This is a genomic window from Rubrimonas cliftonensis, assembly GCF_900107585.1.
In the GTDB taxonomy this organism is placed as follows: domain Bacteria; phylum Pseudomonadota; class Alphaproteobacteria; order Rhodobacterales; family Rhodobacteraceae; genus Rubrimonas; species Rubrimonas cliftonensis.
Genome location: NZ_FNQM01000004.1, coordinates 218874 through 274732, shown reverse-complemented (window position 1 = coordinate 274732; position 55859 = coordinate 218874). Strand labels below are relative to the sequence as shown.

The 55859-nt window shown below is 72.8% G+C and carries 52 protein-coding genes and 2 pseudogenes (2 of these 54 cut by a window edge); 27 read left to right on the top strand and 27 right to left on the bottom strand.

The window, feature by feature from the left end:
- The 3 genes in view from BLW43_RS09595 to BLW43_RS09585 are tightly spaced (at most 2 nt apart) and all read left to right on the top strand, a layout consistent with a single transcriptional unit that may run on beyond the window.
- On the top strand, positions 1-85 hold the 3' end of the coding sequence (locus tag BLW43_RS09595; RefSeq protein ID WP_139284023.1) for a hypothetical protein. 2948 nt of this gene lie to the left of the window's left edge; only the last 85 of its 3033 coding nucleotides appear in the window; its start codon lies off the left edge, out of view; the stop codon is at positions 83-85.
- Complete coding sequence (locus tag BLW43_RS09590; protein WP_093252354.1) at positions 82-975, top strand: hypothetical protein; 894 nt, start codon at positions 82-84, stop codon at positions 973-975. Before BLW43_RS09595 ends, BLW43_RS09590 begins: the two co-directional genes overlap by 4 nt.
- Positions 976-977: 2 nt before the next feature.
- Positions 978-1451 (top strand): hypothetical protein, encoded by a 474-nt coding sequence (locus BLW43_RS09585; protein ID WP_093252351.1) that lies wholly within the window; start codon positions 978-980, stop codon positions 1449-1451.
- Between the two features lie 97 nt (positions 1452-1548).
- On the opposite strand, the gene BLW43_RS09580 is transcribed toward BLW43_RS09585, so the two are convergent.
- The 3 genes from BLW43_RS09580 to cobU all read right to left on the bottom strand — a co-directional run bounded on the left by BLW43_RS09580 (position 1549) and on the right by cobU (position 3699).
- The gene (locus BLW43_RS09580) at positions 1549-2484 is read right to left on the bottom strand and encodes an MBL fold metallo-hydrolase (RefSeq protein WP_093252348.1); all 936 of its coding nucleotides are present in this window, start codon (positions 2482-2484) and stop codon (positions 1549-1551) included.
- Between the two features lie 79 nt (positions 2485-2563).
- Complete coding sequence (locus BLW43_RS09575) at positions 2564-3166, bottom strand: histidine phosphatase family protein (protein WP_093252345.1); 603 nt, start codon at positions 3164-3166, stop codon at positions 2564-2566.
- Complete coding sequence (gene cobU, locus BLW43_RS09570) at positions 3163-3699, bottom strand: bifunctional adenosylcobinamide kinase/adenosylcobinamide-phosphate guanylyltransferase (RefSeq protein ID WP_093252343.1); 537 nt, start codon at positions 3697-3699, stop codon at positions 3163-3165. The genes BLW43_RS09575 and cobU overlap by 4 nt, the downstream gene beginning before the upstream one ends.
- Positions 3700-3787: 88 nt before the next feature.
- On the opposite strand from cobU, the gene BLW43_RS09565 reads away from it, so the two are divergent.
- From BLW43_RS09565 to add, 12 genes are all read left to right on the top strand, one after another.
- Positions 3788-4675 carry an RNA polymerase factor sigma-32 gene (locus BLW43_RS09565; protein WP_281243493.1) on the top strand — a complete coding sequence of 296 codons (888 nt, stop codon included), beginning with the start codon at positions 3788-3790 and terminating at the stop codon, positions 4673-4675.
- 150 nt (positions 4676-4825) lie between these two features.
- Positions 4826-6358: an ABC transporter ATP-binding protein gene (locus BLW43_RS09560; protein WP_093252340.1), complete on the top strand. Its 1533-nt coding sequence runs from the start codon at positions 4826-4828 to the stop codon at positions 6356-6358.
- Positions 6355-6924, top strand: a complete 570-nt coding sequence (locus BLW43_RS09555; protein ID WP_217632140.1) for an endonuclease domain-containing protein — start codon at positions 6355-6357, stop codon at positions 6922-6924. The genes BLW43_RS09560 and BLW43_RS09555 overlap by 4 nt, the downstream gene beginning before the upstream one ends.
- Positions 6921-8027, top strand: a complete 1107-nt coding sequence (locus BLW43_RS09550) for an ABC transporter permease (RefSeq protein WP_093252338.1) — start codon at positions 6921-6923, stop codon at positions 8025-8027. Before BLW43_RS09555 ends, BLW43_RS09550 begins: the two co-directional genes overlap by 4 nt.
- Positions 8027-8989 carry an ABC transporter permease gene (locus tag BLW43_RS09545; protein WP_093252335.1) on the top strand — a complete coding sequence of 321 codons (963 nt, stop codon included), beginning with the start codon at positions 8027-8029 and terminating at the stop codon, positions 8987-8989. The genes BLW43_RS09550 and BLW43_RS09545 overlap by 1 nt, the downstream gene beginning before the upstream one ends.
- Entirely contained in the window at positions 8989-9372 is a 384-nt protein-coding gene (locus tag BLW43_RS24290) for a cytidine deaminase (RefSeq protein ID WP_093252333.1), read from the top strand. The genes BLW43_RS09545 and BLW43_RS24290 overlap by 1 nt, the downstream gene beginning before the upstream one ends.
- The gene (locus BLW43_RS09535; RefSeq protein ID WP_093252330.1) at positions 9369-10151 is read left to right on the top strand and encodes a purine-nucleoside phosphorylase; all 783 of its coding nucleotides are present in this window, start codon (positions 9369-9371) and stop codon (positions 10149-10151) included. The genes BLW43_RS24290 and BLW43_RS09535 overlap by 4 nt, the downstream gene beginning before the upstream one ends.
- The gene (gene deoC / locus BLW43_RS09530) at positions 10148-10957 is read left to right on the top strand and encodes a deoxyribose-phosphate aldolase (RefSeq protein ID WP_245730989.1); all 810 of its coding nucleotides are present in this window, start codon (positions 10148-10150) and stop codon (positions 10955-10957) included. The genes BLW43_RS09535 and deoC overlap by 4 nt, the downstream gene beginning before the upstream one ends.
- A complete protein-coding gene (deoA, locus tag BLW43_RS09525; RefSeq protein ID WP_093252328.1) occupies positions 10957-12306 on the top strand; it encodes a thymidine phosphorylase in 1350 nt (449 codons plus the stop codon). Before deoC ends, deoA begins: the two co-directional genes overlap by 1 nt.
- 1 nt (position 12307) lies before the next feature.
- Positions 12308-13531, top strand: a complete 1224-nt coding sequence (locus BLW43_RS09520; protein ID WP_093252325.1) for a phosphopentomutase — start codon at positions 12308-12310, stop codon at positions 13529-13531.
- Positions 13528-14418 carry a phytanoyl-CoA dioxygenase family protein gene (locus tag BLW43_RS09515; protein ID WP_245730988.1) on the top strand — a complete coding sequence of 297 codons (891 nt, stop codon included), beginning with the start codon at positions 13528-13530 and terminating at the stop codon, positions 14416-14418. The genes BLW43_RS09520 and BLW43_RS09515 overlap by 4 nt, the downstream gene beginning before the upstream one ends.
- A complete protein-coding gene (gene add, locus BLW43_RS09510; RefSeq protein ID WP_093252323.1) occupies positions 14411-15451 on the top strand; it encodes an adenosine deaminase in 1041 nt (346 codons plus the stop codon). Before BLW43_RS09515 ends, add begins: the two co-directional genes overlap by 8 nt.
- A 61-nt stretch (positions 15452-15512) precedes the next feature.
- Here add and BLW43_RS09505 read toward each other — a convergent pair whose 3' ends face one another.
- Positions 15513-16436, bottom strand: a complete 924-nt coding sequence (locus BLW43_RS09505; RefSeq protein ID WP_217632139.1) for a LysR substrate-binding domain-containing protein — start codon at positions 16434-16436, stop codon at positions 15513-15515.
- Positions 16437-16536: 100 nt separating this feature from the next.
- On the opposite strand from BLW43_RS09505, the gene BLW43_RS09500 reads away from it, so the two are divergent.
- On the top strand, positions 16537-16722 hold the full coding sequence (locus BLW43_RS09500; RefSeq protein ID WP_093252320.1) for a hypothetical protein: 186 nt from the start codon (positions 16537-16539) through the stop codon (positions 16720-16722).
- On the opposite strand, the gene BLW43_RS09495 is transcribed toward BLW43_RS09500, so the two are convergent.
- The 8 genes from BLW43_RS09495 to BLW43_RS09460 all read right to left on the bottom strand — a co-directional run bounded on the left by BLW43_RS09495 (position 16693) and on the right by BLW43_RS09460 (position 24766).
- Positions 16693-17004 carry a SemiSWEET family sugar transporter gene (locus tag BLW43_RS09495; RefSeq protein ID WP_217632138.1) on the bottom strand — a complete coding sequence of 104 codons (312 nt, stop codon included), beginning with the start codon at positions 17002-17004 and terminating at the stop codon, positions 16693-16695. The genes BLW43_RS09500 and BLW43_RS09495 overlap by 30 nt on opposite strands.
- Positions 17005-17128: 124 nt before the next feature.
- On the bottom strand, positions 17129-18820 hold the full coding sequence (locus BLW43_RS09490) for a peptidoglycan -binding protein (RefSeq protein ID WP_093252315.1): 1692 nt from the start codon (positions 18818-18820) through the stop codon (positions 17129-17131).
- A 3-nt stretch (positions 18821-18823) separates the two neighbouring features.
- Positions 18824-19963, bottom strand: coding sequence for a hypothetical protein (locus tag BLW43_RS09485; RefSeq protein WP_093252312.1), 1140 nt, complete (start codon positions 19961-19963; stop codon positions 18824-18826).
- An 81-nt stretch (positions 19964-20044) separates the two neighbouring features.
- Complete coding sequence (locus BLW43_RS09480) at positions 20045-20833, bottom strand: inositol monophosphatase family protein (protein ID WP_093252689.1); 789 nt, start codon at positions 20831-20833, stop codon at positions 20045-20047.
- Positions 20834-21066: 233 nt separating this feature from the next.
- The gene (locus BLW43_RS09475) at positions 21067-21834 is read right to left on the bottom strand and encodes an enoyl-CoA hydratase (RefSeq protein WP_093252310.1); all 768 of its coding nucleotides are present in this window, start codon (positions 21832-21834) and stop codon (positions 21067-21069) included.
- A 4-nt stretch (positions 21835-21838) separates the two neighbouring features.
- Positions 21839-23125, bottom strand: coding sequence for a TRAP transporter large permease (locus BLW43_RS09470; protein ID WP_093252307.1), 1287 nt, complete (start codon positions 23123-23125; stop codon positions 21839-21841).
- Positions 23122-23634 carry a TRAP transporter small permease gene (locus BLW43_RS09465; RefSeq protein ID WP_093252304.1) on the bottom strand — a complete coding sequence of 171 codons (513 nt, stop codon included), beginning with the start codon at positions 23632-23634 and terminating at the stop codon, positions 23122-23124. The genes BLW43_RS09470 and BLW43_RS09465 overlap by 4 nt, the downstream gene beginning before the upstream one ends.
- A gap of 148 nt (positions 23635-23782) precedes the next feature.
- Entirely contained in the window at positions 23783-24766 is a 984-nt protein-coding gene (locus tag BLW43_RS09460) for a TRAP transporter substrate-binding protein (protein WP_093252301.1), read from the bottom strand.
- A 208-nt stretch (positions 24767-24974) separates the two neighbouring features.
- Here BLW43_RS09460 and BLW43_RS09455 point away from each other — a divergent pair, with 208 nt between their 5' ends.
- From BLW43_RS09455 to BLW43_RS09445, 3 genes are read left to right on the top strand one after another with little or no spacing between them, the layout of a single operon-like run.
- Complete coding sequence (locus BLW43_RS09455) at positions 24975-27872, top strand: FAD-binding and (Fe-S)-binding domain-containing protein (RefSeq protein ID WP_342741601.1); 2898 nt, start codon at positions 24975-24977, stop codon at positions 27870-27872.
- A complete protein-coding gene (locus BLW43_RS09450; protein ID WP_093252296.1) occupies positions 27869-28552 on the top strand; it encodes a GntR family transcriptional regulator in 684 nt (227 codons plus the stop codon). Before BLW43_RS09455 ends, BLW43_RS09450 begins: the two co-directional genes overlap by 4 nt.
- Entirely contained in the window at positions 28549-29286 is a 738-nt protein-coding gene (locus BLW43_RS09445; protein WP_093252293.1) for a fumarylacetoacetate hydrolase family protein, read from the top strand. The genes BLW43_RS09450 and BLW43_RS09445 overlap by 4 nt, the downstream gene beginning before the upstream one ends.
- A gap of 6 nt (positions 29287-29292) precedes the next feature.
- On the opposite strand, the gene BLW43_RS09440 is transcribed toward BLW43_RS09445, so the two are convergent.
- The 7 genes and pseudogenes from BLW43_RS09440 to BLW43_RS09405 all read right to left on the bottom strand — a co-directional run bounded on the left by BLW43_RS09440 (position 29293) and on the right by BLW43_RS09405 (position 39799).
- On the bottom strand, positions 29293-30234 hold the full coding sequence (locus BLW43_RS09440; RefSeq protein WP_245730987.1) for an ABC transporter permease: 942 nt from the start codon (positions 30232-30234) through the stop codon (positions 29293-29295).
- The gene (locus BLW43_RS09435; protein WP_093252291.1) at positions 30231-31178 is read right to left on the bottom strand and encodes an ABC transporter permease; all 948 of its coding nucleotides are present in this window, start codon (positions 31176-31178) and stop codon (positions 30231-30233) included. Before BLW43_RS09435 ends, BLW43_RS09440 begins: the two co-directional genes overlap by 4 nt.
- A gap of 176 nt (positions 31179-31354) precedes the next feature.
- Positions 31355-32869, bottom strand: coding sequence for an ABC transporter substrate-binding protein (locus tag BLW43_RS09430; RefSeq protein ID WP_245730986.1), 1515 nt, complete (start codon positions 32867-32869; stop codon positions 31355-31357).
- 29 nt (positions 32870-32898) lie between these two features.
- Entirely contained in the window at positions 32899-33963 is a 1065-nt protein-coding gene (locus BLW43_RS09425; RefSeq protein WP_245730985.1) for an ABC transporter ATP-binding protein, read from the bottom strand.
- Positions 33960-35003 (bottom strand): ABC transporter ATP-binding protein, encoded by a 1044-nt coding sequence (locus BLW43_RS09420; protein ID WP_093252286.1) that lies wholly within the window; start codon positions 35001-35003, stop codon positions 33960-33962. Before BLW43_RS09420 ends, BLW43_RS09425 begins: the two co-directional genes overlap by 4 nt.
- A gap of 136 nt (positions 35004-35139) precedes the next feature.
- A pseudogene (locus BLW43_RS24280) lies at positions 35140-35830 on the bottom strand (glutamine amidotransferase).
- A gap of 390 nt (positions 35831-36220) precedes the next feature.
- On the bottom strand, positions 36221-39799 hold the full coding sequence (locus BLW43_RS09405; RefSeq protein ID WP_175478827.1) for an AfsR/SARP family transcriptional regulator: 3579 nt from the start codon (positions 39797-39799) through the stop codon (positions 36221-36223).
- A gap of 152 nt (positions 39800-39951) precedes the next feature.
- Between BLW43_RS09405 and BLW43_RS09400 the strand changes: the two genes are divergently transcribed.
- The 3 genes from BLW43_RS09400 to BLW43_RS09390 are packed head-to-tail and all read left to right on the top strand — an operon-like array spanning position 39952 to position 41818.
- Positions 39952-40893, top strand: a complete 942-nt coding sequence (locus BLW43_RS09400; protein ID WP_093252279.1) for a VPLPA-CTERM sorting domain-containing protein — start codon at positions 39952-39954, stop codon at positions 40891-40893.
- 30 nt (positions 40894-40923) lie between these two features.
- A complete protein-coding gene (locus BLW43_RS09395) occupies positions 40924-41292 on the top strand; it encodes a cupin domain-containing protein (RefSeq protein ID WP_093252270.1) in 369 nt (122 codons plus the stop codon).
- 10 nt (positions 41293-41302) lie between these two features.
- A complete protein-coding gene (locus tag BLW43_RS09390) occupies positions 41303-41818 on the top strand; it encodes a cupin domain-containing protein (protein WP_093252267.1) in 516 nt (171 codons plus the stop codon).
- A 161-nt stretch (positions 41819-41979) separates the two neighbouring features.
- Here BLW43_RS09390 and BLW43_RS09385 read toward each other — a convergent pair whose 3' ends face one another.
- A complete protein-coding gene (locus BLW43_RS09385) occupies positions 41980-42378 on the bottom strand; it encodes a type II toxin-antitoxin system VapC family toxin (protein WP_093252264.1) in 399 nt (132 codons plus the stop codon).
- A complete protein-coding gene (locus BLW43_RS09380) occupies positions 42375-42617 on the bottom strand; it encodes an AbrB/MazE/SpoVT family DNA-binding domain-containing protein (protein ID WP_093252262.1) in 243 nt (80 codons plus the stop codon). Before BLW43_RS09380 ends, BLW43_RS09385 begins: the two co-directional genes overlap by 4 nt.
- 770 nt (positions 42618-43387) lie before the next feature.
- Between BLW43_RS09380 and BLW43_RS09375 the strand changes: the two genes are divergently transcribed.
- Positions 43388-43948 (top strand): hypothetical protein, encoded by a 561-nt coding sequence (locus BLW43_RS09375; protein ID WP_093252259.1) that lies wholly within the window; start codon positions 43388-43390, stop codon positions 43946-43948.
- On the opposite strand, the gene BLW43_RS09370 is transcribed toward BLW43_RS09375, so the two are convergent.
- The 4 genes and pseudogenes from BLW43_RS09370 to BLW43_RS09355 all read right to left on the bottom strand — a co-directional run.
- Complete coding sequence (locus tag BLW43_RS09370; RefSeq protein WP_093252257.1) at positions 43933-44652, bottom strand: response regulator transcription factor; 720 nt, start codon at positions 44650-44652, stop codon at positions 43933-43935. The two genes, BLW43_RS09375 and BLW43_RS09370, sit on opposite strands and share 16 nt — an antisense overlap.
- On the bottom strand, positions 44649-46208 hold the full coding sequence (locus BLW43_RS09365) for a sensor histidine kinase (RefSeq protein WP_093252254.1): 1560 nt from the start codon (positions 46206-46208) through the stop codon (positions 44649-44651). Before BLW43_RS09365 ends, BLW43_RS09370 begins: the two co-directional genes overlap by 4 nt.
- Before the next feature lie 438 nt (positions 46209-46646).
- Positions 46647-48869 carry a response regulator gene (locus tag BLW43_RS09360; RefSeq protein ID WP_093252252.1) on the bottom strand — a complete coding sequence of 741 codons (2223 nt, stop codon included), beginning with the start codon at positions 48867-48869 and terminating at the stop codon, positions 46647-46649.
- Between the two features lie 735 nt (positions 48870-49604).
- Positions 49605-50532: pseudogene (locus BLW43_RS09355) on the bottom strand (IS5 family transposase); the annotation flags it as partial.
- 282 nt (positions 50533-50814) lie between these two features.
- On the opposite strand from BLW43_RS09355, the gene BLW43_RS09350 reads away from it, so the two are divergent.
- The 4 genes from BLW43_RS09350 to BLW43_RS09335 are packed head-to-tail and all read left to right on the top strand — an operon-like array spanning position 50815 to position 53987.
- Entirely contained in the window at positions 50815-51522 is a 708-nt protein-coding gene (locus tag BLW43_RS09350) for an ABC transporter permease (protein ID WP_093252680.1), read from the top strand.
- A gap of 34 nt (positions 51523-51556) precedes the next feature.
- Positions 51557-52336: an ATP-binding cassette domain-containing protein gene (locus BLW43_RS09345; protein WP_245730984.1), complete on the top strand. Its 780-nt coding sequence runs from the start codon at positions 51557-51559 to the stop codon at positions 52334-52336.
- Positions 52337-52359: 23 nt separating this feature from the next.
- Positions 52360-53190, top strand: a complete 831-nt coding sequence (locus BLW43_RS09340; RefSeq protein ID WP_093252234.1) for an ABC transporter substrate-binding protein — start codon at positions 52360-52362, stop codon at positions 53188-53190.
- On the top strand, positions 53187-53987 hold the full coding sequence (locus tag BLW43_RS09335; RefSeq protein ID WP_093252232.1) for a molybdate ABC transporter substrate-binding protein: 801 nt from the start codon (positions 53187-53189) through the stop codon (positions 53985-53987). Before BLW43_RS09340 ends, BLW43_RS09335 begins: the two co-directional genes overlap by 4 nt.
- 55 nt (positions 53988-54042) lie before the next feature.
- Here BLW43_RS09335 and BLW43_RS09330 read toward each other — a convergent pair whose 3' ends face one another.
- Both BLW43_RS09330 and BLW43_RS09325 read right to left on the bottom strand, forming a co-directional pair.
- Positions 54043-54918: a helix-turn-helix transcriptional regulator gene (locus BLW43_RS09330; RefSeq protein ID WP_093252230.1), complete on the bottom strand. Its 876-nt coding sequence runs from the start codon at positions 54916-54918 to the stop codon at positions 54043-54045.
- A 55-nt stretch (positions 54919-54973) separates the two neighbouring features.
- Positions 54974-55859, bottom strand: the 3' portion of a protein-coding gene (locus BLW43_RS09325) for an isopenicillin N synthase family dioxygenase (protein WP_175478826.1). The gene runs 206 nt beyond the window's last position; 886 of the gene's 1092 nt are visible here — the last part of the coding sequence; the start codon falls outside the window, past its right edge — the gene reads right to left on this strand; its stop codon occupies positions 54974-54976.

Genomic DNA, 55859 nt, shown 5'->3' with positions numbered 1-55859 from the left:
GTTCCTCGCCCGGATGGAGCGGATGGAGAACACGCGCGCCGCCGCCGCCCGCGCCGCCGCGCCGCGCCTGGGGCGCGCGCTGTGAGCGACCTCATCCTCGCCGCCGCCGCCGCGGGCGGCCTCGCCTTCGCCTCCATCGGGCTGTCGAGCTTCGCGCTGTGGCGCGGGATGCGCGCGCAGTCGAGCGTCGAGGCATCGCTCAGGGAAGGGCTTCGCCGCGTCGAGGAGAGCGTCTCCGCGATCCCGCCCCCGCCCAAACTCGACACCGGGGCGCTCGAGGCGGTGCGCGACGACGTCGCGTCGTTCGGCTCGCTGCTCTCCGGCATCGCCAAGGGCCAGACCGAGATGCGCGACAGCCTGACCGAGACCGTCACCGAGGCGATGGGCGCAGCGGCGGCGGAGCTCAACGCGCAGATCACCGAGGCCGACCGTCGCGCGCTCGCGCGCAACGAGGCGCTGCGCGACGACCAGCAGAAGCTGGCCGAGGCGCTGGACGGCGTGGGCGAGACCGTCTCCAACTCCGTCCGCGCCGACATCGCCCCGATCACTGAGACGGCGCTGGCGCTTTCGGCGCAGATCGCCGCGCTCGGCGGCGCGGCGCCGGCGCCGGCGCCCCCCGCGCCTGCGACGGCGGTCGAAGCAGCCGAGGCCGACGTCGCAGCGCGGCCCGAGACCCCGGCGCTCGACGAGGCCGCGCTGCGCGAGGCGCTGACGCAGGCGGTGGCGGACGCTGTCGCCATGAACGTCGCGACCGCGATGGAGACGGCCGCCGCGACCCTGGGCGAGGATGTCGCCGGGAAGCTGCGCGCCGCCCTTACCGCCGAGTTCGCCGCCCAGGCGGCGCGCGGCGGCGCCGCGACGCCCGCCAGGGCGCCGTCGATCTTCAATTCGGGGCGCGTGGTCACGCTCGCTCGCCCGTCGATCGAGACCGCGGCCGACGCCTCGACCGATGAGACGGATCGCAAGGAGGCCTGAGCATGAGCGCGCTTCTCACAGAGGATTTCCTCGCCCCGGTGGCCTGCGACATCGTCACCCTGCGCCGCTCGGGCGCCCCGCCGCTGCGCCTGCGCGCCGCGCTGCGCGCGCGCCACGGCGTGCGCGACGGCGGCGCGGCGGCGGAGATCGCGCTCTGGGCGCGCATGACGGTCGGCTGGGCGGTGTCGGTGCAGGTCTCCGAAGACGCCGAGGGCGGCGGGCGGACCCGCATGGAGGCGCAGGCGTTCGAGAGCCTCGACGAGGCGCAGGACTATGTCGCCGCGCTCGCCGGCGCGGTCGTCAGGCCCGCCTCGGTGAAGCGCGGCGGCAAGGTCGACACCGCCGTGGCCCTGCTTTGCGCCCGGGTCTCGGCGGCGCAGGCGGGGCGCGCGCTGTCGCGCGCGGCCGGCGCGGCGCTCGCGGACTGGGGCGCGCTGGACGACGCCGCCCCAGATGCCGCGCGGGACGGCGTCTGAAGGCGGACCGATCAGCGCCGTCAGGCTCTGGAGGCGCCTTCCGGGCGCGTGCCCGTCAGAACGCCCCCATCACGGCGCCCAGGTCACGCCGCCCCGATCAGAGCGTGAAGTCCCAGCGCGAGGGGTGGAAGGCGTAGCCCTGCCCGTCCCGCGTCAGCCGCCCGAAGCTCGGGAACACGATGTGGCTGCCGGCGATCTCCAGCCCGTCGGTCGCGACCATGTCCATCACCCGCGCCCGCGTGCCCGCCGCCAGCGGCTGGTCGACGTCGAAGGGAAGCGTGACCTCGGGCCGCGCGAACTGGATCGGGCCGACATGGACGATGTCGCCCCAGATCAGCAGGGTCGCGTCGCCGTCGCTCACCATCAGGCCCGAGTGGCCGGGCGTGTGCCCCGGCATGTGCATGAGCGTGAGGCCCGGCGCGACGGCGTGCCCGTCCTGCGCCAGCGTCAGGCGGTCGGCGTAGGGGGCCACGGCCGCCTGCGCCATCTGCGCGAAGTTCTGCGCCATCTCGCCCGCCCCGGCGAAGTTCGCATCGTCGGTCCAGAAGGCGTGGTCGGCGGCGTGGACGACCATCTCGGCGTTGGGAAACAGCGCCGCGCCGCCCGTGGCGAGCCCGTTGCAGTGGTCAGGGTGGAGGTGGGTGAGCATCACCGCGTCCACCGCCGCCGGGTCCACGCCCGCCGCCGCAAGCACCGCGGCGAAGCCGCCTGCGGTGGGGCCGAAGGCGGCGCCGGCGCCGCTGTCGACGATGATCGTGCGGCCGCCGGTCTCCACGACATAGGCGTTGATCGCCGTCTTTACCGGACCGTTCGCAAGGAAGCTCCGCGCCAGCAGCGCCGCGCGCGTCTGCTCGTCGGCGCCGTTGAGGCTCGCCGGATCGAGTTCGATGAAGCCGTCGAGCAGCGCCGTGACGGTCGCGCCGCCGACGCCGCGCCGCTGGACGCCGGCCACCTGCGTGGCGGCGCCGAGGGGGCCGAGCGGCACGAGGCTCATCGCCCCGGCCGCCATGAGGAAGTCTCTCCGCGTGGTCATGGCTGCGGTCTCCGTGGGAATGCGCCGCCTTCGTATAGCCGGACGGGCGCGACAGGGCCATGACGGCGCGCGCAATCCATCACGCGCGCGTGTTGACGCAGACCACCCGCCAGGCGCCGGCCGACGCGATCCAGTCGAGCCGCGTGATCGACAGCGGATCGACCGCGAAGCCCAGCGCCTGCGCGGGCGTAAGGTCGAGCGCGACGGCGAGCGCCGCCCGGATCGCGCCGGCGTGGGCGACCAGCACCACATCGCCGCCGTCGGCCTTGCGCGCCTCGATGGCGTCGCAGACCCGCGCGCGCAGGTCGTCGAAGCTCTCGCCGCCCGGCGCGCGCGACGGCCCCGGCGTCTCGAAGAAGGCGCGGTAGGCGTCCGGCTGCGCAGCCGCCGCCGCGTCGTAGGTCATGCCCTCCCACGCGCCGAAGTTCAGCTCGCGCAGGCGGGCGTCGGCGGCCTGCAGCGGCCGCGCCCCTGCGATGCGGCGCGCGGTGGCGACGGCGCGCGCGAGGTCGGACGAGACCACCGGCGCCGCCGGCAGGGCGGCGGCGAGGCGGTCGAGAGCGGCGGCGTCAGACAGGTCGGCGGGCGCGTCGGTCCAGCCCACCGCCGCCCGAACATGGGTGGGCGCGTGGCGCACCCACCACCAGCCCTGACCGCCGCGCGAGGCCGCCGCAGCGCTCATTTCAGGCGCAGCGGCAGGCCCGCGGCGACGAGGATCACGCGGTCGGCGACCGCCGCGACCTGCTGGTTGAGCCGCCCCTGCGCGTCCCGGAACCGCCTGCCGAGCGGCGTGTCGGGCACGACGCCGAGCCCCACCTCGTTCGAGACGAGGATCACGCGGGCGGCCATCGCCGGCAGCCGCGCGCACAGCGTCGCGCCGGCCTGCTCGACGTCGCGCCCGGCGAGCATGAGGTTCGAGAGCCACAGCGTCAGGCAATCGAGCACGATAACGATATCGTGACCATCATGATCCGCCAGCGCGTCGGCCGCTTCAAGCGGGGCCTCCACGGTGCGCCAGCCCTCCCCCCGGTCGGCGCGATGGCGGGCGATGCGCTCCCGCATCTCCCCGTCCCAAGCCTCTGCCGTGGCGACATAAACGCGGGACAACCCCGAGTTGCAGGCGAGGCGTTCGGCCAGCGCGCTCTTGCCCGACCGCGCCCCGCCGAGCACGAGCGCCACGCGGAAATCCGCCGCTTCTTCGTCAACTGTCGCCATGAAGTCCTGTGATCCGACTTTGGTCGCATCGCGTATGATGAGTTCGAGACAGGCCGAACGGTCGCGCAACGACAGGGAAGAGGCAAGCATGACGCATGAGATGAACCGCTCCGTCGGCTCGGTCGCGCATCGGGCGATGTCCGCCGAACTCCTCGACGCGGAAACCGAACTGGCGCTGGCGAGGGCCTGGCGTGACGAGGGCGACGAGGCGGCCCTGCATCGCCTGGTGACCGCCTACATGCGCCTCGCCATCTCGATGGCGGCTAAGTACCGCCGCTACGGCGCCTCGATGAACGACCTGATCCAGGAGGCCGGCGTGGGCCTGATGAAGGCGGCCTCGAAGTTCGACCCCGACCGCGGCGTGCGCTTCTCGACCTACGCGGTGTGGTGGATCAAGGCGTCGATCCAGGACTACGTGATGCGCAACTGGAGCCTCGTTCGAACAGGCTCGACCTCCTCCCAGAAATCGCTGTTCTTCAACATGCGCCGGGTGCGCGCCAAGCTGGAGCGCGAGCGCGGGACGGGGCTCGACGGCTCCACGTCCGCCGAGATCCGACAGGAGATCGCCGACGAGCTCGGGTGCCCGCTGCGCGACGTGGAGATGATGGAGGCGCGGCTCGCGGGCTCGGACTTCTCGCTCAACGCCCAGCAGGCCGGCGAGGAGGGCCGCGAGTGGGTCGAGACGCTCGAGGACGGCGGCCCCCGCCCCGACGAGAGCGTGTCGCGCGACAGCGACGTGACCACCGCGCGCAAGTGGCTGATCGAGGCGTTCGACGCCCTGACGCCCCGCGAGCGCATGATCATCGCCGCGCGCAAGCTGAACGACGACGCCGAGACGCTGGAGAGCCTCGGCGGCAAGCTCGGCCTCAGCAAGGAGCGCGTGCGCCAGCTTGAGGCGCAGGCCCTGCGCAAGATGAAGAAGCGGCTTGAGACGCGCTTCGGCGACGCGGCGTCTGAACTGGCGGTCGCCATGTGACCGCGCGGCGGAGGGGGCCGCAGGCCGCCTCCGCGCCTGAAACAGCCAGTCGGCCCGCGGCGGCGCTCACTGCGTCGCGCGCCTCCTGCGCTTCCCATGGGACGCGGCCCCCTCTAGCGTATCGCGACGCAACCGGGACCACGCCGCCGCATGTCTCAGACGCCGCACGCCAGCGCCGCCCCCGCCATCGAGCTGATCGGCGTGGACAAGCGTTTCGGGGCCGTGCGGGCCAATCGCGACATCCATCTCAGCGTCGCGCAGGGCGAGATCCACGGGATCGTCGGCGAGAACGGCGCCGGCAAGTCCACGCTGATGAGCATCCTATACGGCTTCTACCAGGCCGACGCCGGCGAGATCCGGGTGGACGGACGGCCCGTCGCCATTCCCGACAGCCAGGCCGCCATCGCCCTCGGCATCGGCATGGTCCACCAGCATTTCATGCTCGTGGAGCCGTTCACCGTGCTGGAGAACGTGATGCTGGGCGCGGAGGGCGGCGCGCTGCTCGCGAAGGGCCGCGCCGACGCCCGCGCCGAGCTTGAGCGGCTGGCGCGCGACTACGCGATGCAGGTCGACCCCGACGCGGTGGTGGGCGAACTTCCCGTGGGCCTTCAGCAGCGCGTCGAGATCCTGAAGGCGCTGTTCCGCGGCGCGAAGACCCTGATCCTCGACGAGCCGACCGGCGTGCTGACGCCCGAGGAGGCTGACCACCTGTTCCGCATCCTCGGGCGGCTGCGCGACGAGGGCAAGACGGTGATCCTCATCACCCACAAGCTGCGCGAGATCATGGCCGCGACCGACGCCGTCTCGGTGATGCGCCGCGGCGAGATCGTGGCGACGGTGCGCACTGCGGAAACCTCGGTCGAGGCGCTGGCCGAGGCGATGGTCGGCCGCCGCGTGCTGCTGCGCGTCGAGAAGGGGCCGGCGCGCCCCGGACCCGCGCGGCTGACGGTGGAGAACGCCCGCGTCGTCGACGCGCTCGGCGTGGAGCGTCTGCGCGGCGTGTCGCTGACGGTGCGCGCGGGCGAGATCGTCGGCATCGCCGGCGTCAGCGGCAACGGGCAGAGCGAGTTGCTGGAGGCGATCGCCGGCATCCGCCCGCTGACCTCGGGCGCCATCCGCATCGGCCCCGAGATGGCGCCGCCCTCGCCGGCGCTGGTGCGCGACATGAAGCTCGCCCATGTGCCGGAGGACCGCCACCGCATGGGGCTGGTGACGCGCTTCGAGGCGCGGGAGAACGCAGTGCTCGGCTATCTGAAGGGTTTTACGCGGGGCGTGTTTCTCGACCGCGCCGCGATCCGCGAACGCTGCATGCGCGACATGGCCGATTTCGACGTGCGCCCGCCCGACCCGTCCCTGCGCACCGCCAACTTCTCCGGCGGCAACCAGCAGAAGATCGTGCTGGCGCGCGAGATCGCAGTGGACCCCGACGTGCTGATCGTCGGCCAGCCGACCCGCGGCGTCGACGTCGGCGCCATCGAGGCGATCCACCGCCGCCTGATCGAACTGCGCGACGCCGGCAAGGCGATCCTGCTCGTCTCGGTGGAGCTGGAGGAGGTCCGCGCCCTCAGCGACCGCGTGCTGGTGATGTTCGACGGGCGGGTGATGGGCGAAGCGGGGGCGGACGCCACGGAAGCCGAGATCGGCCTGATGATGGCGGGCGTGGAGCGGGGGGCGGCGGCGTGAGAGCGAGGGCGCGCCCCACCGCCGCCCGCGCGCTGCGCCGGACGATGACGGACGCCGAGCGTGCGCTATGGGCGCGGCTGCGTGCGCGCGGGCTTGGGGGATGGAAGTTCCGCCGTCAGGCGCCGCTCGGCTCCTTCATCGCGGATTTCCTTTGCGCCGAGGCGCGCCTAGTCGTCGAGGTCGACGGCGGCCAGCATGCCGAAAGCCTGCATGACGCGGCGCGGGACGCGCTGCTGGCGACGAAAGGCTACTGCGTCGCGCGCTACTGGAACAGCGAGGTTCTCGCGAACATGGATGGCGTCCTCGCCGATCTGGGGGGGCGACTGGCGTCACGCGCCCTCACCCCGGCCCTCTCCCGCAGGCGGGAGAGGGGGCGCGGTTGCGACGCCGCCGCTCCGGGGGCTGCGCAAGAGCCGGTCGCCAGCGGCCAGAACGGCGCCGTTTGCGGGGCGTTCCGGAAAGATGCGGCGCCGGCGCGGCTGTCGCCCCCTCTCCCGCCTGCGGGAGAGGGTCGGGGTGAGGGCGTCGGCGCCGGCGCGCGACCCGCTCATGACGCCACGCCATGACCCCAGCCCCCCTCCCCCGCTGGGTCGACCTGATCCTGCTCCCCCTCCTGAACCTTTCCGTCGCGTTCCTCGTCGCGGGCCTCGTCGTGCTCGCCATCGGGGAGGACCCGCTGGAGGCGACGCGGATCCTGCTCTACGGCGCGCTGGGCTGGGGCGAGGGGATCGGGTTCACGCTCTACTACGCGACCTCGTTCATCTTCACCGGGCTGGCGGTGGCGGTGGCGTTCCATGCCGGGCTGTTCAACATCGGCGGCGAGGGGCAGGCCTATGTCGGAGGCCTCGGCGTCGCCGTCGTCTGCCTCGCCCTCGACCGATATGTTCAGTGGTGGATCACCGCCCCGCTGGCCGCGCTCGGCGGCGCGGCGTTCGGCGCGGCGTGGGCGTTCGTGCCCGCGTATCTACAGGCGACGCGTGGCAGCCATGTCGTCATCACCACCATCATGTTCAACTTCATCGCCGCCAGCCTGATGATCTGGCTGCTAGTGGACGTGCTGGCCCCGCCCGGCCAGATGTCGCCGGAGAGCCGGACCTTCGAGGCCGGCGGCCGGCTGCCGCAGCTCGACGGTCTCATGGCGCTCATCGGCGTCGACACGGGCTCAGCGCCGGTGAACCTGTCGCTGATCCTCGCGCTACTGGCCGCCTGGGGCGTGTGGCTGCTGATCTGGCGCACCCGGCTCGGCTACGAGATGCGGACCTTCGGCGCCAACCGCGACGCGGCGATCTATGCCGGCGTCTCGCCCCTGCGCATAACGGTGGTCGCGATGCTGATCTCGGGCGGGCTGGCGGGGCTGATGGCGCTGAATCCGGTGATGGGCGAGCAGCACCGGCTGCTGTTCGAGTTCGTCGGCGGCGCGGGCTTCGTCGGCATCGCGGTGGCGCTGATGGGCCGGGCGCATCCGGCGGGCGTGGTGGCGGCGGCGCTGCTGTTCGGCGTGCTCTACCAGGGCGGCGCGGAGCTGGCCTTCGAGAAGCCCGCCATCACGCGCGACATGATCGTGATGATCCAGGGCCTCGTGATCCTCTTCGCCGGGGCGCTGGAGTTCCTGTTCCGTCCCGCGCTAGGGCGGCTCTTCGCCGGAGCGGCGCGGCGGGAGGCCGCGTGATGGAGGCCCTCGTCGCCCTGCTCGACAGCACGGTGCGGCTTTCCACGCCGCTGCTGCTGGCCTGCCTCGCCGGGCTCTACTCCGAGCGCTCGGGCGTCTTCGACATCGGGCTGGAGGGCAAGCTGCTCGGCGCGGCCTTCGCCGCCGCGGCGACCGCCTCGCTGACCGGCTCGCCATGGCTCGGCGCGCTCGCCGCGGTGGCGGCCTCCTGCGCGCTGGCGCTGGTCCACGGGGTCGCCTGCATCTCGGCGCGCGGCAACCAGATCGTCTCCGGCGTCGCGATCAACTTCCTCGCGCTGGGGCTGACGGCGGTGCTGGGCCACGCGTGGTTCTCGCAGGGCGGCAAAACCCCGCCGCTGGCGCAGGAGGCCCGCCTCGGCCCGCTGGAGCTGCCGCTGAGCGAGACGCTGGCGGGGGTTCCGGTGCTCGGCCCGGTCTGGTCAGGGCTGGTCTCCGGCCACAGCGTGCTGGTCTACGCCGCCTTCCTCGCCGCGCCGCTGACATGGTGGGTGCTGTGGCGGACGCGCTTCGGCCTGCGCCTGCGGGCGGTCGGCGAGAACCCCGCGGCGGTGGACACGGCGGGGCTTTCCGTCGCAGGGCTGCGCTACCGGGCGGTGCTGGTCTGCGGCCTGCTGTGCGGGTTGGGCGGCGCCTATCTCTCGATCGCCCAGGGCGCGGGCTTCGTGCCGAACATGAGCGCGGGCAAGGGCTTCATCGCGCTGGCGGCGCTGATCTTCGCCAAGTGGCGGCCGATGCAGGCGATGGCGACCTGTCTGCTGTTCGGCTTCCTCGACGCCTCGGCGATCCGACTGCAGGGCGTGGAGCTGCCGCTTATCGGGCCGGCGCCGGTGCAGCTGATCCAGGCGGCGCCCTACATCTTGACGGTCGTGCTGCTGGCCGGCTTCATCGGAGCGGCGCGCCCGCCAAAGGCCGGCGGCGCGCCTTATCTCAAGGAGCGATGATGGACAACCTGTTCCGCGCGGCGACCGATGCGCGCCTCAACGCCCACGCCCCCCATTCCGGCTTCAAGGTCGGCGCGGCGGTGCTGACCGAGGACGGCCGCATCTTCGCCGGCGCCAACGTCGAATGCGCCTCCTACCCCGAGGGCTGGTGCGCCGAGACCTCCGCCATCGCCGCCATGGTCGCCGCCGGCGCCCGCCACATCGCCGAGGTGCTTGTGGTCGCCGAAAGCGGCGAGACGATCACGCCCTGCGGCGGCTGCCGCCAGCGCATCGCCGAGTTCGGCGACTCCGAGACGATCATCCGCGCCGCCGGCCCCGAGGGCGAGCGCGCGCGGTGGACGCTCGGCGAACTGCTGCCGGCGGCCTTCGCCCTGAAGTCGTGAGCGCAGCCGCGATCATCCGCGACCGCGCCGGCGCCGAGCCGGTCGCGCTCGCCGTCGTGCTGGGCTCGGGCCTGGGCGGCCTCGCGGAGCGCGTCGAGGAGGCCGTGCGCATTCCCTACGCCGAGCTGCCCGGCTTTCCCGCGGCGGGCGTCTCGGGCCATGCCGGCGCGCTCGTCGTCGGGCGTCTCTCAGGCGCGCGGGTGGCGCTGCTGGCGGGGCGGGCGCATTACTACGAGACCGGCGACGCCGCGGCGATGCGCGGCGCGATCGAGACGCTGGCGGCGCTGGAGGTCGGGGCGCTGCTGCTGACCAATGCGGCCGGCTCCACCCGGCCGGCGATGCCGCCGGGCGCGCTCATGGCGATCTCCGACCATATCGCCTGGTCCGGCCGCAACCCGCTGATAGGCGACGCCTCGGATGCGCGTTTCTGCGATATGACGGATGCTTACGACCCCTCCTTGCGCGCACGCCTCAAGGCGCTCGACCCGGAGCTTCACGAGGGCGTCTATGCGTGGTTCTCGGGCCCGTCCTTCGAGACGCCGGCGGAGATCCGCGCGGTCGCGATGCTGGGGGCGGACGCGGTGGGCATGTCCACGGCGCCGGAGACGATCCTCGCGCGCCGCTGCGGCTTGCGCGTCGCCGGCGTCTCGGTCATCACCAACTTCGCGGCGGGGATGAGCGCCACGGCGCTGACCCACGCCCAGACGAAAGCCGAGGCCGACCGCGCCTCGGCGCGCTTCGAGCGCCTTGTCGCCGCCTTTGCGGAGGGGTTTGCGTGAATCCGGGCGAGACCTTGCCTGAGGAGGCCGGGGACGAGGGCCGCGCCGGCGACGCGGCGATCGCGGCGCAGGCGCTCGCCTGTCTCGACCTCACCGAGCTTTCCGACGCCTGCGACCGCGGCATGGTCGAGGCGCTCTGCGCGCGCGCCCGCACTCCCCATGGCGACGTCGCCGCGGTCTGCGTCTGGCCGGCCTACGCCGCGCTGGCGCGGGAGCTGCTGGCGCAGGACCGGGTGAAGGTCGCGACGGTGGTTAACTTCCCCTTTGGCGGCGAGCGGGTGGACGCCGTGGCGCAGGAGACGCGCCAGGCGGTGGACGACGGCGCCGACGAGATCGACCTCGTGCTGCCCTATCGCGCCTTCGCCGAAGGGCGCGCCGACGCCGCGGCGAAGATGGTCCACGCCGTCCGCGTCGCCTGCGGCGGCTCGGCGCTCAAGGTGATTCTGGAGACCTCGATGCTGCGCGAGCCCGGCCTTATCCGACGCGCGGCCGACCTCGCGCTCGACGAGGGGGCCGACTTCGTCAAGACCTCGACCGGCAAGGTCGAGGGCGGCGCGACGGCCGACGCGGCGCTCGCGATGCTGGCGGCGATCCGCTCCGCCAAGCGCCCCGTCGGGCTGAAGGTGTCGGGCGGCGTCCGCACGCTGGCGGATGCGCGCACCTTCATCGAACTCGCCGCCGCCGCGATGGGTGAGACGTTCATCCGCCCGGAACAGTTCCGCATCGGCGCCAGCGGCCTGCTTACGGCGCTGATGTCGGCGCTCGACGGGACGGATGCCGACGCGGCGCCCGAGAGCGGCTACTGATGGCAGGAACCTTCCTGCCGCAGGAGGTGATCCGCGCCAAGCGCGACGGCGCGACGCTGGCCGGGGCCGACATCCGCGCCCTGATCGGCGGGCTCGCCGACGGCTCGGTGACGCGCGAGCAGGCGGCGGCCTTCGCCATGGCGGTGTTCTTCCGAGGCATGGACATGGCGGAGCGCGTGGCGCTGACCAAGGCGATGCGCGACAGCGGCGCGGTGCTGGCCTGGGATCTGCCGGGGCCGGTGGTCGACAAGCACTCAACCGGCGGCGTCGGCGACAACGTCTCGCTGATGCTGGCGCCGGCGCTGGCCGCCTGCGGCGCCTTCGTGCCGATGATATCCGGGCGCGGGCTGGGGCATACGGGCGGCACGCTCGACAAGCTCGACAGCGTGCCCGGCTACGCGACGCAGCCCGACGCCGAGACCTTCCGCCGCGTGGTGCGCGAGGCCGGCTGCGCGATCATCGGCCAGACGGCCGACCTCGCGCCCGCGGACCGCACGCTCTACGCCATCCGCGACGTCACCGGGACGGTGGAGAGCCTCGACCTCATCACCGCCTCGATCCTGTCCAAGAAGCTCGCGGCGGGGCTGGACGCGCTGGTGCTCGACGTCAAGTGCGGATCGGGCGCCTTCATGGCGCGCCGGGAAGACGCCGACGCGCTCGCCGGGAGCCTCGTGGGCGTGGCCAACGGCGCCGGCTGCCGCGCGAGCGCGCTGCTGACCGACATGAGCGAACCGCTGGCCTCGGCCGCCGGCAACGCGCTGGAGGTGGCGAACGCCTGCGCCTTTCTCTCCGGCCACGAGATCGACCCGCGGCTGTGGGACGTGACGGTGGCGCTCGGCGGCGAGGCGCTGGCGCTCGCCGGTCTCGCGCCGGACGCCGCCACCGGCCGCGCGCGCATCGCCGACGCCCTCCAGTCCGGCCGCGCGGCGGAGCGCTTCGACGCGATGTGCCGCGCGCTCGGCGGGCCGGGAGATCTGGTGGAGAACTTCACCGCCCATCTGCCGACCGCGCCGGTCGTCCAGGACGTCGCGACCGACGCGGAGGGCGTCGTGGCGCAGATCGACACGCGCGCGCTGGGCGTCGCGGTGATCGGCCTCGGCGGCGGCAGGGCGCGGGCGGAGGACCGGATCGACCCGCGGGTGGGCTTCGACCGCCTCGCCGGGCTCGGCGTCTCGGTCGGGCCGGGGGCGCCGCTCGGCCGCGTCCACGCCGCCGACGCGGCGTCGGCGGCGCGCGCCGCCGAGGCCCTGCGCGGGGCGTACCGCATCGGCGACGCCGCGCCCGACATCCCAGAGCCCGTGCTCGGGCGCGTCGGGCCGCCGCCGCCCGGCGCGAACGGCGGGGGCTGAGATGGCGCGCGTCGCCCTCGTCGTGCTCGACAGCGTCGGCGTGGGCGGCGCGCCCGACGCCGCCGCCTTCGGCGACGCCGGCGCCGATACGCTGGGCCACATCGCCGAAGCCTGCGCCGTGGGCCGCGGCGACCGCGACGGGCTGCGCGCCGGCCCCCTCAGCCTGCCGAATCTCGACCGTCTGGGCCTGGGCGCCGCGGCGAAGCTCGCGACCGGCCGCGCGCCGCCGGGCCTGAGCGGCGACGCGCCGGCCGCCTGCTTCGGCGCCGGCGTGGAGAGTTCGCGCGGCAAGGACACGCCCTCGGGCCACTGGGAGCTCGCCGGCGCGCCCGTAGACTTCGACTGGGGCTATTTCCCGCAGACCGCGCCGTGCTTCCCGCCGGAGCTCGTCGCCGCGCTCTGCGCCGAATGCGGCCTGCCCGGCATCCTCGGCGACCGTCACGCCTCCGGCACCGAGATCATGGCGGCGCTCGGGGCCGCGCATGTCGAGACCGGCAGCCCGATCTGCTACACTTCCGTCGACAGCGTGTTCCAGATCGCCGCCCATGAGGAGGCGTTCGGCCTCGCGCGCCTTTACGCCGTCTGCGAGGCGGCGCGGCGGCTGGTCGACCCGCTCAACATCGGCCGGGTGATCGCCCGGCCCTTCACCGGCCCCCCCGGCGCCTTCCGCCGCACCGCGAACCGGCGCGACTACGCCATCCCCCCGCATCTGCCGACGCTCTGCGACCGGGCGCGGGACGCGGGGCGCGAGGTGATCGGCGTCGGCAAGATCGGCGACATCTTCGCCCATCGCGGCGTGAGCGAGACACGCAAGGGCCCCGACGACGCCGCGCTGGTTGAGCGGCTGGTCGCGGCGCTGGCGGAGGGGCCGGAGCGGGCGAAGGACGGCGCGCTGATCTTCGTCAACCTCGTGGAGTTCGACAGCCTCTACGGCCACCGGCGCGACGCGCCCGGCTACGCCGCCGCGCTGGAGCGTTTCGACGCCGCCCTGCCCCGCATCGAGGCGGCGCTCGGCCCCGGCGACCTGTTGATCCTCACCGCCGACCATGGCAACGATCCGACATGGGCGGGGACCGACCACACCCGCGAGATGGTCCCGATCCTCTGCGCCGGACCCGGCCTCGCGCCCCGCGCGCTGGGGCGGCGCCGTTTCGCGGACGTCGGCGAGACGGCCGCCGCGGCGCTCGGCCTCGCCCGCGGCGAACATGGGGAGAGCTTTCTGTGACCAGCGATGCGCCAGCCGCGCCGCGTTTCCGCTATCCCGCCGACGGGCGGCTCGACGCGGCGATGATCGAAGCGTGGACGCGCGACGGGTTCCTCGTTCTCGAGGAGTTCGCGACCGCGGACGCCTGCGCCCTGCTGCGCGCCCGCGTGGCGGAGTTGGTCGAGGCCTTCGACCCCGACGAGAACAAAGTACCGTTCTCGCCGCACGCGCAGGCCCACGCAGCCAAGGAGTACTTTCGCGAGAGCGGCGACAAGATCCGCTTCTTCGTCGAGGAGGGCGCGGTCGCCGAGGACGGCGGGCTGAACCGTCCGAAAGGCCGCGCGATCAACAAGATCGGTCATGCGCTGCATGACCTCGACCCGGTGTTCAGCGCCTTCAGCCGCGACGCCCGCCTCGCCGAGACGGCGGCCGACATCGGCCTCGCCGACCCGCTGCTCGCGCAGTCCATGGTGATCTGCAAGCAGCCCGAGATCGGCGCCGAGGTCGACCTGCACCAGGACGCGACCTTCCTGCACACCGTGCCGGTCTCCGTCGTCGGCTTCTGGGTGGCGCTGGAGGCGGCGGACCGGGAGAACGGCTGCCTCTTCGCCGTGCCCGGCGGCCATCGCGACGGGCTGCGCCGGCGTTTCCATTACGAGGGCGACCTGCTGGTGATGGACGAGTTCGACGACCCGACCTGGGCCGGGTCGGACGCCGTTCCGCTGGAGGCGCCCGAGGGCGCGCTGGTGCTGCTGCACGGGCTGGTTCCGCACCGGTCGGGGCCGAACCTGTCGGCGCGCTCGCGGCTGGCCTATGCGCTGCATGTGGTCGACCGGGCGGCGCGCTGGTCGCCCGACAACTGGCTCAGACGCGCGCCAGGGGCCCCGTTCCGCGGCTTTGATGGCTGAAGCGCGTGGGCGCGCCGGGGCGAGCGACGCGGCGCAGGCGCACACGGCCTGGGCGGCGGTCCCCAAGATCGAGCTGCACCTGCATCTTGAGGGCGCCGCGCCTGTCGCCCTGACGCAGGCGCGCATGGCGCGGGCCGGTCTGGCCGCCGCGCCGCTCGACGAGGCCGGAGGCTACGGCTGGGACGGTTTCTCCGCCTTCCTCGCCGCCTATGACCGCGTCGCCGATCTCTACGCCGCGCCGGAGGGCGCGCGGGCGCTCGCCGAAGCCGTCCTGACGCAATGCGCCGCCCATGGCGTGATCTACGCCGAGCTGATCATGGCGCCGCTCGACGCCGGCGCCGCGCACGGGCCGGATGCGGGAGCATGGGCGGAGCGGCTCGCCGCGGTCGAGGAGGGCGCCGACGCCGCCGAGACCGCCTGCGGCGTCGTCTGCCGCCTGCTGCCCCATGTCGTGCGCAGCTATGGGCCCGAGGCCTGCGCGCGGACGGCGAAGATGATCGCCGGGGTGCGCACGCCCCGCGTCGTCGGCTTCGGCATCGCCGGCGATGAGCGCGTCGGCCGCCCGGCGGACTTTTCGCGCGCGTTCGCCATCGCGCGGGACGCCGGGCTGAGGCTGGCCGCCCATGCCGGCGAGTTCGGCGGCCCCGAGAGCGTGCGCGGCGCGGTGGCGGATCTGGGCGTGGACCGCGTCGCCCATGGCGCGAGGGCGATCGAGGATCCGTCGCTCGTCGCCCTGCTGGCCGAGCGCCGCACACCGCTCGACGTCTGCCCCGGCTCCAACGTCGCGCTGGGGGTCTATCCGGGCTGGGCCGCGCATCCGGCGCCGGCCCTGCGCGCCGCCGGCTGCGTCGTGACGCTCTCCACCGACGACCCGCCCTTCTTCGGCACCACGATGAGCCGCGAATACGCCGAGGCCGCCGCGGCCTGGGGCTGGGGCGAGGCGGATTTCGCCGCCATCGCCCGCGACAGCCTCGACGCCGCCTTCTGCGACGCGGCCACGCGCGCCCGCCTCTCCGCGCGTCTGCCGGCCTGAGCGGCGGCGCCTCGCGCCGGCCAGAGCCAGTCCGGCAAGGGGTCGGGGCGGCGAAGGGCGGTCAGACCGGCCAAGCTTGCGGCGCCCGCGTCTCCCGCTCCAGCCACGCCACGAAGGCGGCGACGCCGGGCCGCATCGCGCCGGGGCGGCGCACCAGATGATAGCCCGTGTCGCCCTCGCCCCCGCCTCCGCCCTCGCCGCCGTTCGCATCGTCGAAGAGCGGCGTCAGCCGCCCCGCGGCGATGTCCTCGGCGACCCAGACCCGCGCCGTCATGCCGACGCCGTTCCCCGCCCGCAGCGCCTGAAGCGCGATGAAGCCCGGCGCGTGGAGGATGTCGCGCTTCTGAGGCGGGATCGTCACGCCGCGGGCGGCGAGCCACACGCGCCATTCGTGCGAGCCCGCCTCCTGAATCCACGGCATCTCCAGCAGCTGCTCCGGCGAGGCGATCTCGCGGCCCCCCAGCAGCGAGGGCGCAGCGACGACCACCACGGCGCTGCGCACCAGCGGCGTCGCCTCCAGCCCCGGCCAGCTCCCCGGTCCGAAGCGGATGGCGACGTCGTCCTCGCTGCGCGCGAGGTCGACGACGGCGCTGGTCGGATTCAGCACCAGCTCCACCTCCGGATGCGCCAGCGCGAAGCCGCCGATGCGCGGGGCCAGCCACGCGGCGGCGAAGCTCGGCGTCAGCGTCACGCGCACGGGCCGGGCGGCGGCGTCGCGCATCAGTTCGCCGAGCGCGCCGCGCATCGTCTCCAGCCCGGCGCCGAGCCCCTCCGCCAGCGTCCGACCCTCGGGCGACGGCCGCACCGCACGACCCTCGCGCCGCATCAGCGCCACGCCGAGCCGCTGCTCCAGCGCGCGCACCTGCTGGGCGACCGCGGCGTGGGTGACGTTCAGCTCCCGCCCCGCCGCGCTGTAGCCGCCCAGCCGGGCGGCGGCCTCGAAGGCGCGCAGCATCGACAGCGGCGGGAGAAGCGACCACTCCATTTGTAACCACACCTTACAGAATGCGAGAATCGCTGACTCGCTTCGACGCCATGGTGCGTCGATAACAGGCTCACATCAAACGTTGATCTGGGAGGCTGCAATGCTGGGGATCTGGGCCGATACTTTCATGACCGCCACCATGACGGACGACCGCGCCGGGCGCGATGTGGGCGACGTCGCGCGCACGCCGCGCGCCGAGACCCGGCGCATGGGCGGCGCACTGCTGCGCGAGGCGGGGCGGGGCCTTGCGGCCGCCTCAGCCCTGTTCGGCGGGCAGCGCCGCTGAGGCGACGATCGGCGCCGGCGCCGCAGCGGGCCGATCGGCCAGCTTCATCGCGACGAGCGCGGCGACGAGCATGAAGGTGAAGCCGTTGGCCAGCGCCAGCGGCGCCGCCCCGGCGCCCAGCGCATAGGCCAGCCAGAGCGCGTTGCCGCTCGACTGCGCCAGCAGCATCGCCAGCGAAAGATCCCGCGCCGAGCCGCTGCGCCAGGTGCGCCAGACCTGGGGCGCGAAGGCGGCGGTGGTCAGCGCCGCGGCGAGATAGCCGACGATGTCGATGGCGGTCACGGAGGATGCTCCCCGGCTGGCGATGACGCGCCGCAGCATAGCACCGGCGCATCGGCCGTGAAGCGCCATCGCCGCCGCGCCGGCCTTGCGCCGCGCGCAGACCCGGGGGCCGGGTCCGCCGCGCTCACCGCTCGGTGAACTTCACCTCGATGCGCCGGTTGCGGGCGTAGTCGGCCTCGCCGTCGCCGGGGGCGACGGGGCGCGTCTCGCCGAAGCCCGCCGGCAGCACGCGGTCCGCCGGCAGCCCCTCCTCGTCGATGAGATACTGCGCGACGGAAAGCGCGCGCTCCATGCTCAGCCGCAGGTTGGCGTCGGCGGGGCCGCGGGCGTCGGTGTGGCCGTCGATGCGCAGCACCCAGTCGATGCCCTGGGGGATCTCCGGGCGCACCTCGCGGATCGCGCCGGCGAGGCCGACGAGGTTCGCCCGCCCCGCCTGCCCCAGCTCGGCGGAGCCGACGTCGAACAGCACCTCGGACTGGAACACGAAGCGGTCGCCCACCACGCGCACGTCGTCGCGGTCGGCGAGGATGTCGCGCATCCGCCCGAAGAACTCCGAGCGGTAGCCGACGAGATCCTGCGCCTCGGCCTCAAGCCGCTCCCGCTCGCGCCGCTCAAGCTCCGCGGCCCGACGCGCCGCCTCCGCCTCGGCGCGCTGGGCCTCCGCCTCGCGCCGCTGGGCCGCCGCCTCGCGCGCGAGCGCGGCGTTGAGCTGGCGGCCGAGACTGGCGATCTCCACCGCATCCTGCTCGTCTGCGGCCTCCGCCGCCGACAGCGTCTGCTGGAGCGCGGCGATCTGGCGGCGCAGCTCGCGGGTCTGGGCGTTGAGCGCGGCGAGTTCGGTCGCCTGCCGGCCGGCGCGCCCCTGGGTCTCGTCCAGCGTCGCGCGCGCCACCGCGAGCAGCGCGCGCTCGCGGTCGAGCGCGTCGGCGGTCTGGTCGAGTTCGAGATCGAGGTCGCGCCGCGCCGCTTCGGCGGCGGCCAGCCTGGTGAGCGTCTCCTCGGCGCGGCGGCGCTGCTCCTCCAGCGCGAGCGACATGGCCGAGAGCTCCGACGTCGCGCCGTCGAGCCGGCGGCGCAGCGCCTCCGCCGCCGCGGCGTCCGCCGCCGCCGCGCGCTCGGCGTCGGTCAGCTCGGCCTGAAGCCCGGCGGCCTCGGTCTGCGCCGCGTCACGCGCCGCGCGCAGCTCCGCCGCCATCGCCTCCAGCGCGTCGGCGCGGGCGGCGGCGAGCCGCGCGGCCTCGGCCTCGGCGCTGATCTCGTCGCGCAGCCGGGCGAGCGAGAGCTGCAGCGCCTCGCGCTCCGAGACGGCGCGGGTCTGCGCCGCCTCCAGCTCGGCGATGCTCGCGCGCGCAGTGCGCAGATCCGCGGCGCGGGCCTCGGCCTCGGCCTCGGCCTCGGCGCGGCCGGCTGCGGCGGCGTCGCGCTCGCCGAGGAGCGCGGCGATGCGCGCCTCGAAGGCGTCGGCCTGCGCGGTGAGCGCATCGCGCTGCTCCTCCAGCGCGCCCGCGCGCGCAAGCAGCCGCGCCGTCTCGGCTTCCTCCTCCGCGAGAGTGGCGCGCAGGCTCGCCACCTGTCCTTCGAGGTCCTCGCCTCGGGCCTCCTCCATCGCCAGCACGTTGGAGAGCTGCGCGAGCTGACTGGTGAGCTCGCCGAGCCGGCGCTCCGCACCGCTGATCGTCTCGCGCAGCGTGAACTGCACGATCATGAAGATCGACAGCACGAACATCACCACGAGCAGCAGCGCCGTCATGGCGTCGACGAAGCCGGGCCACGCCATCCCGATGCCCTGGCGCTCTCCCCGTCGGGCCAGCGCCACGGCTCAGCGCTCCCGGCCGGCGAGCGTCTGGATCGCCCGCGTCAGCCCGTGCAGCTCCGCGCGGATGTCGGAGACGGCGTCCTGCCGCCCCGCAGCCAGCTCGTCGGTCAGCCGCATCAGCTGGCGGTCGATGGACCGCAGCCGGGCGCGGGCTTCGAGATCCTCGCCCTCGCCGTCCTCGCCGTAGCGCCTCTCGAGCTGGGTCGCGACGCGCTCCAGCGCCTTGGCCGCGGCGCCCTCCTGCGTCGCCAGCGCGCCGGCGAGCCGCGAGACGCTGTCGGTCAGCGCCGCGACGCGCGCCTCGAACGCCTCGCGCTTCTCGTCGCCCTGCGCGGCGACGGCGACGAGCCGCTCGATCTGCGCCGCGTTCTCCGCCACCAGCGCCACCGAGGAGGCCCCGTCGCCGCCCTCGCTCACCCCGCCGATGCGGGTGATGGAGGCGAGCCAGTCCTCCAGCTCGCGGAAGAAGCGGTTCTGGGCGTGGCCGGCGAACAGCTCCAGCAGGCCGATCACCATCGACCCCGCCAGCCCCAGCAGCGAGGAGGCGAAGGCCGTGCCCATGCCGCCGAGCTGATCCTCCAGCCCGCTCATGAGGTTGTCGAAGACGCCGGCCGCTCCGCCTTCGGCGTCGGGCGCGAGGCTGCGGATGGTGTCCACCACGGCCGGCACGGTGTTGGACAGCCCCCAGAAGGTGCCGAGAAGGCCAAGGAAGATCAGCAGGCTGCCGAGATAGCGGGTGATGTCGCGCGCCTCGTCGAGCCGCGTCGCCACGCTGTCGAGGATCGAGCGCGTCGAGGTCGCGGAGAGCGCGGCGCGCGAACCCTTGTCGCGCAGCAGCGCCGAAAGCGAGGCCATCAGGCGCGGCGGGTCGGCGAACTCGTGCCCCGCCCGGTCCGCCGCGAAACCCTCGATCCAGCTCACCGAGGCGAGCACCTGCGCCACCGCGCGGAAACAGGCCACGACGCCGATCAGGAAGACGCCGACGATCAGCCCGTTGAGGTAGACGTTGGCGCGGAACACCACCTCGATCGGGGCGTAGAGAAACCAGCCGATCACCGCGACGGCGACCAGCACGGCCACCATCAACACGATCTGCCGCACCGGCTGGGAAAATTCTACCGCCCGCTCCCGCCTCAGCGCCATGCCCCGTTCGCCCCTGCCCGCCATCCCCATGCGTCGATGGTTAAAGGCTTTGCGCGGGCTTTGCGAGCCTTGCGCGGGGCCTTACGCCTCGCGCAGCAGCTTGAGCAGCGGTTCCGCCACCTCGGCGTTGGTCGCGAGCATCATGCCGCTGGCGACGGGGTCGGCCGCGTCGGCGTCGAGATCGCGCAGCAGCCCCCCCGCCTCGCGCACCATCAGCGCGCCCGCGGCGATGTCCCACACGTTCAGCCCGCGCTCCCAGAACCCGTCGAAGCGGCCCGCGGCGACATAGGCGAGATCGAGCGCCGCCGCGCCGTTGCGGCGCACGCCGGCGCATTGCGGCATCAGATGCGCCAGCTCGCGCAGGAACTTCGGCAGGTGCTTCGAGCCCGCGAAGGGCACGCCGCAGCCGAACAGCATCACGCTCATGTCGCGCCGGCCCGAGACGCGCAGGCGGCGGTCGTTGAGCCACGCGCCGGCGCCTTTCTCGGCGGTGAACATCTCGTCCTTGATCGGATCGAACACCACGCCGGCGATGATCTCGCCCTTGCGCTCCAGCCCGATCGACACGCACCAGTGCGGCAGGCCGTGCAGGAAGTTCGTCGTGCCGTCGAGCGGGTCGACGATCCAACGGTGCATCCCGTCCTCGCTGTCGATCTCGCCGGTCTCCTCGCCGATGTAGCCGTAGGCGGGGCGGGCGCGCATCAGATCGGCGCGGATGGTCTCCTCGGCCTTGCGGTCGGCGTTGGAGACGAAGTCGCCCGCGCCCTTGAGCGACACCTGCAGGTTCTCGACCTCGCCGAAGTCGCGCACGAGCCGGCGGGCGGCCTTGCGCGCGGCGGCGATCATCACGGTGAGGTTGGCGGAGGCCATGGCCATCGGGCGGGATCCTGTCGGCAGCGGGGTCGGACCCCGCCCTTACGGCGCCCCCGCCGGTCCTGTCGACACCCGCGCGCGCCGCAGCGCCCCGGCGGCGCGGCGATGGACCGACAGCCCGGGCAGAGGCGACGGAGACGGCGCGCCGCCCAGCGACGCCGCCCGGGGACGCCGCTGGCGGATCCGGCGCGCCGATGGCGGCCAGCGCCGCGAAGCGCCGGCCGGCGGCCTCACCTGCCCTTCCACTCCGGCTTGCGCTTGCGCAGGAACGCCTCCATCCCCTCGCGGAAGTCGTCGGACATGTAGCACATCGCGATGAGGTCGCGGTCGTTGACGCGCGGCGTGGCGGCGGCGTTGCGGCGCATCGCCTCCTTCGTGGCGCGCAGGGTGAGCGGCGCATGGCCGCCGATGGCGCGCGCCATCTCCGCCGCCCGCGCCAGCGGGTCGGGCGAGCTGTCGGTGACGAGGCCGACGGCGCGGGCCTCCTCCAGCTCCATCAGCCGCGCGGTGAAGATCAGGTCCTTGACGCGGCCGGGCCCGAGCAGCGCCGTGAGCCGCGCGAGGCTCGCCGCTGACAGGCAGTTGCCGAGCGTCCGGGCGATCGGGAACCCGAACTTGAGCCGCCCGTCCGCCACGCGGATGTCGCAGCAGGCGGCTATGGCCGCGCCGCCGCCGGTGCAGGCGCCGGTGATGGCCGCGATGGTCGGCACCGGGCACGCCTCCACGGCGGAGAGCACGCCATCGATGCGGTCCTCGTAGGCCCAGGCCTCCTGCGGCGTAATCACCGTGCGGAACTGCGCCATGTCGGTGCCCGCCGCGAAGGCCCGGCCGCCGGCGCCCGAAATCACCAGCGCCCGCACGGTCCCGTTCTTCGGAATGCCCTCGCAGGTCGCCTTGAGACCGTCATACATGGCGAAGGTGAGGGCGTTGCGCGCGTCGGGACGGTTGAACGTGAGGAACAGGACGCCCTCACGCTCCTCCCGCAACAGTTCGGTCATGATCTCACCTGTAAAAATATTCGACGAGGAACATTGGCACTTCCTCGACATAAGTGCAAAGCAGGAGGACGAAAAGGAGAACCCCGACGAAGGGCAGGTTGACTTTCGAAACCTCCCATATGTTCGCCTTGGCGATGGAGCAGGCGGTGATCAGCACGCTGGCCACGGGGGGCGTCTGCTGACCGATGGCGAGGTTGAGCGTCACGATCAGGCCGAAATGCACCGGGTCGATGCCGACGGTCTGGATCAGCGGGATGACGATGGGCACCACGAGAATGATGGCCGCGGCGGAGTGCAGGAAGAAGCCGATCACGAGGAAGAACACGTTGAGGATCGCCAGCACCACCCATTTCTGGTCGGTCAGCGCGGTCAGCCCGGCCGCGAGTTCCTGCGGGATCTGCGTCCGCGTGAGAAAACCGCCCATCAGCACCGAGGCCGCCACCAGCAGCATCACCACCGCCGTCTGCATCGCGCCGTCGAGCAGCGCCGAGCGCAGTTCGCGCAGGTCGGTCTCGCGGTACCACAGGCCCACCAGCAGCGCGGCGAGCACTGCGAGCCCCGCCGCTTCCGTGGCCGTGACGAAGCCGCCGAAGATGCCGCCGAGGATGATGACCGGCAGCGCGAAGGTCGGCAGCGCGTCGATGAAGGTCGCGCGCAGGCGCCGCAGGTTGAAAGCCTCCTCCACAGGCAGATCGTAGCGCACCGCGAAGATGTAGGCGACGCCCATCAGGCCCGCGGCGCCGATCAGCCCCGGCACGACGCCCGCGACGAAAAGCTGCTCGATCGAGGCCCCCGACGAGACGCCGTAGAGGATCATCGGGATCGAGGGCGGAATGATGATCGCCAGCGACGCCGAGGACGAGGTGATCGCGGCGGCGAAGGGCGCGGAGTAGCCGCGCTTCTTCATCTCGGGGATCATCACGGTGCCCATGGCGGCGACGTCGGCCACCGCGGAGCCGGATATCTCCGCGAAGAACAGCGACACGCCGACATTCACCATCGCCAGCCCGCCGCGCACGAAGCCGATCAGCGCCGAAACGAACTCGATCAGCCGCCGCGTGATGCCGGCGGCGTTCATGATCGCGCCGGCCAGCACGAACATCGGGATCGCGATCAGCGAAAATTTCGTCGCGCCGGCGTACATGTCGAGCGCGACGGTCACGAGCGAGGAGACGCCCTCGGCCGTGATCAGCCCGACCACGGCCGCGAGCGCCAGCGCGACCGCGATCGGCACGTTGATCATGATCATCGCGACCAGCGAGAAGAAGACGAGGATCACGACGCCGGTCATCGCACGGCCTCCTCGATCTCGGCGTGCTCCATCGAGACGCCGGCCATGGTCGCGCGCAGGTAGTCGGGGAAGGACAGCAGCGAGGCGCCGATGAAGAGCGCGCCGCCGATGGGGATGACCGACTGTGTGAACTGCACCGGAACCCAGGTCAGGCTGATGAGCGACATGCCCTCCAGCACCGCCAGCACCTCAAGGCCCGACCACGTCATCAGGGCGAAGAAACCCAGCGTCAGCCCCTCGGCGAGGAACACCGCCGGCCGGCGCAGGGCCGGGCCCATCGCCAGCAGCACGCCGTCGAAGCCGATGTGCCTGCGCTTCAGCGCGGCGAGGCCGGCGCCGTAATAGGTGATCCAGGCGAGCTGGATCGCGGCGACCTCGTCGTACCAGCTGGCCGAGACGCCAGCCTTGCGCATGATGACGGCGTAGACGACGACGGCGGTGAGCAGGGCCATCTGCAGGATCAGAAACCACTCGAGCCCGCGCTCGAGCCATCGCGCGACCTGGCGCATTCGCTAAGTTCTCCGGAGCAGGTGGAGCGGCCCGCCGCCCCGGCTTCGGGGCTTGCGGGCCGTCTGGCGGGCGGACCGGCGGTTCGGGCCGCGCGCGGCGGTCTACCGGCGGTCTCCCGGCGGCGGCCCGACGACGCGACGTCCCGCGTCAGTTGGTGGCGGGCCGCAGAGCGTTGATGCGCTCGACCAGCGCCGCGCCGCCGTCGACGGTGGCGGCGAACTCGTCGTAGATCGGCCTCGACGCTTCGACGAAGGCGGCCTTGTCGGCCTCGTTCACCGCGACGCCCGCGGCCTTGATGACGTCGAGCAGCTCCACCTCAAGCCGCTCGGCGATGGCGTAGACCTCGGCCTGGGCCTCGCGCGCGGAGAGGATCAGCGCGGCCTGCACGTCGCGGTCGAGCCGGTCGAAATGGGTGGTCGAAGTCAGGATGTAGCCGGGCGTATAGACGTGGCCGGTGATCGAGAGGTACTTCTGCACCTCCTGGAACTTGGCCGAGGCGATCTGGGCGTAGGGGTTCTCCTGCCCGTCGATGACGCCGGTCTGCAGCGCGGTGAACACGTCGGAGAACGCCATCGGCGTGGGGTTTGCCCCATAGGCCTGGAACATCTTCACGCGCCATTCGCCGTTGGGGGTGCGCAGCTTCACGCCCTCGAGGTCCGACGGCGCGGTGACGGGGCGGACGTTGTTGGTGATGTGACGGAAGCCATTCTCCCAGAAGGCGAGGATGCGGTAGCCCTGCGCCTCGGCGGCGGGGTTGAAGACGTCGAGCAGCATCTCGCGCTCGACAGCCTTGATGTGCTCGCGGTCCTGGATGATGTAGGGCATCTCGAAGACGCCGAATTCGGGCGCCACCGAGGACATCACCGAGGACGGCAGGGCGAACATCATCTGCCCCAGCTTCAGCTTTTGCAGCATCTCGCGGTCGTTGCCGAGCTGCGAGGAGCCGAACACCTGAACTTCGGCCTTGCCGGCCAGCTTCTCGTTGGCGATGCGCGCGAAGGCCTCCGCCGACTGCGCGAACAGCGAGCCCGGCTCACCGACATGGCCGAAGCGCAGGGCCTGCTGCGCGAGCGCGGCGTCGCCGGAGATGAGCAGCGCCGCAAGCGCCGCCGCGATCTTCGTGAACTTCATGGACTTCCTCCTCCGTTGTCCGTCTCTCCGGCCGGGCCGTTCGACCTCTTGCCGTCGTCAGTCGCGGCCTGCGCCGCCTTCGCCTGTCACGGGCCGCGCCGGCCAAACCATTCTCACATTGACGTTTCTTTCGCCAGCAGAGCCGCCGGCGTCTCATTGTTGCTCCAACTAGGTTTGAATGCTTAATTCAAGTCAAGATGAATCATCCGTGAACGGGGCGGCGATGGCTGGGGGGCGGTTCTCGGGGCTGGCGGGCGCGATCCAGGGCGAGGTGCTGGAGGGCGCGTTCGACCGGGGGAGGTATGCGACCGACGCCTCCTTCTACCAGATCACGCCCGAGGCGGTGGTCGTGCCGCGGCGCTTCGAGGACGTCGAGGCGACGCTGGCCGCTGCGCGGGCCGAGGGCGCGTCGCTGACCGGGCGCGGCGGCGGCACCTCGCAGGCGGGGCAGACCGTCGCGCCGGGCGTCGTCATCGATTTCTCCACTCATCTCAACGGGCTGCGCCATCTGGACGTCGAGGGGCGGCGCGCGGTGGTCGAGCCGGGGCTGGTGCTGGACGAGCTGAACCGGATGCTGAAGCCGCACGGGCTTTGGTTCCCGGTGGACGTCTCGACCGCCTCGCGCGCCACCATCGGCGGCATGACGGCGAACAACTCCTGCGGCTCGCGCTCGCTGCGCTACGGGCGGATGCGGGAGAACGTGATCGCCGTCGAGGCGCTCTTGGCGGACGGCGCGCGAGCGCGTTTCGGCGAAATCGACGCCCGGAAAAGCCTCGAAATGGGCGCCAACGACCCCGTTTCGACCCTGTTCCGCGACATGCTGGCGCTCGGCGCGCGGGAGGCCGAGGAGATCGCCGCGCGCTTTCCCAGGGTGCAGCGCCGGGTGGGCGGCTACAACATCGACGCGCTCACGCCGAACGGACCGACGAACAACCTGGCGCATCTGCTGGTGGGCTCGGAGGGCACGCTGGCGCTGTTCGAGACCATCGAGATCAAGCTGTCGCCGCTGCCGGGGCCGAAGGCGCTCGGCGTGTGCCATTTCCCGACCTTCCGCGCCGCGATGGACGCCGCGCAGCACCTCGTCGCGCTGGGGCCGACCGCGGTTGAGCTGGTCGACCGCACCATGATCGAGCTCGGCCGCGACATCCCGATCTTCCGCCCGGTCATGGAGAGCTTCGTCAGGGGCGACCCCGCCGCGCTGCTGCTGGTGGAGTTCGCCGAGACGCCGGACGAGAACCGCCGCCGGCTCGACGCGCTGCACGAGACCATGGCCGACCTCGGCTTCCGCTGGGGCGACGCGGCCAAGCAGGAAGGCGGCGTGGTCGAGGCGATCGACCCGGCGTTCCAGGCCCGCATCTGGGGCGTGCGCACGCAGGGCCTCAACATCATGATGTCGATGCGCAGCGAGGGAAAACCAGTCTCCTTCGTGGAGGACTGCGCCGTGGAGCTGAAGGATCTCGGCGACTTCACCGACCGGCTGACGGCGGTGTTCCGCAAGCATGGCACGGACGGCACATGGTACGCCCATGCCTCCGTCGGCCTGCTGCATGTGCGCCCCGTGCTGAACCTCAAGGAAGAACTGGGCGTCAAGGCGCTGCGGGCCATCGCCGAGGAGGCCTTCGACCTCGTGGCCGAATACAAGGGCTCGCATTCCGGCGAGCACGGCGACGGGCTGGTGCGCTCGGAGTTCCACGAGAAGATGTTCGGCGTGCGCATGGTGCGCAGTTTCGAGGCGGTGAAGGACCGCTTCGACCCCGAGGGCCGGCTCAACCCCGGCAAGATCGTCCGAGCCCCGAAGATGGACGACCGGTCGCTGTTCCGCTGGCCGGAGGGCTACGCGGCGGAGAAGCGCGAGACGGCGTTCCGCTGGGACGACTGGCCCGGCGGGCTGATCGGCGCGGTGGAGATGTGCAACAACAACGGCGCCTGTCGGAAGCTTTCGGGCGGCGCGATGTGCCCCTCCTACCGCGCCACGCGCAACGAGCGAGACCTGACGCGGGGCCGCGCCAACACGCTGCGGCTGGCGCTCACGGGCCAGTTGGGGCCGGACGCCTTCGCCTCGGACGCGATGGCCGAGACCATGAGCCTCTGCGTCTCCTGCAAGGCCTGCCAGCGCGAATGCCCGATGTCGGTGGACATGGCGAAGATGAAGATCGAGGTGCAGGCGGCGCGCATGGCGAAGCACGGGCCGAGCCTGCGCGACCGACTGGTGGCGCATCTGCCGCGCTATGCGCCCTGGGCTGCGCGGGCGCCCTGGCTGATGAACCTGCGCAACCGGGTTCCGGCGCTCCGCCGCCTCTCCGAGCGCGTCGCCGGCTTCGCCGCGGACAGGCCGCTGCCCGAATGGCGCGCGCCGTTCCGTGAGCCGGCGGACGACGCCGAGCCCGAGGTCATGCTGCTCGCGGACACCTTCAATCGCCATTTCGACCCCGACATCCTGCGCGACGCGGTGTTCGTGCTGAAGGCCGCGGGCCTGCGCGTCGGCTTCGCGCGGGCGCCGAAGGGGCGGCCGCTCTGCTGCGGACGGACCTGGCTCTCGGCGGGGCTCGTGGCGGAGGCGAAGGCGGAGATGGCGCGCACCGCCGCCGTCCTGCGCCCGGTGCTCGAGCGCGGCGGGGCGGTGGCGGGGCTGGAGCCCTCCTGCCTGCTGACCTTCCGCGACGAGGCGCCCCGGCTGCTCGACGACTGGCCGATGGAGCTGGGACGGCGGGTGATGCTGCTGGAGGAGTTCCTCGCGCCGCTGGCCGACCGGCTGCCGCTGAAGCGGCTGGAGGGCCGGGCCCTCGTCCACGGCCACTGCCACCAGAAGGCGGCGGACGTCATGGGGCCGGTCGAGACGCTGCTGCGCGCCGTGCCGGGGCTCGACGTCGGCGTGATCGACAGCTCCTGCTGCGGCATGGCGGGCGCGTTCGGCTACCAGGCGGAGACGGCGGCGGTCTCGCGCGCCATGGGCGAGCTGGCGCTGGCGCCGGCCGTGCGCGCGGCGCCGGACGCGACGATCGTGGCCGACGGCACGTCCTGCCGCCACCAGATCGCCGATCTTGCCGGGCGCGAGGCGGTCCATGTCGCGACCGTGCTGCGCCGGTCGCTGGAGGCGGCGGAATGACCTCTCCCGGCGGGCGGGAGGCCATCGCGCGGCGCCCTCTCGCCGTGGAGCTCGCCGACCGCCTGCGCCGGATGATCGTCGAGGGCGAACTCGCGCCCTGCGAGCGCATCTCCGAGAAGGCGCTCTGCGACCGCTTCGGCGTGTCGCGCACCCCGCTCCGCGAGGCGTTGAAGGTGCTGGCGCGGGAGGGGCTGGTGACGCTGACGCAGAACCGCGGCGCGGCGGTCTCCGCGCTGACCCTCGCCGATCTGGAGGAGGCGTTTCCGGTGATGGCCGCGCTTGAGGCGCTGAAGGGCGAGCTGGCGGCGCGGGCCGCGACCGATCAGGAAATCCTGGCGATCCGCCTGCTCGCCGAGGCGACGGCGGACGCCTGGCGCGCGGGCGACCGCGCGCGCTATCTGCTGCTCAACGACGATTTCCACGACCAACTCTCGCGCTCTGCGCGCAACCCGACGCTGGCCGAGATCACCCGCGCGCTCGACGCGCGCATCCGGCGCGGGCGGCGCAGCGCCAGCGCGGACGCGGCGCGCTGGGCGAAGGCCGTCGCGGAGCATGGCGAGATCGCCGCCGCGCTTGCCCGGCGCGACGCGCCGGCGCTCGGCGCGGCGATGCGCCGGCACATGGAGAACACGCTCGCGGCCCTGCGGGCCATGGCGGCGGAGGAGATGGAGACGACATGACCGCCAGAGAGATCGCCGACCGCCTGCTGGCGGCGCGGCGCACCGGCCGCCCCTTCGCCGCCGCGCCCGCCGACGGCCCCGCCGACGAGGCCGGGGCGCTGGCCGCGCAGGCGCTGGTCGCCGCCGGGGCGGGGCCGGCGGGCGCCTTCAAGACCGGGCGCAAGACGGCCGACGCCGCGCCGCTCATGGCGCCGATCCTCGCGTCGGTCGTCCACGGCACTGGCGCCGTGATCGCGGGCGGACGGCTGCGCGGCGTGGAGCTGGAGGTGGGCTTCCGGCTGGAGCGCCCTGCGCCCGACCCCGACGACCCGGACTTCATCGCGAAACTCCGGGGCTGCCTCGTCGCCCTGCCCGCCATCGAGATCGTCGAAAGCAGATTCGAGGACATGGACGCCGCCGGGCCGCTCTGGAAGCTGGCCGACAACCAGTCCAACGGGGCGCTGGTTCTCGGCGAGCCGGTCGCGGACTGGAGCGCCCTGCCCCTCGCCGCGCCCGTCCTGAGGCTGGAGATCGCGGGCGAGGTGGTGCAGGAGGGGCCGACGCCGGCGCCCGGGGGCGACCCGTTCGCGACCTTCGCGGCCTTCGTGCGCCGGCTGGGCGGGCATTGCGGCGGGCTGGCGCCGGGCTTGACCGTGATCACCGGCAGCCTCACGGGGATGCGCTTCACGGTCCCCGGCGCCGCCGTGGAAGGGCGGATCGATGGGCTCGGGACGGTCTCCTGCCGCTTCGCCTGACGGCCCTCAGTTCTGGCGCGGGTCGAGCGCGTCGCGCAGCCCGTCGCCGAGCATGTTGAAGCCCAGCACGACGGCGAAGATCGCCGCGCCCGGCCACAGCGCCATCCACGGCGCCTGCTCCAGAAATCCCTTGGCGACGTTGAGCATCGAGCCCCAGGACGGCGCCGGCGGCTGCTGACCGAGGCCGAGAAACGACAGGCTCGCCTCGGCGATGATCGCGGTCGCGACGGTCAGCGTCGCCTGCACCAGCAAGGGCGGGGCGATGTTCGGCGCGACCGTGCGCCAGAGGATGGCCGCCTGACCGACGCCGGCGGCGCGCGCGCTCTCGACATAGTCCTCCGCGGCGACGCGCATGGTCTCGGCGCGGGCGATGCGGATGAACACCGGCGCCGCCGAAAGCCCGATGGCGATCATCGCGTTGGTGAGCGACGGCCCGAGGAAGGCGGCGAAGGCGATGGCGAGGATCAGGAACGGGCAGGCCAGCAGCGCCTCGGTGGCGCGGGATATGGCGGCGTCGGTCCAGCCCCGCGCCCAGCCGGCGAGCATGCCGAGCGGCGCCCCCACCGCCACCGCCATCGCCACCGACACCACGCCGGCCAGCAACGAGGCGCGCGCGCCCCAGACCATCCGCGCCAGCACGTCGCGGCCAAGCTCGTCGGCGCCGAGCGGGTGGGCGGCGGAAGGCGGCTTGCGGATCGCGCCCCAGTCGGTCGCGGCGGGGTCGAGCCCGGTCAGCGGCGCGGCGAGCGCGATCAGCGCGAAGGCCGCGACAAGGACGCCGCCCACCAGCGCGGTTGGGCTCGCGCGCAGCTTCGCCCAGACGCGGCTGCGCCGGCGGGCGGGGCGCGCCGCCGCATCGGGCGTGGCGTCCGAAGACGCCCCGCCGCGCGCCGACGCGGCGCCGGACGGGCCGGCGCGCGTGGTCTCCCGCTCCAGCGCGGCGCTCACGGCGCGTCCCTCAGACGGGGGTTGAGCAGCGCCTGCGCGACGTCGGCGAGCAGGTTCATTGCGATGAAGGCCAGCGCCGTCACCAGCACCACCCCCTGCACCACCGCGTAGTCGCGGTTGAAGACGGCGTCGACGATCGCCTTGCCGAAGCCGGGAATGGTGAAGATCTGCTCGGTCAGCACCGCGCCGGCCAGGAGCTCGCCAAACAACAGCGCCGAGACCGTCACCACCGGGCCGAGCGCGTTGCGCAGCGCGTGGCGCAGGATCACGCGGCGCTCGCTCAGGCCCTTCGCCCGCGCCGTGCGGACGTAGTCCATCCGCAGCACGCCGAGCATGGCGGAGCGGGTATGGCGCATCAGCGCCGCGGCGAGCCCCGTGCCCAGCACGAAGGCCGGCATCAGCATGGTGCGGATCGACTGCCAGAAATCCTCGGAGAGCGGTCTGTAGCCCGAGGCCGGCAGCCAGCCGAGATTCACCGAGACCAAGAGGATCAGCATGATCCCCAGCCAGAAATTCGGGATCGACAGGCCCGAGAGCGCCACGGCGTTGGCGATCCAGTCCCAGAAGGTGCCCTTCTTCACCGCCGCCAGCACGCCCATCGGCGCACCGATGGCCACTGCGACGGTCAGGCTCATCACGGCGAGCTGGAGCGTCACCGGCAGCTTCTCGCCGATCAGCTCCAGCACCGGCTGGCGGGTGCGCAGCGAGATGCCGAGGTCGCCCTGCAGCGCGGCCTGCGCCCAGTAGAGATACTGCATCGGCAGCGGGTCGTTGAGGCGGTACTTCTCGCGGAGGAAGGCGAGCGTTTCGGGGTCGCGCTCCTCGCCGGCGAGCGCCAGCACCGGGTCGCCCGGCAGCAGCTTCTGCAGCAGGAACACGAACACCGAGATCAGGATCACGGTGGGGATCGCGATCAGCAGGCGGCGCAGGATAAAGCGTGTCATCGGCTCGGCTCTGGACGGGTGAGCGGCCCCCGCAAGCACGGGGACCGGTTGGCGCCGGGACGCGGGCGCTTCGGCGCAGCGACCTCAGCCGGGGCGGGCTCCGCCCGGGCGCGGTGGGCGGGCTCCGCCCGGGCGCGGTGGGCGGCGCCGGGTCGGGCCCGGCGCAGCGGCGCGGCTCAGCCGGCCTTCCTCACGCCTTCGAGGCGGATCATGCCGTCGGGATAGGGGACGAAGCCGGTCACGGCGTCGTCGAGCGCCCAGATCCAGGTCGGGTGGTAGAGATACATGATCGAGCCTTCCTTCACGAGGATGTCGCGGGCGTCGTCATAGGCGGCCTTGCGGGCGGCGAAATCCTCGCCGACGCGGGCGGCGTTCAGCAGCTCGTCCACCTCCGGAATGCAGATCCTGCTGTCGTTGATGCCGCCGCCGCAGGTCTGGAACTGGTGGATGTTGCCGTCGGGGTCGGTGCGGCCGGACCAGCCGATCGAGCTGGCCTCGAAATCGCCCGCGGTCTGGTCCTTGAGCTGGGTCGCGAACTCCTTGGAGACGATGTTGAGCCGGATGCCCGTCTCGGCGGCCATCGCCTGAAGCACCTGCGCCACCTGGAGCTGGACCGGGTTGTTGGTGGTCTGAAGCTCGATGTCGACGCCGTCGGGATGGCCGGCCTCCGCCAGCAGCGCCTTCGCCTGCGCGACGTCGCGCGTCGGCACAGGGAAGCGCTCGTCGTACCAGGCCGAGCCCGGCGGGAAAGGCTGGTTGCCGGGCGCGAAGGCGCCCTCGAACACGACCTGGTTCAGCGCCCCGCGGTCGATCGAGAGGCTGAGCGCCTGCCGCACCAGCGCGCTGCGGCCGAGCGGGTTGTCGGCGCGCGGGCCGTTGCCCACGTTCATCGTGACGCCCTGGTAGCCGAGCGACACCGCGCTCTCCACCGTCAGGTCAGGGTCCGCCTTCGCGGCGGCGAGATCGGTCGCCGCCAGCCGCTCCAGCATGTCGAGGTCGCCCGCGCGCAGGTTGGCGAAGCGCACGGTCGTGTCGGGGATCGGCAGGTACACGACGCGCTCCAGGTGGATCGCGTCGGCGTTCCAGTACTCGGGGAACTTCTCCAGCACGATGCGGTCCTGCTGGACGCGCTCGACGAACTTGAACGGGCCGGAGCAGACGGGGGCGAGGCCGAAGTCGAGCCCCATCGCCTCGGTCGCGGTCGGCGACAGCATCATGCCGGCGCGGTCGGCGAACTGGGAGAGCAGCGTCGCGTCCGGCGCGCCGAGCTTCATCGTCACCTCCAGCGGCCCGGTCGCCTCGGCGCTCTCGATGGAGGCGAGCTCGGATTTGCGGCGGCTCTCGGGCAGGTTCTTGCTGCGGTCGATGTTGGCGACGACGGCGGCGGCGTCGAAGGGCGTGCCGTCATGGAACGTGACGCCGTCGCGGAGCTGCATGGTCAGCGTCGTGCCGCCATCGGAGAACTCCCAGCCCGTCGCCAGCATCGGCACGATGGTGAGGTCTGGGTCGATGTCCACGAGCTTGTCGCACAGTCCCGCATAGACGATGCGGCCGACGAAGGTGCGCGACTGGTCGGGGTCGAGGATGTCGGCGTCGTCCTGCAGGCCGATGCGCAATTCCTGCGCGGCGGCGACGGTTCCTGCGGCGCACGCGGCGAACAGCAGGGCGATGGCGGTAATGGTTCTCGGCACGGTGGTCGGCTCCTCTGTCGGGATTGGCGTCATTGCGGGGCGCTTGCCGGCCCCTTGGCGTCCAGCGCGTCGCGGTAGAGCGCGAAGCGCGCCGCGGCGGCCTCGGTCAGCGCCGGCGCCGCCGGCGCGGCGGGGCCGGCGCCGATCTCGCGCCAGCGGAAACAGGCGACCGAGCGGCCCTCGCCCACGGCGAGCAGCGGCGGTCGCCCCTCGGCGCAGCGCGGCTCGGCGTGGGGGCAGCGGCGGTGGAAGCGGCAGCCGGGCGGCGGGTCGGCGGGGCTCGGCGGCTCGCCCTTCAGCGGCGCGCCGCCGCCGGCGCCGGGCGTCGCGGCAACCAGCGCCCGCGCATAGGGGTGCAGCGGGCCGGCGAAGAAGCTTCGCGCCGGCGCCAGCTCGACGATCTGGCCGAGATACATCACCGCCACCCTGTCGCTCATGTGGCGGATCACGCCGAGGTCGTGCGCGATGACGATCAGCGTCAGCCCGAAATCGGCCTTGAGATCCTGCAGCAGGTTGATGACCTGCGCCTGCACCGAGACGTCGAGCGCCGACACCGGCTCGTCGCCGATCAGCACGCTCGGCCCCGTCGCCAGCGCCCGCGCGATGCCGACGCGCTGACGCTGGCCCCCGGAGAACTCGTGCGGGTAGCGCCCGGCGTGCTCGGGGCGCAGGCCGACGCGCGCCAGCAGCGCGAGCGCCCTCGCCCGGCGCTCCGCGGCGGTCCCGAGACCATGGGCGCGCATCGGCTCCTCGACCAGCGCGCCGACGCTCATGCGCGGGTTGAGGCTGGAGAACGGGTCCTGGAAGATGAACTGCAGGGCCCGGCGCAGCGGGCGCAGGCGGCTCTCGGGCAGGTGGGTCACGTCGCGGCCGTTCAGCAGCACCCGGCCCTCGTCGGGCTCCAGCAGGCGGATGAGCAGGCGGGCCAGCGTGGACTTGCCGCAGCCGGACTCGCCGACGATGGCGAGCGTCTCGCCCTCCTCCACGCTCAGCGACACGCCGTCCACGGCGGTCATGAGGCGCGGCGGGCCGAACAGGGAGCGGCCCGCCGGGAACCGCTTCACCAGGTCGCGCGCCTCCAGAACCCCGCTCACGCGGCGCGTCCCGCCAGCGTCTCCAGCGGCGCCCGGATGCAGGCGACGCGGCGGCCGTCGATCTCGACATCCGGCGGCGGCGCGGCGGCGCAGGCGCCTTCGGCGAACGGGCATCGCGGGGCGAAGCGGCAGCCGGGCGGCATCGCCTCCGCCGCCGGCACGAGGCCGGGAATGGCGGCGAGGCGTCCGCCCGCCGGCCCCAGCCCAGGCGTGGAGGCCATCAGGCCCAGCGTGTAGGGATGCTGGGGGTCGCGCAGCACCCTCTCCGCGGGGCCCGCCTCGACCACGCGGCCGGCGTACATCACCGCCACATCGCTCGCCATCTCCGCCACCACGCCGAGGTCATGGGTGATGAGGATCAGCGCGGCGCCGCTCTCGCGCTGCAGCGCCCGCATCAGATCCAGCACCTGGGCCTGGATGGTGACGTCAAGCGCGGTGGTCGGCTCGTCGGCGATCACCAGCGCGGGGTCGTTGACCAGCGCCATGGCGATCATGGCGCGCTGGCGCATGCCGCCCGAGAGCTGGTGCGGAAAGGCGGCCATGCGCGCGGCGGGGTCGGGGATGCCGACGCGCCCCAGCATCTCGCGCGCACGGGCGTTCGCGGCGGCAGGCGCGAGGCCGCCGCGGCGCGCGGCCTCGGCGATCTGGTCGCCGATGGTGAAGGCGGGGTTCAGCGCCGTCATCGGTTCCTGGAAGATCATCGCGATGAGGTCGCCGCGCAGGGCGCGCATCTCCGCAGGCGGAAGCTGGAACAGGTCGCGCCCCTGAAAGAGCGCCCGGCCCGCGACGCGGCGCATCGGCGGCGAGGGCAGCAGGCCCATCAGCGCAAGCGCCGTGAGGCTCTTGCCGCAGCCCGATTCGCCGACGACGCAGAGCGTCTCTCCCGGCCCCACGGCGAAGGAAGCCGCGTCGATCACCGCCGGGCCGCCGGCGCCGAGGGTGACGGTGAGGCCCTCGACGCTCAGGCCGCCGGCGCCGCGCGACAGGGCGCCTGCGGATTGGGCGCCCCATTGCTTGCCGGTGCTCACAGGATCATTCATGGCCCAATGGTTAAGCGCTTGCGCCGCGATTGCAAAGGCGAGATGCGCCGGATCGTCGCAATCAGTCCGCGCGCCGGGCCAGCCAGTCCAGCGCCTGGTTCCAGAAACGGCCGTAGCCGAGCCAGTCGACGAAGGGCTACGGCGCCCAGTGCGGCCCGAGGTCGGACATCCACGCCAGCGACCGCCCCTCCCCGTGCTCGCCCACGGCCAGCAGCGGATGGCCGCCCTGCGCGGCGGGGGCGGAGGCGAGCAGCGTCCCGGCCCGCTTGAGCGCCGTCTCGTTGAGCCCGAGCAGCACGGGCCAGGGCGCCTCGGTCAGCCCGGCGAGGATGGGATGGCCGGGCGCATCGATCACGGCGGAAAAACCCTCCGGCGTCTCCACGCGGTCGTCCAACGGCAGGCACGTCACCGGCGGCGCCGCCTCGACCGCGGTGTTGCGCCAGCGCGCCACGCCGTCGAAGCCCTGGAGGCTGAGATAGCCGCCGATCATCGCCAGCCCGCCGCCGGCCCTCGCATATTCGCCAAGCAGCCTCACCGGGTTGGCGACGCGCGGCCGTGCAGCCAGACGTCGGGGTGCGGCAGCAGCGAGTTGGCGCCGAGGTCAGAGAGGATCACGGCGTCGTAGTCGCGCAGTCCCCCCAGCGTCAGGGAAACTCCGTCGCGCAATCATGGGCGGGCATGTAGCGCACGTCCCACCGCGCCTTAAGCGCCGCCACCAGCGGCTCGGCGCCGAGGTGGAACGTCACCGAGCCGAACTGGTCGAACCCCTTGAAACGGGTGGCGGCGCTGACCCAGCCTTCGCCGGCGAGCAGGATGCGGGGCTTCATGGCGTCGTCTCCGTGGCCTGGCCGCGCGCGGTCGCGTCGAACGCGGCGCGGGGATTATCGATCAGCATGGCGCGGATGGCGGCCTGACCCCGTCCACTTTTTCGGGGCGGGATCACAGACGAACGGCGCCATGGATCATTGACCTTAGGAAAATGAAGGGGGTCACGCTCCAGCGCCTATTCATAATCTGGGCGCGGTTTACCTTGAGCGGTCCTGACCAAGCCTCGAAGACGCGAAGTCCGATCGTAGCGCGCCCCTCGATCACCGCGATCGACTGGCGGTCGTCCGTCTCCGCGATGACGACCGCTCGCAGCGGCCAACGCCTGCGGTGGGCCTTTTGAGAGAGCGGCCGGCTGCGACGCCTCCCCGCCGAGGAGTGGTCCCCCGGCGTCAGGCGATGACGCGCGGCCGCGCCCCGCCGCACAGGCGCGCAAGCACGGTGAACCCCAAACGCCCGGCAATACGCGCGGTGCGCGCTGACGCGCCGGCGTCGGCGGCCACAGCCGCGCGCAGCGCCGAGGCATGCAGGCGGCTCCAGGCGATCGGTTCGGTCGCCGTAACGGCCTCGAGGCGGCGCGCGGCGCCGACCGCCTGCTCGGCGTCGCCATGGCGCAGGGCGACGAGGCCCGCATTGGGATGGAAGCGCAGCGCGTTGTGCGAGATCGCGCCCGCAGCAAGCAGTCGAGCCCCGCCCTCTAACGCGTCCTGCGCCGCCTCGGGCGTCTCGGCGGCGCAGGCGGCCAGCGCCTCGACCTGCGCGCCATACACCGCCGCGCTGGTGGCGGCGGCTCCGTCGCGCGCGCGCTCGATCAGCGCGCGGGCCGCTGCGGTGTCGCCGGAGACGAGGCGAATGCGCGCCAGATAGAGCGCGGCGACCACGTCGAACCGGCGCGCGCCTGTCGCTGCGGCGCGCGCCGCTGCGGCCTCGGCGGCATCGGCGCAGCGATCGAGCCGCTCCAGCGAGAACGCCGCGGCCGCCACGCCGAGCAGGAGGTTGATCTCGGCCCGCCATGCGCCGATGGCGCGCGCCTGCGCCGCGCCCGCCGCCGCGTCGTCGAGCGCGCCGCGCAGGCGGCCGCGGTAGATATGCAGATGGACGCGCAGCGACTGCTGCGCCAGCGCCTCGCGGTCGAGCCGGTGGCGGGCGCATAGCGCGAGACTCTCCTCAAGCCTTGCAGTCGCGCTGCGCAGACGCGCGCCGGCGTAGGCGGCGTCGGCAAGCCCGCCGAACGCAGCCGCCTGCAGCGCCGGCGCGGCGGCGAGGCGAGCAGCCTCCAGCGCCTCCGCGGCGGCGGCCTCGACGCTGTCGGGTCGACCCTGCGCGAAGGCGAGACGGCTGCGCGTCAGAGCTGCCTCGGCGCGCAGGGCGTGGTCGTGGGGCCGCAACGCGGCCTCAGCGGCGTCCACCATCGCGAGCCCGTCGTCCAGACGGTCGAGCGCGCGGCACGCGGCGGCGCGGGCGAGGGTCGCCTCCACCGCCGCGCCGCCGTCCAGCGCGACGGCGTCGCCCAACGCCTCGAAGGCGCGGCCCGGCTCCCCCAGCGCCAGCAGCGCGCGCCCCGCCTCCAGCGCCAGAGCGGCGGCCAGTCGCGGCGGCGGACGCAGCGCCCTGCCGCCTTCCGCGAGCGCGACGGCGTCGGCGTACCGTCCCGCCGCGCGTTCGGCCGCGGCGGCGACACGCAGGGCGTCCGCCGCCTGCGGGTCGCGCGCGGCCAGCAGGTGGCGCGCACGCGCCGCCGGCCGCGCCGCGCCTGCGATCCGCGCCGCACGCGCATGCAGCCTCTCGCGCGCCTCGCCGGGTGTCGCGGCCAGCACGCCCTCGCGCACCAGCGGATGCTCGAACGCGAGCCTGTCGCCGTCGGCGACCAGCAGGCCCCGCCCCGTCGCCTCCCGCAACGCCTCCGGCCCTGTCGCCGAGAGTGCGAGCGCCGCCTGCGCCGTCGTCGCGTCGCCCAGCACGGCCGTCGCGCGCAGCAGCGCCCTGGCCGCCGCCCCGATCCTGTCCAGCCGCGCGGCGACGGCGCCCAGCACGCTGGGCGGCGGCGGAGCATCCGGCCCCTCGTCCGCGTGGCGCAGCAGTTGCGACAGGAACAGCGGGTTGCCGCGCGCGCGCGCGACGCAGGCCGCCTGACGCGCAGGGTCGAGGCCGCTGCGCGCCGCCATGGCGCGCGCCTCGGCGTCGGAAAGCGGCGCCAGATCCAGCGTCGCGACGGGCGCGCGTCCGGCCACGCCATCGAGCAGCAGGTCCGCCGCGCCCTCGCCGCGCCGCGTCGCCGCCAGCCACAGCGCCGGCGCATCGGCCAGCGCGACCACAAGCGCGGCGAGCTCGGCGGCGTCGGCGGGCGCCGCGCGCTCGAAGTCCTCAAGCGCAATGCAGAGCGGCCCGCTGGCGGCGCGGATGGCGGCCGCAGCGTGGTCTCGGCGCAACGCGGCCCGGCCATGCGCGTCGGCGGCGTCGGCGCGACACTCGCCGCAGCCGAGCGCCGCCGTCAGCGCCCGCAGCAGCGCGCCCTCGGCCGCCAGCGCCCCTGTCGGCGGCGTCACCGTGACCGTCCGGAAGCCGTGCGCCGCGCGTAACGTCGCCTGCGCCGCGGCGATCAGGCGGCTCTTGCCGGCGCCGGGCTCGCCGCGCAACGCGACGACGCGCGCGCCGCCCTCCGCGGCCACGGCGCGGGCGGCGGCGACAAGCTGCGCGCGCTCGGCGACGCGGCCGACCATGTCCCCGCCATCTGGCGCCAGCGCGACGCCGCCGAGCCGCAGCGCGCGCATGCCGGCGCCATCGACGACTGCGGCGAGCCTCAGCCGCTCGGCGCCGTCAAGACGGGCCAGGGAAGGGTGGGCGAGGACTTCGCCCGGCGCCGTCGTCGCGGCGAGCCGGTCCGCCTCCGCCGTGTCGGCGGCGCAGATCCAGGGCGGTCGCTCGCCGCCGCCGTCGCGCAGGGTGGCCACTGTCAGCGCCGCGCGGGCCGGCTCCGCGGAACCCTGAACGGCGTCGGCCGCAGCTGCGGCGGCGGCGACGAGATGCGCCGCCCGCAGGCCCTCGCCGCCGAAGGCGGCGTAGAGCGCGTCGGGCCTGCGGGCGGTCTCCACACCGCCCGCCGCCCGCGCCGCCGCGGCGACCGCGTCGAGCGCGGCGCGACGGGCAGCGCCGCGGGCTTCGGCCGCGACATGAACGCACAACAGCACGACCGGCGCGGCGTCGGCCGCATCGGGCGCGGCATGGGCGGCGCGCGCGATCGACGGCGACGGGGGCCGGCGAAGCCGCCGCGCAAGGTCGGCCAGCTCGGGGCCGGGATCGGCCGCAAGCGCCGCCCTCAGCCGTTCGGCCAGCGCGTCGTGAACCCGCAGCGCGCCCGGCCTGTCGCCGCCGCCGGCGAGCGCGCGCATGGCGCCGAGGGCCGCCGTCTCGTCAAGCGGGTCGACGGCGGCCAGCCGACGCGCGGTCGCCAGCGCCTCGTCCCACCGCGCGGCCTCAAGATCGCTCTCCAGCAGGCCACGATAGGCGCGGGCGAGACGCTCCGCGAACGTCCGGCGGCGCGTCTCCAGCCACGCCTCGTGCGCCGCGCCGGCAGGAGCCGAGCCGGCGAGCAATTCGCCGCGCCAGCTCGCCCGCAGGCGGCGCAGCGCATCCGCGTCAGCGGTTGCGTTCTCCAGCGCCGCGGCGTCGCAGGGAAGGCCCGACGGGGCCAGCCGCAGCGCCGCGCCGTCGGCTTCTATCGCTCCCGCCGCCGGACCGAGGGCGCGGCGCAGGGCGTGCAGCGCCTGACGCAGCGCCGCGCGCGCCTCGGCGGGCCCGGCCTCGGGCCAGAGCAGCGCCGCGAGACTGTCCCGCGAATGCGCGCGCGACGGCTCAAGCGCCAGATAGGCCAGCAGCGCCCCGGCCCGGCGACCCGGCGCCGGCAGCACGGCGCCGCCGGCGCCGCGCAGGGAAAAACCGCCAACCAGCTCCAGAGTAATCGCCTCAGCCATGGCGGCAGCCTCCGCGCCCGCCCGAGTCGAGGCAAGCGCAGCTCGGTAACGCTTTTTCAACGCGGACGGCCACGCAGGGCGCAACGGCTGCGAGCGAGCGTCAGTCTCGCGGCGCAATCCGGCGCTGCGGGTCATTCTCAGGGAGGTCGCCCATGCGACGCGCAGTGCTCATCGTCGGTTTCGCCACGGGGCTCGCCGCATCGGCGCAGGCCGCCACGGTCGCCTCGACCCAGTTCGGCAGGCTAGGGCCGCGCATCACCGATCCGGCGGCGGTGAACGAGACGTTCGTGTCGCTGGACGGCTCGGCGCGCGGACAGGGGCGGGCGGACGCCGCCAGCCTCGGCGTGCTGCTGGATCTCGATCCGTTCACGTCCGGCATCGTCGACGCCGCGATCTTCGAGCGGCTGTTCTACGTCATCATCCAGTCCGGCCCCGCCGCCGGCGTGGTGAGCCAACCCGCCACGGTGGCGCTGAGCGGCCGGTTGACCGGCGACATCGAGGAGATCGACCCCGCCACCGGCCTGCCGCGCCCGGCGGGACAGAGCACCTTCGGCAACCTGCGGATCGGCGTGGAATCCTTCCGCGACGAGGCCGAGCGCGTCGCGGTGCGCCAGCGCGAGGCGGCCGGGCCCAACGGCTTCGTCACCGATCTGACCGGCCCCATCGGCGGCGGCGCGGGGGTTGCGTTCGGCGTGACGCCGGGGACGCGCAGCCTCTTCACGCCGACCCCGACGGCGGCGGTCTGCGACGCCCTCTGCCAGGACGTCATCCGCCGCAATCCCAACCGGGGAGCAGATGCGCCGGACGCCCTCGCCGGCGCCTTTTCGCTAGGGTTCGCGCTGGTGGCCTCCAGCGACGGAGACAGCCTCGGACCAGCCACGCTCAGCGCGCTGACTTCGCTGGAGATTGACGGGCTGATCCTGCTCGACGCGGCGGGCGACCCGATCCCGGCCTTCGTCTTCAGCGAGACGCGCGACTACACCGTCGCCGCATTCGCCCCCGACATCGCGCCCATTCCGCTGCCCGCCGCCGCGCCGCTGCTGCTTGCGGGCCTCGCCGCGCTGACCCTGCTGCGCCGCGCGCGGCGCATCTGACAAGCAACCCCCATCGCGAAGGAGACGGACATGCGCGAGACCATCGAGAACCTGCCGACGGCGATCGGCGTCGAAGGCGTCACGGTGCAAGGCGCTGACTGGGGCGGCATGATGTCGGGCCATCTGCGCATGGCCAGGGGCGTCGACTTCGCCCCGGTGCTGCAGGGCCTGCCGAACGACCACTGCCAGGTGCCGCACTGGGGCTACGTGATCGAGGGGCGCATCGAGGTGGTCTACACCGACGGCGCCACCGAGACGGTGAAGGCCGGCGAGGTCTACTACTGGCCGCCGGGCCACAGCGTCAGCTTCCCGGAGGATACGGCTTATGTCGAGTTCAGCCCGGCCAAGGAGATGGTCGCCCTGCTCGGCCACGTGAAAGGCAAAATGGGCATTGAATAGGAGACACGCCATGGACCGCGCGCCTGTCGTCAACATCGACGCCATCCTCGACGACCCCGCCCTCAGTGACGAGAACCGCCACGGCGCCCGCATCGCGGCGCGCATGGCGGCGGTGGGCCGCGCGCTCGGCACCAGCCAGATCGGCGTGACGCTGACCGTCACGCCGCCCGGCAAGGCCGCCTGGCCGCGCCATTTCCATCATGTGAACGAGGAGCTGTTCCTGATCCTGTCGGGCGAAGCGACGCTGCGCTACGGCGACGCTGCGCAGACCCTGCGCCCCGGCGACATGGTTCGGATCGCGCCCGGCACGGGCATCCCCTTCCAGCTGGTCAACGCGGGCGACGAGGACCTGCGCTACCTCGCCTTCTCCGGCCTCGCGGCGACAGACGTGTTCGAATATCCCGACAGCGGCAAGATCGGCGTCGTCACCGGCGGCGGCGGACCCATGCGCGGCCCGCACGGCCGCAGCTTCTTTGCGCCCGCCAGCGCCGAGGTCGGCTACTGGGAGGGCGAGGCGGAGGACTGAGCGGAAATGGTCCGCGCCTGTGCCGAAGACGTAGGCTGACCATGCATCACGAACTCCCGCAGGCCGCCGCTCGTCGGGGTTGGGGCCGAGGCGGAACAGCCGACGCTCATGGGGCGTGGACTGATCCGATCCGGGGGTCTCCGCAGCCTGTCAAGCCATGCCTACCGAACGAGAAGCGTCGCGTCGTTGTGGCGGGCCGCCTTGCGGTCGAAAGTGTAGAGCGTCGCGCAACCCGAACGCCGCGCGGCCGCGACGATCATGTGGTCGGCGAAGTCCGCCATGCCGGCGCCATAGGCCTCGACGGCGACCACGGCGTCTTCCGCCGCCTCGACGACAATCTCCTCAGCCTCGAGCAGCCCAAGAATGACGGGGGCGACCCGCGCCGGCGCGAACCCATAGGCGCTTTCGAGAACCCAAACCGTCTCGATCAGCGCCTCGCGTCCGATAAAGGCGGGCTCGCGGACGCTGCAGCGGGCGAAGAGCGAGCACGCGGCGTCGGACTGCTTCGGGTCGTCCTGGACGAGGAACCGGACCAGGATGCTGGTGTCGACGCCGATCACGGGTCGTCCATCCGGGACGCCCGGGCGCGGACGGCCGCGTCCATCGCCTCGAGGCTGATCGCCGGCCCCTCGCGCTTCAGCGCGCCACAGAGGCTCATCGCCTTGCGCGGGCGCAGGATGCGGACGGTGTCGCCGGTGACGAGATACCGGATGCGGTCGCCCGCCTCGAGGCCAAGAAGATCGCGCACGTGTTTGGGAAGCGTCGTCTGACCCTTGGCCGTTACTGTCGACTCATACATGGGGGCCCTTCCTGATCGCGCGGGGAAACTCTGCCCAGCAATGCGCAGAAGCGCAAGGCGGTGCGCAGCTTCGCCTTGCAATCTCGGCCATGTCCTTACCCTCCCGGCAGCCGCCGTTCGCGTGGCTGCCCGCGGGGCGCCGTCACGATGTTATCGAAAGTCGCGAAGCTTCGCAGCCAGGCGTCCTCTCGTGCGGCGCTCTGGGTCAGTTCCTTCCACGCCGCCCGGGCGACGGCGCCAAGTTCGCGCCTCTGACCGGCTGAGGTGCTGGCTGCAATTCGGAAGCCCGCTTATCCACCAGACAAAGCGCGCCGCTCGGTGCGCGGCGGCTCTGCAGGTCTTCACGCTCGGGGTGGGATGGGAGAGGCCGGCCAGTGGGGGTCGAGCGCCCGCATCCGAGGAAGCTGTGCGCGGCGGGTCCTCGCGGCGCGTTCGTCGGGTCAACTGGCGCGACGGCTCTTTCAGATCGGGGTCGGGCGTCATCCGGGGCTCGCCGCTGCGCGCACGCGCCCCGGATGCCGGCTCACTGCGCGCGCGAGGCCCGCGTCGATCAGGCGCCCGCGGGCGCGGTCGCGGGCGGCGGCGCCGGCCATGCATGCGCTACGCCGATGGCTCCGCGCGCGGCCGCCTCCTGCACAACCAGCGGGGGCACTACCGCGGCGGGCCATTCATCGCAGGTTCATCTGGCGCTCACGCAGGGCTCAGACGCGGGGGGCATGTCGAAGGGGCGGGCGCTGTCGCCCGGACAACCCCATGAGCTGGAGTGACCCATGCAGACCTTCCTGCGCAGCCTCGTCCTCGCCGCCCCTGTTCTCGCCCTCTCGCTGCCCGCGCTGGCCGTCGAGGCGACCGTGATGCCCGGATCCAGCGTGACCCAGGCCGAGGTCGAGGCGGCCCAGATCGCCTGGGGCGACGCGGTCGTCGCCATCGACGCCGCCGCCACCGACGCGGAAGCGCGCGCGCTCGCCGACACGCTGCTCGACGACATCTACGGCTTCGAGTTCGGGCCGATCCTGTTCAAGCCGACGCTGACCCAGCTGCCGCAGACCTTCCGCGACAGCAAGGAGGGCGCGCTCTCCTACTTCGTCGCGCAGGATCCCGACTATCCCAAGGACAGCGGCTTTGCGCGCAAGGGCTGGGTCAAGGTCGAGATCGAGAACGCCGCCATCTTCATCGCCGGCGACACGGCCCAGACCATCGGCAAGGTGCACTTCACGAACGAGGACGGCAGCGTGGTCTCGGTGGACAAGACCTGGGGCTTCCTGAAGGACGAGGCGGGGTCGCTGCAGATGATCCTGCACCACTCCTCGCTGCCCTATGCGCCGGAGTAATCCGGCCCGCCGGGCGCCGTGAGGCGATAGCCCATGCCGCGCAGGGTCCGGATCTCCGGCAGGTCCGGGCCCTTTCCCAGCTTCCTGCGCAGCCTTCCGACATAGACGTCCACGATGTTGGTCAGCGGGTCGCGATCGGTCCGCCACACTTCGGCCAGCAGGCGCTCTCGGGTGAAGAGGCGCCCCGGCGCCGAGACGAAGCAATGCAGCATCGCAAGCTCCTGTGCGGTCAGCGCGATCTCCCGCCCGTCGCGCGTCACGATCATCCGCTCGGTGTCGAAGGCGAGCGCGCCCAGCCGGATCACGGCGTCGCGCGCCTGGTAGTTGGCGGCGCTGCGCCGGCTCAGCGCCTCGATGCGCGCGAGCAACTCGTCGAAGTCGAAGGGCTTGGCCAGATAGTCGTCGGCGCCCATCCGCAGACCCGAGATGCGATCATGGCTGTCGCCGAGCGCGCTGAGCATCAGGATCGGCAGCGTCACGCCCTGACGGCGCAGGGTCCGGCACAGGTCCAGCCCGTGCAGATCGGGCAGCATCACGTCGAGGATCACCACGCCGCTCGCGCCTTCCGCCTGCGCCTGCCGCGCGAGTTCGAGCCCCTCCGCCCCGGTCGCCGCATGCCGCACGGCATGGCCTTCGACAGCAAGGCCCTGCATCAGGAACGCGGCGATGCGCGGATCGTCCTCGATAAGCAGCACGCGCGTCATGCGTCCTCCATGAGCGACAGACGGATCTCGACGGCCGTGCCCCTGCCGCCCGGTCCGGCGCGCAGGGCGAGCGCCCCGTCCATTCGGTCGAGGAGTTCGCTGGCGATCGCAAGCCCGAGCCCCAGCCCTTCCGGGCGGCGGAGGCGCGCGGCCGGGCTGCGATAGCCGCGGCGGCGCGCCTCGGCGCGCTCGTCATCGGTCATCCCGGCGCCGTCGTCGAGGATGGTCAGGATCCAGTCGCCGTCCTCGTGGTCGCAGGCGATCGAGACAGGGCCGTCGGAATAGCTGAGGGCGTTGTCGAGCAGCGCCTGGATCACCTGCTGAAGGCGCAGCGCGTCGACGCAGCAGCGAGCGGGTTCCGCGGGCAGGCGGCAGACCACCCTGTCGGCCCTGCCGCCGAGCAGCCGCAATGCGCCATGCACGGCTGCGGCGGGGTCGGTGGGCCGAGCGGTGACCGAAAGCGCGGTGTCATGGCGCCGGGCGATCCCGAGCAGGTCGTCGGTGACGCGCGCCATCTGGGTTGTCGCCTCGACAATGCGGCCGAGCACGGCGCGATACGTGGCGGCGGGCAATTCCGCCCCGCGCCGCGCCACGTCCGCCTCGCCGCGCACCACCGTCAGCGGCGTCCTCAACTCATGGCTCAGGTCGGCGAGCAGGACGCGGCGGTCAGCGTCGGCGCGCTCCAGCTCCTCGAGCGTCCGGCGCAGGTCTGCGGTTCGCGCCGCCACCTCCCGTTCGAGCCCGGCGCGCAGCGCCGCCTCGGCGCCGCGCGCCTGTTGCAGTCCTTCGGCCAGCGCGTTGGCGCCGGCGGCGAGGCGGCCGAACTCGTCGTCGCGGCCGGTCGGGATACGGTGGTCGAGCCGCCCCGCCCGCATCGCGTCGATGCCCTCGGTCAGCTCCAGAACCGGCCGGCGCAGGCGGCGCGCGAAATGCAGCGCCAGCAGGCCGCTCGCCAGCACGAAGGCGAGCATGACGGCGGTTGTCACGCGCTGCTGGCGCGCCAGCGCACGGTCGGCGGCGGCCCGCTTCAGGGCGAGGGCGGCCAACTCGTCGGAGATGTGGCGCTCCAGCTTGTCGCCCAGATCGAGCTCCGCGGGGCCGTCGAACATCTCCGATGGCGACAGGTCCGGCGACGGCCGCCCGGCGATCCGCCGCAGCCGCTCGAGCGACGCGCGCAGGTCGTCGACCGCCTCCTGCCGCCGCGCGATCTGCGCGTCGCGCGGCGCATCGACGCCCGACGTCGCCGCGATCGCCGCGCTCAGCGCCTCGATCCGCGTCAGCCTCGCGGCCATGCCGGTGAAGATCCGCTCCAGCGCGGGCGCCGCGACCTCGCCGACCGAGAGCGCGTCGATCACGACGAGCCTGAGCAGGCGCTTCTCCGAGCGCAGTTCGATGAACTCCGTAACGATGTCGGCCGCGTGGCGCCCCAGCACCACCCGCTCCTCGGCGAAGCGGATCGCCTTCCAAGTATGCAGCGCATGAGCGCCGGCGCCCATCGCGAGCGTCAGGAAGGCGAGCCGGATGGCGCCGGCGAAGGAGAGGCGGGGCCACCGCATCGAATGTCTCACGGTCCCACCCACGCCCTTGAGCGCACCATGTTCAAGTCAGCGCGATCCAAGCTGCTCAGGCGACCACGCCCGGCGACTCTGCGGCCATCAACACGGCGATGGATGCAGGAAACGCGACGCGGAACCCGCGACAAAGTGCATCCTGATCGGCGACGGGACAACAGGCGCAGGGGCGTGACGAACCGAAATCGACGCGAGCCGTCCTCTCGCACTAGGCTAGGGTTCGTTCTCATTGGTGCAGCGACTTCCCGAGAGCCGCCGGTCGCGGAGCCTGAGAGTGAGCTCCGCTGCGTTGAACCCTAAGCTCAGGCCGCCCAGTTCTCAGAGCTCAGAGCACCAGAGCCCAGGCCCCCTCATAAGACGCGCAGACCCTGACGCCATCATCACCAAACGCAACCAAGGGTTCCAAACGCAGGAGTCACCCCACTAGGCCGCCGTATCGATGCCGATCGCTCCGCATACCGCTTTGAGCAGGGCGTCCTGATCGATGGGCTTGGGAACATAGTCGTCCATGCCGGCGTCGATGCAGAGCTGGCGGTCGCCAGGCATCGCATGCGCCGTCATGCCGATCACCGTCACCGGCTTTCGCATCTGCGCCCGCTCGCGCTCCCTGAGCCGTCGAGTGGCGTCGAAGCCGGTCATGACCGGCATCGAGACGTCCATCAGGATGACGTCGGGCAGGTGAACGCGCTCGAGATCGAGCGCCTCGGCGCCGTTCTGCGCCTCGAACACGCGCAGGGGCAGCGCGGCTAGCATCTGCCGCGCGACGAGCCGATTTACCGCGTTGTCATCGACGAGGAGGACTACGCCAAGGCTCGGCGATGCGCCGGTCGCAGCCGGCGCGGTTTGCTCCGCCAGCGCGAGCCGCCGCCCGGCGTCCGGCGCCGCGCCAAGAGCGGTGTCCGACAGCGCGCTCATGATCGCGTCGAGCAGGTCCGAGGCGGCGGCGGGCTTCATCAGGTAGCGGTCGGCGCCGACGCTTCTGTCGGAGGGCATGGGGCCGTCCGCCGAGGACAGCATCACGACGGCGACGCCCATGAGCGCGGGATCGCTGCGGATCTCGGCCAGCGTCTGGTCGCCCGAGAAGCGGGGCATGTGGCTGTCGAGGATCACGAGGTCGAACGGGTCGCCTGCGTCCATGGCGTTCCTGAGCATCGCCAGCCCTTCGCGTCCCGAGGATGCGGCGGCGTCGCGCAGTTTCCAGCATTGCAGAAGCTCGGCGCAGATCGTCCGGTTCGTCTGGTTGTCGTCGATGACGAGCACCCGACGGCCGGCGACGGCGACCGGCGCGCCGCGCTCTGGCGCGACGTCTGCGGCGACTGGCAGCACGACCTCGAACCAGAAGCACGCCCCCCATCCCGGCGCGCTGCGCAAACCCACGACGCCGCCCATCGCTTCGATCAGGCCCTTGACGATGGCGAGGCCCAGACCGGTCCCTTCGTGCTGTCGCGTCGATGTGCCGTCCACCTGCGTGAACCGCTCGAATATCGTCGCCTGCTGCTCGACCGGAACGCCGGGGCCGGTGTCCTCGACCTCGACGCGCAGCCGGATGGCGGCGGCGCCGTCGAGACGCGTCGGCGTTCCCGTGGCGTTGAGATAGACTTGCCCAGACTCGGTGAACTTCACTGCGTTGCCCACGAGGTTGATCATGACCTGGCGCAGCCGCTCGCCGTCGCCGACCGCGGTGCGGGGCAGTCCCGGCTGGACCCGGACGGCCAGTTCGACACCCTTGTCCTCGGCCTGACGCGCGACCGTGCGGACCGTTTCCGTGATCACGCGTTCGATGCGGAACGGTTCGCGCTGAAGTGTGAGCTTGCCGGCGTCCACCTTGGAGATGTCGAGGATGTCGTTGATGACGCCCAGCAGTTGTTCCCCGGATTGCAGCACGACGTCGGCCAGCATCCGCTGGCGCTGGTCGAGGTCAGTCTTGGCGAGCAGGCGCGACATGCCGATCACGCCGTTCATCGGCGTGCGGATCTCGTGGCTCATGGTCGCCAGAAACTCTGACTTCGCACGATTGGCGCTCTGGGCATCGTGGTACAGACGGCGGAGCTTGCGCATCAGCAGCACGAGCGCGATCGCCGGCAGGCCGCAGCCGACAACAAACAGCGCCGCCAGCGCGCCGCCAAAGACAAAGTAATCGCTGGTGATCTCGGCGCTCGTTCGGGTCATGTCGAAGTAGAGTTCGACCACGGCCGCCACGCGGCCGTCCGTCACCAGCGGCAGATATGTCTCGCTGTAGATGTCGGGGCGGTCCGGCTTCTCTGCGCCGTTGAACACTTCGGTGAACGGCTCCAGCGTCCGCACCACCGCCGCGGCCCTGGCGTTGTGCGCATCCAGCGAAGCGCCGGCCTGAACCGGCCCTGCGGTGTCGAACCGCAACATGCCGGCCGAGTCGAACAGCTTGAACCGGAACAGGCTGCCGAAGCGGGCGAGGGGTTCGACCGTTCGCAATTCATCCTCGGTGAAGTGCCCGCCTGCGGCGACCTCCTCGAAGCGTTCCAGCCGCTCGGCGGCGTAGCGCGCCCAAGCCAGCGAATTGTCCTCGGCGTTGTGGATGACGGACCGCTCCACCAGCGCCGAGAAGAGCAGGAATGCGGCCACGCACACGGAAGAGAACAATGCGACCGACGCGATGGCGAGCCTCATGCCAAATCCTCTGGACCGAGACAAAGACTTTCAAGTTTTTCTTTCACGAGACCGTTACTCAAATGTTAAACTGCTTCATGCGCTTGCACCGCGCCTCGCGCGGCAGCATTGCGTGGCTGCGACGCACCTGGGGAGCGCTGCTTCATCATCGCCGGCGTCGGGCTTCGTCAACGGCGCGATCCTTTACGTGGACGGCGGCATCACCGCCTGCCTCGGAGCGTCGCGGCGCGGGCGACGGTCGGCCGGCGCCGGGAGAGACGACGCGCCGGAAACTGCCGGATTGCGCTCTTTCTGGCCCTGTTCTCGCCTTCTGCGGGGCACCCCTGTGGCGCCTGCGCCGACGGGAAACTATCGCATGCAGCCAGCACCCGGCGCCGCGCCCTGTCGTCCTCTCCGCGCGCTTCTCCTCGACGGCTCCGCATCCGAGGCCGGAACGCCAGCGGATGCAGCATATTTCGAGGATCTTCGCCGTCAGGCGCGGCGCAGCGCTGAGTGACTGACGAAGCCGGTCGCGCCGCGGACCGCGGCGAAGCGGGACGCTGAGCTGATTGTGTCCAGATATGTCGACGAAGCAGGTGTCGACGTCGCGTTGAGCTTCATCGACGCACTCGAAGACGCGTACCGATTCATCGCTGACAACCCGGCAGCCGGGTGACTCCGTCGCGCAAATCGCGGTTTGGCCGGAGTTCCCCTTTCCCTGACAGGGTCACCCCACGGTCTTGGTGAGACGTGTATGCCGAGGGCTGTGAAGCGGCTCAGCACGGCGACCCAGACGTGGAGTCCCGCGACCTGTTGGCCGAAGTTGCGCGCCATGAGGCGCTGACCGAGGAGCTTGACGCAGTGCATTTTGGTCTCCGCGCGGCTTCGGCGGTGGTAACCACTCCATCGTCGCCAGATCGCCCGGCCCAGATGGCGTGACGCGCGGAGGGCCTCGTTGCGCGCCGCGGGGCCCGCGGTGGTCTCCTTCCGAGGCCGAGCGTTGCGGCGGGGCGTCATGACACTTGTGCGTATCGAAGGCCCCATAGGCGGTGACGCTGACCACCTCGTGGTTTGGGGCGATCTGGCCGAGACGCTCCGGCAGCGTCGGCGCGTCGCCGATGTCGCTGGTGGTGACCTCGATGGCGCGGACTTCCAGCGTCAGCTCATCGATCCCGAGGTGGATCTTGCGCAAGACCCGACGTTTGGCGCCGCCGTGCTTGCGCGTTCGGCGGGAAAACAGTCCCCCGAAATGCTTTCCGATCCGCCTCACTCCACTCGCCTTCGCCCTCGACCTTGATCCCGGTGCTGTCGATCAGCAGGCGCAGCGGGCCGTTCGAGCCGCGGTAAGGGATGTTGACCGCCAAGGTCTTCTGCCGACGGCAGAGCGTGACTCGAAGTCGGGCATCCTCAAGTCCAGACCGATCAGCCGCAGGAGGCTCTCAAGAATCCGGCCGTCTGCCGCAGCGCCATGCCGAACAACACCTTTCAGCGTCAGACAGTTCTGGATCGCCGCGTCGCTGCATGGCTGCCGGCGCCCGCGCCTGCCCGCCGGCGCGCCCTCCCAGCGCATCGCGGGGTCGAACCAGACCGTGAGCATGCCGCGGAGCTTGAGCGCCTCGTTGTAGCTCCGCCAGTTGGACGTCTTGTAGGTCGGGGGGTCAGCCTGCTCATGCCCTCCGGCTATCGCTATGGATTTGCGAGGTTAACCTCTCCACCAGACGGCCTTTCGCAACAGACCGAGGCGGCGGTCTCATGGCCCATCGCCTGGGGCGTGACAAGTCGGGCCTTCGCCAGCGGGATGTTCGGTCGGGCGTCCCATCGACGGCGCCGCGCGGGGTTGGGCGGCGACGCGCGCGGAGTTACGCAGGCGGCCGCAGAACCTCCATGCGCAGTGTGCGCCGATTCCGGTCTCGACATGAAACAACGCATAATGCAGTCATACGGCGTTGAATGGCAGGGCTCGCACATGAACGACGGCGCTTCGGCCTTTGCGACGGCGCTTGCGCTGATCGTCTCCGGCGACCCCGAGTTCCTCGGGATCGTCGGGCTGTCGCTCGGCGTGACGCTGACCGCGGTGCTGATTTCCTGCGTCGTCGGCATGCCGCTCGGCGCGCTGCTGGCGGTGGCGCGCTTCCCAGGCCGCGGCGCGCTGGTCGTCGCCTTCAACGCCCTGATGGGGCTGCCGCCGGTGGTTGTGGGCCTGCTGGTCTATCTCGCGCTGTCGCGCAGCGGGCCGCTGGGGGCGCTGGGGCTGCTCTACACCCCGGCGGCCATGGTGATCGCGCAGACCATCCTCGTGACGCCCATCGTCGCGGCGCTGACGCGGCAGGCGGTGGCGGACCTCAACGCCGAGTACGACGAGTACCTGCGGGCGCTCGGCGCCGACCGCGTCGAGACCATCGGCACGCTGCTCTGGGACGCGCGCTTCAGCCTCGCGACCGCCGCGCTGGCGGGCTTCGGGCGCGCCTCGGCGGAGGTCGGCGCGGTGATGATCGTCGGCGGCAACATCGCCCACGTCACCCGCGTCATGACCACGACCATCGCGCTGGAGACCTCGCGCGGGGAGCTGGCGCTGGCGCTCGGGCTGGGCATCGTGCTGCTGGCGATCTCGCTCGGCGTCAACGCCGCCGTCATGGGCGTCCGGACCCAGGCGGAGCGGGTCGGCCATGCCTGACGGCGCCCGCCCACAAGACCGCCCGGAGGATGGCTTGGAGGAGCGCCCGGACGATCGGCCCGACCTGCCGCCCCACCTGCGGCCCGAGGCGCGCGAGGACGGGCGCGGCCTCTGGCCCGTGCGGATCGAGGACGCGACGCTCTCGGCTGGCGGGCGGCGGCTGCTGGACGGGTTGAGTTTCGCGCTGCCCGCCGGCGGCGTGACCGCGCTGATGGGGCCGAACGGCGCCGGCAAGAGCCTCGCGCTGCGCATGCTCGCGGGCCTGATCCGCCCCGACTCGGGCGCCGTGCGCTGGGGCGCGGGCGAGACGCCGATCAAGGGCGCCGTGGCGCTGGTGTTCCAGCGGCCGGTGCTGCTGCGGCGCTCGACCGCCGGAAACATCGACCACGCGCTCGCCATCGCGGGCGTCCCCCGCCGCGAACGCGCCGCCCGTCGCGCCGGGCTGCTGGCGCTGGCGGGGCTGGAGCGCCTCGCCGACCGCCCCGCCCGCGCCCTCTCCGGCGGCGAGGCCCAGCGGCTGGCGCTGGCGCGCGCGCTGGCCGCGCGGCCGCGGCTGCTGCTGCTGGACGAGCCGACCGCGAGCCTCGACCCCGCCGCCGTCGCCGCCATCGAGGACCTCGCGCGCCGCATCGTCGCGGGCGGCGCCACCGTCCTGCTCGTGACCCATGACGCCGGGCAGGCGCGCCGCCTCGCCGACCGGGCGCTCTTCATGCACGCCGGCCGCATCGTCGAGGACGCGCCCGCGGCGCGCCTGCTCGCCGCGCCCCGTTCGCCGCAGGCCCAGGCCTATCTCGCCGGCCGGCTGCTCGTCTGATCCGTTCCAAGGGAGGAAGAACCATGAACTTCAACCGCGCGCTGCTCGCCGCAGCCCTGATCGCCGGCCCGGCGTTCTCGGCCTCGGCGCAGGACTTCATCCTCGTGCAGTCCACCACCTCGACGGCCAATTCGGGGCTGTTCGACCACATCCTGCCCCAGTTCACCGAGAAGACCGGCACGGAGGTCCGCGTGGTCGCCGTCGGCACCGGCCAGGCGATCAAGAACGCCATGAACTGCGACGGCGACGTGCTGCTGGTGCACTCGCGCGCGCGGGAGGACGCCTTCGTCGCCGAGGGCTTCGCCCCGCGTCGCTACGACGTGATGTACAATGATTTCGTCATGGTCGGGCCGGAGGCGGATCCCGCCGAGATCTCGGGCATGACGGACGCCGCCGCCGCGTTGAACAGGATCGCCGAGGCCGAGGCCCCGTTCGCCTCCCGCGGCGACGACAGCGGCACCCACGGCAAGGAGAAGAGCCTCTGGAAGGCGGCGGGCGTCGATCAGGCGGCGGCCTCGGGACGCTGGTATCGCGAGACCGGCTCCGGCATGGGCGCCACCATCAACGCCGCCGTGGGCATGGGCGCCTACACGCTCACCGACCGGGCGACCTGGTCCTCCTACGGCGCCAAGGGCGACTACGAGATCGTGGTCGAGGGCGACCCGGCGCTGTTCAACCCCTATGGCGTGATGCTGGTGAGCGCCGACAAGTGTCCGTCGGTCAAGACCGCGCTCGGGCAGGAGTTCATCGACTGGCTCGTGGGCTCGGAAGGTCAGGCGGCGATCGCCAGCTTCCAGATCGGCGGCGAGCAGCAGTTCTTCCCCAGCGCCGCCGAAGAGAAGGTCGGCGGATGATCCGGGCGGTCGCCGTCATGGCGGCGCTGGCGGCGGGGTCGGCCTCGGCCGAGCCGGTGCTGCTGCACGCCGCCGGCAGCCTGCGCGCCGCGCTCTCGGAGGTCGCGGCGGACTACGCCGCGGCCGAGGGGGTGGAGGTGACGACAGTCTTCGCCGCCTCCGGCACGCTGCGCCAGCGCATCGAGGGGGGCGAAGCTGCGCAGGTCTTCGCCTCGGCCAACATGGCGCACCCGACGCGACTGACCGAGGCCGGCGCGGCGGGGCCGGTCGCGCTCTTCGCCCGCAACAGCCTCTGCGCGCTGACTGCGCCGGGGGTGACGACGACGACCGACACGCTGCTCGACGCGATGCTGTCGGACGCGGCGCGGGTGGGCACGTCGACGCCGAAGGCCGACCCCTCCGGCGACTACGCCTTCGAGCTGTTCGCGAAGGCCGAGGCCCTGCGCCCCGGCGCCCGCGCGGCGCTCGAGGCGAAGGCTCTCCAGCTCACCGGCGCGCCGGACAGCCCCAAGGCGCCGGAGGGCCGCAACCAGTACGCCTGGGTGATGTCGGAGAGGAAGGCCGACCTGTTCCTCACCTACTGCACCAACGCGGTGCTGGCGCGGGCTGAGGCGCCCGAGCTGGAGATCGTCCAGATCCCGCCGGCGCTCTCGGTCGGGGCCGACTATGGGCTGACCGTGATGCGCGGGGCCCCGGAGGCGGCGTGGCGGCTTGCGCTGCACATCCTCTCGCCCGCCGGTCAGGCGGTGCTGGCGCGCTACGGCTTTGAGAGCGGGGCCCTGCCGCGCGCCGACTGAACCTCGCGAGGCCATTTGCGGCGCGGCGGCCCACGGCGTCGCCGCGCCGCCCGCCTCAGGGCCCGTTCCAGCGCACGCTGCCCAGATCGGCCAGATCGTAGCCGCCCAGCGCCGCGGCCTTGGCGGCGAAGGCCGGCGTGCGGGCGAAGGCGAGGAGCGTCTGCAATGGCGGCTCGAAGAAGGCGCGCCGCTCCACCGCGAGGTCGAACGCCTCCTCCGTCAGCGGCAGCAACTCCAGGCCGAAGGGCCGCGCCGAGGCCTCCAGCCCAGCCGCGGCGTCGGCCTCGCCCTGCGCGACCATCATGGCGGCCTCGGTCTCGGTGCGCGCGACCGCCTCGGTCCACGTCACCGCCCCGGCGAGACCGGCCTCCTCCAGCGCGCCGGCAAGCCACAGCGCCGCGCCCGCCGCCGGCTGGCGCCGGGCGAGCCGCAGGCCCCGCACGTCGCGCAGCGCGCCAAGCTCCCGCCCCGCCGCGAAGATCAGCCCGCGCCGCCGCCGCGCCCAGCCGATCAGCGCCGCGGCTGACGCGCCCAGCCGCCCCGTCGCCGCCGCGACGTTCCAGCCGCCCGTGTCGGGCTCGGGCACATGCAGCCCGGCGGCGACCGCCGCGCCCTCCGCCAGCCGGTCGAGCCCGTCCAGGCTGCCGTCGAACATCGTCGCGAGGCCCGAGCCCGACTCGCGGATCGCCCATTCCAGCAGCGGATCATGCGAGCCCGCGACCACCGCCGCGCCGGCCGGCGCAGGCCGCGCCTCCGCCGCGCCGCCGCCGAGCCAGCGCTCGATCTGCGCACGGGGAAAGAGCAGCTTGCCCGTGAGCCGGCGGCAGGGGATCTCGCCCGCCGCCGCCATGTCGTAGACCTTGCGCTCGCGCACGCGCAGGAGCGCCGCGACCTCGCGGGTGGTCAGGAACTCGGGGGGCGTCGCTTCCATGCCTCAAGGCCTAGCAGCAACCGCGCCGGCGCAAAAGCCGGCGTGGCGGGCCGGCTCAGGCGTCGACGGGTTTCGCGACGCGCTTGAACGGGCTCTCCTCGGGCACCTCGAAGTCGAGCGTCATGTCGCCCTTCTCGCGCGCCTCGGCCATGTAGCGGAACGCGTTGACGCTCATCCGCATCAGGTGCTCGCCGGCCTTGATCGGCGGATACTTCGCCAGCGTCTCGGGCGTGCGAAACGGCGGCAGCGGCTCGACCACCGCATGATAGTCGAGCCCGAAGAACAGCGGCGCCGAGAACCGCTCGCGCCCGATGTTCACGACGCGGTGCTGCGTCGACTTGAACCGTCCGCCGCTCCATGTCTCGAAGATGTCGCCAATGTTGACGATGAAGGCGCCCTGCACCGGCGGCGCCTCGATCCAGACGTCCTCGGCGTTCATCACCTGCAGGCCGGGACCGCCCTGCAGCAGGATCGTGAAGCACTCGAAATCGGAATGCGGCGCGATGCCGACGATGTCCTTGGTCGCAGGCAGGTCGTTGGGCACATAGCGCAGCAGGCGCAGCTGCGAGGTGGGGTTGGTGATGTGCCGGCGCAGTTCGGCGGGGTCGACGCCCAGCTCCAGCGCCAGCGCGTCGAGCATCCTGAGCCCCAGCGCGAACACGGCGTCGTAATAGGCCGAGACGGTCTCGCGCCAGCCCGGCAGGTCCGGCCAGACGTTCGGGCCGGTCATGCGCCAGCCGGCGAGGTGGTCGGGATGGTCCGCCGGCGCCTCGAACGACATGTCCCAGGCTTCGTTCATGTTGATGCGCCTGGGGAAGTCGGCCCCGTTCTCCTCGAACGGCACATAGCCGCGGTGGTGGGTCGTGAAGCCCGACCACCAGCGCATTTTTCGCGCCCGCGGCAGGGCGTGGAACTGCTTCGACGCGGCGAACAGGGCGTCC

Excerpts from the sequence above, each read along its gene's own strand:
- BLW43_RS09340 (WP_093252234.1), top strand. The coding sequence starts at position 52,360 with ATGAACTTCAACCGCGCGCTGCTCGCCGCAGCCCTGATCGCCGGCCCG.
- BLW43_RS09350 (WP_093252680.1), top strand. The coding sequence starts at position 50,815 with ATGAACGACGGCGCTTCGGCCTTTGCGACGGCGCTTGCGCTGATCGTC.
- BLW43_RS09400 (WP_093252279.1), top strand. The coding sequence starts at position 39,952 with ATGCGACGCGCAGTGCTCATCGTCGGTTTCGCCACGGGGCTCGCCGCA.
- BLW43_RS09405 (WP_175478827.1), bottom strand. The coding sequence starts at position 39,799 with ATGGCTGAGGCGATTACTCTGGAGCTGGTTGGCGGTTTTTCCCTGCGC.
- BLW43_RS09485 (WP_093252312.1), bottom strand. The coding sequence starts at position 19,963 with ATGGCGCTGAGGCGGGAGCGGGCGGTAGAATTTTCCCAGCCGGTGCGG.
- BLW43_RS09335 (WP_093252232.1), top strand. The coding sequence starts at position 53,187 with ATGATCCGGGCGGTCGCCGTCATGGCGGCGCTGGCGGCGGGGTCGGCC.
- BLW43_RS09470 (WP_093252307.1), bottom strand. The coding sequence starts at position 23,125 with ATGACCGGCGTCGTGATCCTCGTCTTCTTCTCGCTGGTCGCGATGATC.
- BLW43_RS09585 (WP_093252351.1), top strand. The coding sequence starts at position 978 with ATGAGCGCGCTTCTCACAGAGGATTTCCTCGCCCCGGTGGCCTGCGAC.
- BLW43_RS09500 (WP_093252320.1), top strand. The coding sequence starts at position 16,537 with ATGCTGGGGATCTGGGCCGATACTTTCATGACCGCCACCATGACGGAC.
- BLW43_RS09370 (WP_093252257.1), bottom strand. The coding sequence starts at position 44,652 with ATGACGCGCGTGCTGCTTATCGAGGACGATCCGCGCATCGCCGCGTTC.
- BLW43_RS09475 (WP_093252310.1), bottom strand. The coding sequence starts at position 21,834 with ATGACCGAACTGTTGCGGGAGGAGCGTGAGGGCGTCCTGTTCCTCACG.
- deoA (WP_093252328.1), top strand. The coding sequence starts at position 10,957 with ATGGCAGGAACCTTCCTGCCGCAGGAGGTGATCCGCGCCAAGCGCGAC.
- BLW43_RS09360 (WP_093252252.1), bottom strand. The coding sequence starts at position 48,869 with ATGAGGCTCGCCATCGCGTCGGTCGCATTGTTCTCTTCCGTGTGCGTG.
- BLW43_RS09465 (WP_093252304.1), bottom strand. The coding sequence starts at position 23,634 with ATGCGCCAGGTCGCGCGATGGCTCGAGCGCGGGCTCGAGTGGTTTCTG.
- BLW43_RS09480 (WP_093252689.1), bottom strand. The coding sequence starts at position 20,833 with ATGGCCTCCGCCAACCTCACCGTGATGATCGCCGCCGCGCGCAAGGCC.
- BLW43_RS09390 (WP_093252267.1), top strand. The coding sequence starts at position 41,303 with ATGGACCGCGCGCCTGTCGTCAACATCGACGCCATCCTCGACGACCCC.
- BLW43_RS09545 (WP_093252335.1), top strand. The coding sequence starts at position 8,027 with ATGGAGGCCCTCGTCGCCCTGCTCGACAGCACGGTGCGGCTTTCCACG.
- BLW43_RS09395 (WP_093252270.1), top strand. The coding sequence starts at position 40,924 with ATGCGCGAGACCATCGAGAACCTGCCGACGGCGATCGGCGTCGAAGGC.
- BLW43_RS09560 (WP_093252340.1), top strand. The coding sequence starts at position 4,826 with ATGTCTCAGACGCCGCACGCCAGCGCCGCCCCCGCCATCGAGCTGATC.
- BLW43_RS09420 (WP_093252286.1), bottom strand. The coding sequence starts at position 35,003 with ATGAATGATCCTGTGAGCACCGGCAAGCAATGGGGCGCCCAATCCGCA.
- BLW43_RS09550 (WP_093252338.1), top strand. The coding sequence starts at position 6,921 with ATGACCCCAGCCCCCCTCCCCCGCTGGGTCGACCTGATCCTGCTCCCC.
- BLW43_RS09375 (WP_093252259.1), top strand. The coding sequence starts at position 43,388 with ATGCAGACCTTCCTGCGCAGCCTCGTCCTCGCCGCCCCTGTTCTCGCC.
- BLW43_RS09575 (WP_093252345.1), bottom strand. The coding sequence starts at position 3,166 with ATGAGCGCTGCGGCGGCCTCGCGCGGCGGTCAGGGCTGGTGGTGGGTG.
- BLW43_RS09365 (WP_093252254.1), bottom strand. The coding sequence starts at position 46,208 with ATGCGGTGGCCCCGCCTCTCCTTCGCCGGCGCCATCCGGCTCGCCTTC.
- BLW43_RS09580 (WP_093252348.1), bottom strand. The coding sequence starts at position 2,484 with ATGACCACGCGGAGAGACTTCCTCATGGCGGCCGGGGCGATGAGCCTC.
- BLW43_RS09445 (WP_093252293.1), top strand. The coding sequence starts at position 28,549 with ATGACCGCCAGAGAGATCGCCGACCGCCTGCTGGCGGCGCGGCGCACC.
- BLW43_RS09460 (WP_093252301.1), bottom strand. The coding sequence starts at position 24,766 with ATGAAGTTCACGAAGATCGCGGCGGCGCTTGCGGCGCTGCTCATCTCC.
- add (WP_093252323.1), top strand. The coding sequence starts at position 14,411 with ATGGCTGAAGCGCGTGGGCGCGCCGGGGCGAGCGACGCGGCGCAGGCG.
- BLW43_RS09330 (WP_093252230.1), bottom strand. The coding sequence starts at position 54,918 with ATGGAAGCGACGCCCCCCGAGTTCCTGACCACCCGCGAGGTCGCGGCG.
- BLW43_RS09380 (WP_093252262.1), bottom strand. The coding sequence starts at position 42,617 with ATGTATGAGTCGACAGTAACGGCCAAGGGTCAGACGACGCTTCCCAAA.
- BLW43_RS09435 (WP_093252291.1), bottom strand. The coding sequence starts at position 31,178 with ATGACACGCTTTATCCTGCGCCGCCTGCTGATCGCGATCCCCACCGTG.
- BLW43_RS09565 (WP_281243493.1), top strand. The coding sequence starts at position 3,788 with ATGACGCATGAGATGAACCGCTCCGTCGGCTCGGTCGCGCATCGGGCG.
- BLW43_RS09520 (WP_093252325.1), top strand. The coding sequence starts at position 12,308 with ATGGCGCGCGTCGCCCTCGTCGTGCTCGACAGCGTCGGCGTGGGCGGC.
- BLW43_RS24290 (WP_093252333.1), top strand. The coding sequence starts at position 8,989 with ATGGACAACCTGTTCCGCGCGGCGACCGATGCGCGCCTCAACGCCCAC.
- BLW43_RS09505 (WP_217632139.1), bottom strand. The coding sequence starts at position 16,436 with ATGGAGTGGTCGCTTCTCCCGCCGCTGTCGATGCTGCGCGCCTTCGAG.
- BLW43_RS09450 (WP_093252296.1), top strand. The coding sequence starts at position 27,869 with ATGACCTCTCCCGGCGGGCGGGAGGCCATCGCGCGGCGCCCTCTCGCC.
- cobU (WP_093252343.1), bottom strand. The coding sequence starts at position 3,699 with ATGGCGACAGTTGACGAAGAAGCGGCGGATTTCCGCGTGGCGCTCGTG.